Here is a 56,157-nt window from a genome sequence, read left to right as displayed (position 1 = left end):
ACGCCGACCCCACCTGCGCCCGCCACGGCGTGCTGCCCGGCCAGATCGACCTCTCCGCCCGGCTGATCCGACTGCTGGAGCGGCTCGGCTGGGCCCGCGACGTACGCTGGCCGACCCCGGCGCGCCTGGCCGCACGACGCCGCGAGCCCTCCCCATGACCGGCTCCGAGGAGGTGCGGCTCAGCCTCGATCCCGACCTCGCACGTCGAGGCGCGGTGGACGGCGCGTGGTGGCCCGCCGGCTACGACGCCGGCGCTGAACTGCCCGCACTGATCGCCGCCATCGACCAGCGGCTGGAGCAACGGGTCCTGCGCGTCGGCCTGCACGTCGACACCTGGCACAACATCCCGCATCGCATCGCCGCCCCCGGCCGCCAGGTCAGAGTGGGCTGGTTCCGCACCATCGACCCCCACCTGATCAACCTCATCATCCCGGGGATCGAACACATCAACCTGCTCGTCATCCCACCCGACACCACACCCGCAGCCGCCGAGAAGGCACTCGACCTGGCCACCCGATGCCGAGGCCGTACCCGCTCCGGCGACATCCTCACCGCCGCAGACCACGACGGTCCCGCCGACACCGCCGCCGAGGAGGAGCAGCGCCTGGCCGGTTGGGACAACGAAGGCGGCCGGACCCGACAGCCCGCCCGCGAGGACCCCACACTCTGATCACGCGTTCGGTGGCGGGAAAGTCAGTCCCGCAGACGGACGACGATGACGACGGTCGTGCCGGCCGGGCCGGTGGTCACCGTGAGCGAGTCGCTGAGCTCGGCCATCAGCCACAGCCCGCGGCCGTGGTCACGGTCGCGGGCAGGCATCGATGCCCGCTGCTGGTAGTGGCGGGCCGGGATCCCGGGGCCATGATCGCTGATCTCGCAGCACAGCAGGCCATCGGCCTGCCACAGGCGGACCCGCCCGGATCCACCACCGTGATCGAACACGTTGGCCACACCTTCGTGCACCGCCAGTTCAAAATCTTCCCGCCGAGCCGACGACAGCCCCTGCTGGGTGGCATGGGCGCTCACGCCCTTCCGCAATGCGCTCTGATCGTACGTGGCCGCACCACCCGGCCCGGACGTACTCAGTGCCCAGGTCAGCAACGGGTCTCGGCATTCCGGCGGCGGCCCGAACGTCCCGCTCACCGGTCACGCCTACTCATCGCCGGTCACCGGGGGCGGCCGGCGGCCGTCCGAGGGAGCTGCCATCTGAACGCGGCGCACGCCCGCCCCCTCGTCGCAACATGTCGACAGAGGTCGGGACATCAGACGACGGAGGGGCCGCGACGGTCGGCACGGGCGAGGGGACAGTCGACGGCGCCTTGGACATCATGGTCCCTTCGATGGCGCGATCAGCGTGACTTGCGAGAGCGACGACAACCGCAGTGCGATCAGATCCTGACCCGCGACATCCCTACCCCTGCGGCGAAGGGGGAAACGGGCCCAGGGGGCCGGCTGCCGGCGACGCCCTTGTTTCCCATCGACAAGCCTCCTCCATCCATGAGATCGCCAAGCCCACTCAGAAGAGGCTCCTTGTGGCGGACGAAGTGCCAGATGTCCAGACGACCGTACAATCAGGGAACTCCACCTGAACCGGCTAGCCCAAGACCTCGAAGCCGCGTGGAACCGGGTGGAGACCTCCATCGGCACCAAGAAACCCCGCGAATACGACCAAGCCGTCGACCTCCTCCGCGACCCGCACGCCCTGGCCCTCCGCGACGAGGACACCGGTCCACGTGCGCAGCCAACGCCGTGGAGGCGGCGCCGTGCCGCAGGTCGTGCAGCCGCACCGGCGGCCGCACGGTTCCAGCTCTGGGACGAGCCGATCGAGAGGCGTTGCGCGCGGATGGCCCGCTCGTGCGGAGGTCAGGATGGGCTGCTGCTCGTGCACGGGCCGCTCCTGCGTGACTGGGATGACGGCCTGCACGCTCTCACCTGCTGCGCGGTCTTCCTGAAGGGACTGGCGAGTCAATTGAATGACGCCATACCCTTATCTAGTCAAACAAATGAGGTGAAGAGGTGCGAGGGCGGCCGCTGCAGGATCCGGCGCGACAGCTCGAGCGCGCGCACCGGATTCTGGACGCCGCCGCCGAGCTGATCCTGCGCTGGGGCTACGACAAGACCACGCTCGAGGACGTCGCGGGGCGGGCAGGCGTCGCCAAGGGCACCCTTTACCTGCACTGGAAGTCGCGTGATGAGTTGTTCTCCGCGCTGCTGCGCCGCGAACGCGTCCGCATGCTCGTCGAGGTACGGCGCAGCGACCCCCAAACCCTGCGCGACCTGCTCAGCCAGCTGGCCGCGGGAGTGCTGGGCCGCCCGTTGATGAGGGCGATCCTGCTTTCCGGCGGTGCGGTGCTGGGGAAGCTGGCGCGGCAGAAGCAGCGCAGTACCAGCGCGCTGGAGCTGGGCGAGGCATTCCGGGTCTACCTGGGCCGGCTGGCCGAGCTGGGCGCTGTACGCACGGATCTGGCCGAGGGCGAGCCGTACCTGCTCGTCAGCTCGACCGTCTACGGATTCCTGACGCTGCAGGCCGCGCTGCCGGAGGATCAGCGGACGCCGGACGACCGGCTGGCGGCGCTGATGGCCGACGCGGGCGTGCGGGTGCTGGGCGCGGACGGGGTGGCGACCGAGCAGGTGACGCAGGCCACGCGTGCTTACCTCGGCACCATCGCGGACCTCTCCGATCGCAAGCTGGCGGAATCTCTTGGCGGGCTTGCTGCTGGGAGCGCTGGTACGTCAAGCAAGGCGGCCAGCCCTCAGTGAGCCAGACCTGGTTCTCCGCTGACCAGCCCTCCCCATGGCCCCGCCAGGGTTGTTACGAGGGTCGGATGCCTGCGTTCAGTTCGTCCCACTTGTGGATGAGCTGGGGGACTTCGTGGCGCAGGAAGGCGAAGAAGCGCCGGGTCTCGTCCATGCGTTGTCCCGCGGGCGTGTCCAAGCCGAGCGCCTCCACCCCGTCGCTCGCTCCCTCTTCGAAGCGGCGGAACACCTCGTCGCTCGACGCCGCCGCCCTGTACCAGGCTGTCGGATCGACGCGGTAATGGTCGCGTCGCTCCCCTAGCTCCCTTTCCCTGGTGACCATCCCGACGCGCGCCAGGTACTTCACCGCCCCCGAAACCGCCGATGGTCCCACCTGGAGAAGATCGGCCAGCTCGGCGGCGGTGAGCCGTCCGTCGTCGGCGATGAGGAGCGCGGCAAGCACGCGCGCCGCCATCCGTGGATAGCCGACCTCAGACATGATCACTGCGAACCGCTCAAGGAACCGTCGCGCCTCGTCGGTCATGCACACCTCTCAATCGATGGCCACAGACTACAGAATACTGACACTTCACGTATTTCGTGAAATCGCTGTATTGTTCAAAGTATGTCAAACATGATCTCCGTGTCCGGTCTGGTCAAGACCTTCGGGCGGACGCGGGCGCTCGACGGCCTGGACCTGTCGGTCCGCGCCGGTGAGGTGCACGGCTTCCTCGGCCCGAACGGCGCCGGCAAGTCCACGACCATCCGGATCCTGCTCGGCCTGCTGCGCCAGGACTCGGGCACGGCCCGGCTGCTGGACGGCGACCCGTGGCGCGACGCGACCACCCTGCACCGGCGCCTGGCCTACGTGCCCGGCGACGTCACCTTGTGGCCGACCTTGTCCGGCGGCGAGGCGATCGACCTGCTCGGCCGGATGCGGGGCGGCCTCGATCCCCAGCGCCGCGCCGAGCTGCTCGAAGCCTTCGAACTCGACCCACGCAAGAAGGGAAGGGCCTACTCCAAGGGCAACCGACAGAAGGTCGCGCTGGTCGCGGCGCTGTCCTCGGACGCCGAACTGCTCATCCTGGACGAGCCCACGTCCGGGCTGGACCCGCTGATGGAGGCGGTCTTCCAGGAATGCGTCCAGGAAGAACGCAGCAAGGGCCGCACGGTGCTGCTGTCCAGCCACATCCTGGCCGAGGTCGAGGCGCTGTGTGACCGGGTGAGCATCATCCGCAACGGCCGTACCGTCGAGACAGGAACGCTCGCCGAGCTCCGCCACCTCACCAGGACCTCGATCACGGCCGAACTCGACGGCCCTCTTCCCCGGCTCGCCGGGACGGCGGGCGTGCACGACCTGCGGACGCAGGGCAACCGGCTCAGCTGCCAGGTCGACGGCGACGCGCTGGACCCGCTGCTGCGCGAGCTCGTGCGGGTAGGCGTGCGTAGCCTGGTCAGCCAGCCGCCGACTCTGGAGGAGATGTTCCTGCGCCACTACGAGAGCGACCTGGCCGGTAGGCACGCGGCGGCCCAGCGATGAACACCCTCACCGGCACCGGTGGAATGATCCGGCTCATCCTGCGACGGGACCGGGTGCGGCTGCCCCTCTGGTATGGGCTCGTGACGCTGCTCGTGCTCGGCGTGGCCGGCTCGGTCGCGGGCGCGTATCCCACCGAGGAGGCGCGCCAGGCCTTTCTGCACACCACCAACGGCGATCCGACGCAGCTCATGATGATCGGCCCGATCTACGACTCCTCCCCCGCCGGGCTCGCGGCATGGCGCGTCCGCGGGCAGGCCGCCCTGCTGATCTCGCTGGCGAGCCTCTTCCTGGTGATCCGGAGCACCCGCGGGGAGGAGGAGGCCGGCCGTAGCGAGCTGCTCGGCTCGACCGCGGTCGGCAGGCACGCGGCGCTGACGGCCGCGCTGGTCGTGGCGTTCGCCGCCAACCTGGTCACGGCCCTGCTCATCGCGCTGGGCCTCGCCGCGCAGGGAATGCCCGCCGGGGGCTCGCTGGTGATGGGCCTGTCGGTCGGCGCCGCCGGCTGGGTCTTCGCCGCGCTCGCCGGCCTGGTGGCCCAGCTGACCGAAAGCTCCCGTACGGCCGCCGGCCTCACCGCCACGGTGATGGGCGCCCTGTACGCGGTGCGCGCGGTCGCCGACCTCCAGTCGAGTCCCGGGCTGGCCTGGCTGTCGCCGTTCGGCTGGACCCAGCGCATGCACCCCTTCGCAGGGGATCACTACTGGCCGCTCCTGCCCGTCGTCGGCCTGCTCGTGGTGCTGGTGACCGCCGCCTACCAGATGTCGGCGCGCCGGGACCTGGCGGCGGGGATCCTGCCGCCCAGGCTCGGACCCGCGGTCGCGGCGCCTGGCCTGCGCACCTCGTTCGCGCTGGCGTGGCGGCTGCAGCGGGGCACGCTGCTGGCCTGGGCCCTGGCGTTCACCGCGTTCGGCGCCGGGCTCGGCGGCGCGGCGCTGAGCTCCGCCCAGCAGCTGAATGCCAGCGAAGCTCTCCAGGGCATGATCGTTCGGCTCGGAAGCGACGGCCGTCCCGTCGACGGCTTCTTCGCCTTCGTGATCTACCTGATGAGCCAGGTCATCACGATCTACGCGATCCAGGCGACCCTGCGCCTGCGCGCGGAGGAATCCTCCAGCCGCGCAGACGCCGTCCTGACCGGCCCCGTCGGCAGGCTGCGCTGGGCGGGCGGCCATCTGGCGCTCGTCGCCGCGGGCTCGGCTGTCGTGCTCGCCGGGCTCGGCATCGGGATGGGCCTGGTCTACGGGCTGTCCACGGGAGATCCTGGCGGGGAGATCGCCCGGATGCTGGCCGCGAGCCTGACGCGGCTACCGTCGGTGCTGGTGCTGGCCGCCGTCGCGACGCTGCTGTACGGCCTGTTCCCGGGAATCGCCGCGATCGGGGCCTATACGGTGCTCGGGCTGTGTTTCCTGCTGGAGTTCGCGGTCGAACTGCTGCACGCCGATCCGTCGCTGCTGCGGGTCTCGCCGTACGCGCAGACCCCCGGGCTGCCGGTGGCGGAGTTCACAGCGACGCCGTTGATCGCGCTGATCGCGGTCGCGGCCGCCCTCACGGCTGCGGGAATGACCGCGCTTCGCCGCCGTGACCTGGGATAGTCGCCTGGCTGGAACGGAGGCCGCGCCCCGAAGCCCGGGACGCGGCCTACTCCAGATCCGGTCCGCGAAAGCCGGCTGTATCACCCCAGACCCGGCGGCGCGGCAGGCAGCTGCCCCTGGCCGGTGACCAGGGTGCGCCCCGGCAGGGCGGCGGCGACCGGCTGCAGGGCCTGGCGGGTGTCTTCGTACGTGGTCAGGCAGGTGACGATCAGCGGGCTCGCGGCCACGGCGTCCTCGATCGTCTCCGCGTGGATCGCGCCCTTGGCGGCCAGGCGTGCGGCCTTGTGCGGCGTACGGTTCCACACCGTCGTGGGGCGCCCTGCCCTGATGAACGCCTCGGCGATGGCCGTACCCATCGAGCCCAGCCCGATGACGGTGACCTTGTCGTCTGTCATTGCGTGTTCCTCGGTGATGTGTGGTGATCGGGTCAGTGGTGAGCAGACACCGCGTGCTTGCCGGCGCCCTGCGGGGACGTCTTCTTGTCCCGGTGCAGCAGCAGGAGCAGCGCCGTCGCGAGCCCGGCCAGCGCGAAGATCGCGGTGGCCAGGAAGGCCGCCCGGAATCCGTCGTTCAGGCCCTCGGGGCCGGCGCCGGTCGTGGCGGCGAAGGCGACCGACGAGGCGATCGCGATGCCGAGCGCGGCTCCGATCTGGAAGACGGCGTTGTTGCTGCCGGAGACCAGGCCGGACTCCTCGGGCTTGGCGCCGGTGAGCGAGGCGATGGAGGCGGCGACGTTGGTGCTGCCGATGCCGGAGCCGAAGACGACCAGGCCGAAGAACAGGTCGCTCCAGTAGCCGCCGTCGGGGTCGATCCGGGTCAGCAGCAGCAGGCCGCCGGCCAGCAGCGTCATGCCCGCGATCGCGATGGGCTTGTAGCCGACCTTGGCGACCAGTCGGGCGCTGACGTTCGCGCCGATGATCGACATGACCGCGTAGATGGCGGTGCTGAGCCCGAACTTCACCGCGCTGTAGCCGAGGACCTGCTGGGCGTAGAGCGAGGTGATGAGCGCCCCTCCGTACACCGTCATGGCGACGATGAGCATCAGGACGTTGCCGCCGACCACGGTCGGCGAGCGGAAGATCCGCAGCGGCACCAGCGGGGCCTGCGACCGGTCCTCGATCACGGTGAAGATCACGAGCAGTACGGCGGCGCCGACGAGCATGCCGATGGTCCGGCCGCTGCCCCAGCCGGCCAGAGGCGCCTCGGAGACGGCGTAGACCAGCAGGACGATGGCGGCGGTGATCGTCACCGCGCCCGCCGGGTCGAAGCGGCGGCGGCCCTCCCGGACCGGTGTCGCCTTGAGCAGACGGGGGCCGAAGACCAGGACCGCCGCGACGACCGGGACGTTGATGTAGAAGATCCACTCCCAGCCGAGCCCGTCGGTGATCGGGCCGCCGATGAGCAGCGCCGCGGTCGCGCCGAAGGCGCCGACGCCGGTCCAGATGCCCAGCGCCTTGTTGCGCTCGGGCCCTTCGGCGAAGGTGTGCATGAGCACCGCCATCGCGGTCGGCGTCATGATCGCGGCGGCGACGCCCTGGACGATCCTGGCGGTGATCAGCACCGAGTCGTTCCAGGCCAGGCCGCACAGCACTGAGGCGAGGCCGAACAGGGCGGTGCCGAACAGGAACATCCGGCGTCCGCCGAGCAGGTCGGCGGTGCGCCCGCCGAACATCAGCAGGCCGCCGAAGCTCAGCAGGTACGCGCTCATCACCCACTGGACGCCGCCCGGGGAGAAGCCGAGCTCGGTCTCGATGGAGGGCAGGGCCAGCATGACGATCTGGGAGTCGACGATGACCATGAAGAAGGACGCCACCAAGAGGGTCAGCGCCAGCCATCTCCGAGGGTCGGGGGCTTCCAGAGGGTCGCGAGGTGTCATCTTTTCCTCTTCCGGGACGCATCAGGGCAGCGCGAAGCCGCCCCGTGGGGATGTCTGGCCTGGTGAGGCCTAGTGCGGAGGGGAGATCCTCGCGGTCAGGCACATGCGATCGAGCGCGTTCGCGCACCTGCCTGATCGCACGCCGGCCGGGCGGCCCATCCATCACTCGACCACCACGAAGTACTGGCAGGAACTGCTCGCCCTCGTCGCGGCGGGTGAGGGCGTCACGATTGCCGCCGCCCAGGGCGCCCGCTACTACCCACGGCCCAACCTGGTCTACGTCCCGTTCCACGACGTCGGGCCGTTCGAGTACGCGCTGATCTGGCGTACGGCGAGCGTCTCCGCCAAGGCCCTCGCCTTCACCAGGGTGGCCGTGGAGACGCACTCCTCCAGGGCATGACCGGCGCCGAAGCGCCCACCCCTGGCAGGCCTTGCCGGTGGCCCGCCGGCCATCTGCGCCTGACCCGAACGACTACGAGATCAACGGCGATCAGGTCGTCGAGGTCGGCGAGTACGCCTATCGGTGGCGTGGACGACCAGCCCTCAAGGTCGGGGAACGAGTGTTGCTTCCCGAGAACTGGGTCAGCCATCGTCGGCAGAGCAGAATCCGACCAGAGCTGACCCGCTTTTTCTGGGGACTCCTGCTTCGCTCACCGGCCGAAGAGGAGATGCTGACGCCGACAACATCCATCCGAAATCCTGTCTTCGAATCATCGGTATCGGGCCTGGAAATACCGAACGACGGAGAGGCCGTCAAAGGAAGAGCGATCGGCCGACAGGCATGGGTATTTCCGGGGCGGCACATCACGGCAGAGCGACGTAATAAAGCTCTTCACTTCGATCCGTAGGTTCCGGATTCGAGAGCCGGGCGCCCTATCACGATGACCTGGGCGGATCACCCCATCTGTGTGATCTGGAAGCGCGCCCGGCTGCGGTCAGCCCGGCGTGCTCGATGACCATCTGCGCCGCCCGTCGTAGCTATTGGTCTCAGTGAGGCCCCTCCTGCGGAGACGGACGTCGGCACGTATTCACGAACGCCAGGAAACCAAGACCTTTTTCGTATCCACGTACCTTTGAAACATCGTAAACGCGGCCAAAAAGTGACGCTTCCGGAAGGCGTACGCACGACACGGAGACGCCGCCCGGCGCGGTCTGCCGCTGTGCCACGCCCCTTCCGCATTCCATGGGGGCAGATGTCGGGTATGTGTAGACTCCCGGGTCCATGAAGAGCCGCTTGCTGATTTCCGGTGCCACGCTGGCCATGGTGTTATCGGGGTGCCAGTTCGGCCCTGCCTCGTCCACCCCGGCCTCGTCGGGCGAACGTCCCATGTCCTCGACCGCGCCGGTGGCGCCGGCGTCCGCCTCCGCCCCGCCCGATCGGGTGCTGGCCGGCCGGGAGGGCAGCGTGGAAGGCAGGCGATTCCGTATCGACGTGGTCCAGCTGGTACGACGGGACCGGTTCGTGAACCTCACCTTCACCCTCGCCCTGACGGCGGGCGACGGCTGGCTGGTGCACAACGCCTTCTCCGCCGTCCCGCAGGCGAACCCCACCATCGACGGCGTCTACCTGATCGACACGGTCAACGCCAAGAAGCACCTTGTCGCGCTGGACAGCGCGGGCGGTTGCGTGTGCAGCCGGACCAAGGACCTGTCCCTCAACCCGGGGGACACGGCGGTCTTCTCCGCGACCTTCGCCGCCCCTCCGGAGGGCGTGAAGTCCCTGGACGTCCACATCCCCCATGCCGGGACGCTGGCCGATGTCCCCCTTTCCTGACCTCCTGCTCGCGGTGGCGCTGCTCACGCCGACGCCCCGCCCGCCCGTCCAGGTGCCCGTCAACACCGCTCCTCCCGCCACCGCGCCGGTCCTGGACCTGAACGGCGAGGTGCGGGGCATCACCGCCGACGTCCTGGACATCGGGGAACGCACATCCAACCTGGACGAGTCGCTGATCCAGGAGACCCGCGGCGCCCGTGACAAGATCACCGTGGCGGCCGACGTGCTGTTCGCCTTCGACAAGGCCACCCTCACCGGCAAGGCCAGGAGCCGGCTGGCGGAGACAGCCAGGCTGCTCACGACCAGGGCGCGCGGCAAGCAGGTGCGCGTGGACGGCTACACCGACGCCAAGGGCTCTGACGCCTACAACCGGACGCTCTCCCAGGCCCGCGCCCGGGCCGTACAGCAGGCGTTGACCAAGCTCCTGGCCGGTTCCGGGATCACGTTGACCGTGCAGGGCCATGGCGCGGCTGACCCGGTGGCGCCCAACACCACTCCCGAAGGCGCCGACAACCCCGCCGGGCGGGCCAAGAACCGCCGCGTGGAGATCAGCTTCCCTCGCTGACCGCGGGCTCGGCGGCCGGGGGCTGTCCGGTCAGGTTCCTGGCGCAGGCCGACAGCAGCGCGGCCAGGTGCCGTACCTCCTCGGGCGGGAAGCCGGTGGTCATGCGGCGCTCCACGTCGAGCACGATCGTGTCGGCCTGGTCCAGCAGGGCTCGGCCGGGGCCGGTGAGCGTGATCGGCAACGCGCGACCGACGTCCGGCCGTTCGGCGACGGAGACCAGGCCGGCCGAAGTGAGGCCGCCGAGCACGTCGCGCAGGGACTGGCGGGTCACGAAGGTACGGCGGGCGAGCTCGGCGGCCGGCGCTCCGGGGGCGTCGGCCAGGGCCCGCAACAGCGCGTACTGGGATATGGACAGCCCCAGAGGTCGTAGCCGCTCCTCGCAGGACCGGCGGAACGCCTGATCGACCTGCTTGACCAGGTAACCGATGCGCTCCCGGACATCCTCTTGACTCATGACAGGAACCTTACACATACTGCTGCATGTAAGGAACCTGACACCAGGAGGGGCCATGCCGTCCACCACGATCACCACCGACGCTCCCGTCGCCACCCTGATCAACGTCTTCACCGTTCAGGCGGACCGTCAGCGCGAACTCGTCGACCTGCTCACGCGGGCCACCGAAGACGTCATGCGGCACCTGCCCGGGTTCGTCTCCGCCAACATCCACGCCAGCACCGACGGGGTCCGGGTGGTCAACTACGCCCAGTGGCGATCGGCGGACGACTTCCACGCCATGCTCGACCTCCCGCAGGCACAGGTGCACATGCGGCAGGCCGCCGCCCTCGCCGACCACTTCGACCCCCACCTGCACACCGTGGAGTCGATCCACCACCGGTGACCCCCGGCGGGCACGTCCGGCAGTCACTCACGCCTGCGGCCCGGTCCGCGGGGGCCTGGCGTTGACATCGGCGATCGAGGCGCGAAGCTTGGTCACCAGCCGCTCCAGGGTGCGCACCTCCTCGGCGTCCCAGTCCGCGGTGAACTGCATCCACCGTTCCCGGCCGACGGCCTCCAGCCGGGCCAGCTCCCGCCGGCCGTCGTCGGTGAGGGTGATCGGGCTGGCCCGGCGGTCGTTCTGGTCGGTGGTCGCCCGCACCAGCCCCTGCCCGATCAGCGTCTGGATCTGCCGGGTCACCGACGACTGGTGCACGCCGAGCTCCTGGGCCAGGTCGGAGGTTCGCGCCGGCTCCTTGGCGGCCAGGAGTTGCAGCGTGCGCAGCAGGCCCGCGCCGGGACGTTGCCGGCGCGCCCGCTCGATGCCGTCGCTGAGCTGCAACAAGGAGTCCAGCATCCGTTGAACGTCGTTCTCGCTCGGTCTCATGCGGTCAGTATACTTGCTTGCTGCACGCAAGTAATGTTAGCGTCGAAGACATGAACGCGATGCAGATCTCCTCCCAGCGCGCCAACCCCGTCTCCGTCGCCGTTTCCCCGCTGGCCGTCCGGCTGGCCAACGCCGCGGCCTGTCTCGGCGTCGCCCTGTTCGTCCTGACCATGACCGTCGCCGCGCTCGGCGCCGACCCCGGCTCCACCGTCTGGAACCGGGCCGGCGGCGTGCTCGCCGGCTCCCTGATCTGTCTGGTCATGGTCAGGAAGGCGCGGGCCGGCAAGCGCGGCGCCTACACCCGGGTGCGGTGGATCACCGCCGTGGCCGGCGTGACGATGATGGTCACCGCGGTGATCGCCGGCTCCTTTCCCCTCTGGTTCCGCGCCGAGCAGGTGGTGCACGCCCTGGTGATCGCGGCGCTGGCCTGTGCGCTCAACGCCCCCGCCCTGCTGGGCGACCGTTCGAACCGAACTCGGTGACGACGGGCGCGGTCCTCGCGGATCGGCGTTCCTCTGTGCAACGCCACCTCGCGCGGGATAGGACGGAAGACGTGAGTCAGCAACTGAACAGACGGGCCCTGTTCGGTGTGGGCGTCCTGGCCGGAGCGGCGGCAGCCTGCTCCTCCTCCACACCCCCGTCGCCGCCGCATCCCGCGCCCTCCTTCGACCCGCGCGACTGGGCCTCCGTCCGGGCCCAGTTCGCCCTCCGCCGGGACGTCGCGCACTTCGCCGCCTTCACCCTGGCCCCAGCGCCCGCCCCGGTACGCGCCGAGATCGCCAAGCACCGCGACGGCCAGGACGTCCTGACCACCGAGCACGACTTCCTGGCCACCCACGAGGGCCTGCGCCTGCTCGCCGCCCGCACCGGCGCGCGGGTGCGCAAAGTCCGCCTCTACGACGACCCCGCCAAGGCCACCGCCGATCGCATGGTCAGCGCGATCAAGGCGGCGCTCGGCCCGCGCACCCGGGTGGTGGCGATCACCTGGGTGCACTCCGGCACCGGTGTGCGCCTGCCGGTCAGGCAGATCGCCGCCATGCTGGCCGACGTCAACGCCCGGCGCGACGAGCACGACCGCGTCCTGCTGTGCGTCGACGGCGTGCACGGCTTCGCCGCCGTGGCCGACAAGGTGACCGACCTGGGCTGCGACTTCCTGGCCAGCGGGACGCACAAGTGGTTGTTCGGCCCACGCGGCACCGGCGTGTTGTGGGGCCGCGCCTGGGACGCCCTGTCCCCGGTCATCGCCGGCTTCGGGCAGAAGTCGTTCGAGATCTGGCAGCTCGGCACGCCGCCCGGCCCCACCACGGCCGAGCTCGCCACGCCCGGCGGGTTCAAGGCCTTCGAGCACCGGTGGGCGATGCCTTCGGCGTTCGCGTTCCAGGAGGCGATCGGGCCCGACCGGGTGCAGCAGCGCGTCCAGGAGCTGGCCGGCAGGCTGAAGGCGGGGCTCGCCGGGATCAAGCACGTCACGCTGGCCACCCCGATGGACCCGGCGCTGTCGGCCGGGCTGGTGTGCTGCTCGATCACCGGCATGGAACCCCTGCAGGCGGTCGACGCACTCCGCCGGAGCAAGGTGGTGGCCGGCACCACCCCCTACAACGGGACGTTGCTGCGCTTCGGCACCACCATCGTCAACACCCCCGAGCAGGTGGACCAGGCCGTCAAGGCCGTGGCCATGCTGGTCTGAAGCACCCCGCCGAGCCGCCGGGGAAGCCGGCTTGGCCGGCTTGGCCGGCTCGACTGCTACACCTCAGGTTTACACCGGTGGTTGGATGTTCCCCCGGTGAACCGGCAGATATGGTCGCGTCTCGTTGCTGCCCTTGTGGGCGGTTGAGTGGTTTCTGCGACGGGGGCGATGCAGGATGAGGCGCGCGATGCCGGCGGCCGGGCTGGCGATGGCGATCGTGTCGGCGAGTGCGTGCGGCACCGGGATCCCGTCCTCCCAGCGCTCTCCCGAGCAGGCCGGTCGCACCTCCGTCCCCGGCGTGGTCGCGGCGTCGTCGCAGCCCTCGCCGAGGGGCGAGGGCCGGCCGTTGGGCAGCCGGACCCTGGGGGTGAGCAACAAGATCACCGTTCGGCTGCTGGCCCTGGACCGGGTCTCGGCCCAGGCCGTGGTGGCCCGCTGGCGGGTCCGCAACGACCTGAAGGAGGACTACTACTTCAGCGCCAGTCTGGCCGTGCCGTGGAACAGCGCGAACCTCGGCCAGAACGCCATCGGCGGAGTTTCCTTGCTCGACAGCGGCAACGACCGCTGGTATTTCCCGCGCGGCTACCGCAACGGCGACTGCCAGTGCACCCGGGGCTGGCCGACCGTCAAGGCGGGCCAGGAGCAGGAGATGGTCGCCGTCTTCCCCGCGCCGCCGCCCGGCGTCACCCGTCTCGACGTCCTGTTCCCGCAGGCGCCGCCGTTTCTGGACGTTCCTCTGGGGCAGGCGCCGCCGACGCCCTTACGCGTGCAGGACGGCGAGGACCCGGTGGATCCCGACTCCGCCCGCGTCGGCGACCCGGTGACGCTGTCGATCGTGAACCAGGTCGAGCAGGCGGGCGCGGCCCAGGACGACGATGGCCGGGTGGTGTCGGTCAGGCTGTCGACCGACGTGCTGTTCGCGGTGAACAGGGCCGATCTCTCGCGCGCGGCCCACGCCGCTCTGCGGGAGGTGGCCACGCAGATCGACCGGTCCCCCGGTGACGAGGTCCGCATCGACGGCCACACCGACGACACCGGCACCGACGCCGTCAACGACCCGCTGTCGCGACGACGCGCCGACAGCGTGCAGGCAGCCCTGAAGAAGCTGGTCACCCGCTCGGGCGTGCGTTTCCGCGCGTACGGCCATGGCTCTCGTGATCCGATCGCCGACAACGATCGCGCCGAGGGCCGCAGGACCAACCGGCGGGTCGGCATCACCTTCGACCGCCCACCCGCGGCGCCCGCCGGCCAGGCACGGGCGACCGTCAGGCGCTCACCGGCCGCCGTGCCGTCCGCGGCGGCGACGGGCACGACGCTGCCCGTGCTCGGCCGCGCCCGGGCCGGGAAGGCGCCCGGCGTCGAGGGCGCCTGGCCGGAGGAGGCCGAGGTACGCGTCAACGAGCTGACCAGGGACGCAGGCGGTTACGTGAATCTGGTGTGGACCCTGCGCAACGACGGTGACACACCGCTCAACGCCTGGACCTCCTCCCACGACTCGGGCGGTGTGTACGCGGAGGCCAGCACCAGCGCCGCCGCACTCGTGGACGGCCCCCGCCGGTACCGTCCGCTGCGTGACGCCCGGCACCACATCACCGTGGGCCCGTACCTGCTGTCCGTGACGCGCCCGGAGTACCTGGTGACCAAGGGTGAGGAGTACACGCTGTGGGCGATGTTCAAGCCTCCTGCGGACGTGTCCACCGTCACCGTCCAGATCCCCGGCTTCGAACCCGTCGAGGGTCTCGCCATCCGGTGACGGTTCGACGTGCCACAGGAGAAAATCTGCAGTCGTCACTGTAGACATTCCGGTTGAGGCGAGCTAGAGTTTCTGACATCGCAAGGAACGGATCCACGAGGGCGGCGCAGGACGAGCAGCACGACGGGGCCGCCCGGACGACGTGGAGAGCAGTACAGAAGAAGGAAGAGGCAGAAGGTCGGACTGCCGCGGCCAGGCTGATCGAACATGGGGCCGTGACGGTGGACGCGCTGCCATTGCACGAAGTCGGCACAGAGATCGACGTGCCGATGTGGAGATAACCGGAAAGGAGTGTTGGACGCCATCAGGATCGCCCGTCGCCGGCGTATCGCCGCACGGGTACCGCAGTTCCACGAACAGGACGGTGGTCTACGGTCACGCTTACGCGATCCCCGCATTTCGCCCCAACGGGCTGACAATTGCGGAACAAGAGAATCGGCCAGCAGGCCGATCGATGGTGTTAAACCTCATTCGGGCCCCGGCGCATCATGGCGCCGGGGCCCCTGTTCGCATTCAGGAAGGTTGCATGGATCAAACAGACCAGGCTCAGGCCGCCGCCACCGTCAGCCGGCACCAGCCGCATCACCTGCCGACGCCCCCCGCCACCGCGTCCACCGCGTCCGTCGTATCGGCCGCAGCCGGCCAGAGCCCTGAGCAACGGCTCGACGACGACGACTACTCGGCCTACAGCATGGGACGGGCCGCGGAGATCCTCGGAGTCACCCCGGCGTTCCTGCGCAGCCTCGGCACGGCCAAACTGATCGAGCCGCTGCGTTCGGAAGGCGGCCACCGCCGCTTCTCCCGCTACCAGCTGCGTCTGGCCGCCCGCGCCCGCGAACTCGTCGACGCGGGCACCCAGCTGGAGGCGGCGTGTCGCATCATCATCCTGGAAGACCAGCTCGCCGAGGCCCTGCGGATCAACGAAGAACTCCGCCGGCGCGGCTGACCCGCGCCCCGGGCCCAGGCCCGGGTCCGGCATCGGGCCATTGTCCGGACGCAGGCAAAGGAGGCGAGCTCCGGGGATTTGTGCTCGCCTCTGTACGACGCGGCGGACGTAACTCAGACACCTCGTGACACCTTTGTTAACAGAAGGTAAACGATACGGACACCCTGAATCCTGTAAAAAAGGGTGACGTATGATGCCTTGCGGTATTAGGCGGGCGAAAGGTGCTTAGGTGGCGGACGCGTTCGAGGCGGAGGTCAGCGCGCTCGCGGGCGAGATCAACCAGCAGGTGGCCCGCGTACGCGAGGCGTTCGGAGAGCTCTCCGCCCTGGAGCACACGGCACGGTCGGCGGACGGGATGGTGACCGTGACCGTCGGCCGCCACGGTCAGTTGCGCGGCGTCGAGCTGAACCCCCGGGCCTATCGCAACCTGTCCCCCAGCCAACTGGCCGACGCGATCATGCAGCAGGCCAATGCGGCCACCGCCGCGGTCTCCGAGCAGAGCAGGCAGCTGCTGGACCCCCTCATGCCGGACGGCCTGCCGTACGAGGACGTCTTCGGCGAACGGGCCACGCTCGACGCGTTCTTCCCCGGCCCCGTGGAGCCGGCCCCGTGAGCGGCTACCACGTGCAGGGGGAGGCGCTGTACCGGGAGGCCAGGACGTACGAGCTGGTCGCGGGGAACGTGGAGCAGGTGCGCGCCGACCTCCGCGCGGCCTTCAACCGGGACCGGAACACGCTGGGCGACGACGAGTACGGCGCGGAGCTGGCCAAGAAGCTGCCCGAGATGGAACGCGGCATCTTCGATGCCCTGACGACGTACATCGACCAGCTGGAGAACGTCGCCTCGGGGCTGAACGCGAGCGCCCGCAACTACAAGGCGGCCGAGCCCACTCCCCCCGTCACGCGGAACTGATCGTCCATGGGGTTCGACGGGTTCCTGGTGCCCGACTTCGCCAAGCCGTACGTCGGCTGGGTGGTCGGCATGGACTGGCCGGAAGGGGACGAGACCGGCTGTTTCCGGCTGGCCGACGCGTGCGTGATCGCCGCGCACCGGCTCGTCGAGGGCACGGGCGCGGACCTGCCGGGCAGCGCGCGCAGGATCGGCAAGGACTGGGACGGCGAGGCCCATCTCGCCTTCGCCGCCCACGTCGACAAGGTGGCGGGCGGTCAGGTCGCCCTCGCGGTCAAGCGGCTCGTGGACGCCGCGGTGGCGCTCAACGGCGTGGGCGTGCAGATCCAGTACGCCAAGTACATGATCGAGGTCACCGTCTGGCTGCTGATCATGCAACTGGGGTATCTGCTGGCCGCGGCCCTGGCCACCGGCGGGGCGAGTCTGGCGCTCGTCCCACCGCGGCTGCAGCTCGCCCGGCTGACGGTCGCGCAGATCGCCCGGCAGTGCCGGCGCAACATCCTGCTGTTCGCCGGGATCGTGGCCGGCATGGACCTGGGCATCCAGGGCGTCCAGATGGTGCAGGGCCGCAGGGACGACATCGACGTCCGGCAGCTCGTCATCTCGGCGGCGAGCGGCGCCGCCATGGGCGGGCTCATGGGGGCGGTCTCGGGCGGGCTGAGCCGCCTGGCCACGCCCACGCTGCGGGCCGGGCTGACCAGGGCCGAGATGTCCACGGCCGAGAAGCTGCTGGCGGCGGCGCACTCGTCGTTGTACGGGCAGGCCGCGCAGTTCGCCGTGACCGGCGGGATCACGACGGCCGGCTCCATGCTGGTCCAGGGCAACTTCAGCTGGGACCTGCTGGCCAAGGGCATCACGTCCAGCGCGCTCGGCGCGGACGGGCAACACCTGACCTCGCCCCTGCCGCACGGCGCCGACGGCCCGGCCGCGCCCCACTCGTCCTCCCCGTCCGGACATCCGCTGTCGGGCCCGGACGGCGGGCCCAAGACCGGCGCCGACACGCTCCTGGCGGCGGTGAACCACAACCAGCGGACCGTCGAGTCGCCCGCCTGGCACAGCCCCGACCTGCCGTCCGAGGTGCTGCAAGGTCTGACGTCCCAGCTGGCGTCCGCCGACCCGGGGCTGCCGAAGCCGGAGATCCATCCGCCTCGCGTCGTCGAGATGGGGGCCCTGGGCGAGACGGCCGTGCACGACGTCAGGGTGCCGGTGGACCCGCGGGCGGCGGCGCACGCCATGACCGCCGGGATCACGGGGATCGTCCCGCGGGAACGGGCCGTGATCCGCCTTTGGCTGGCCGAGGCGCTCGCCAGCAGCGACCGCGAGGTCTGGACCAACCACCTCCAAAGGGGGGTGGCGCTCGGCGTCGGCGACAAGGTGATCTACCTCAAGCTCCGGCCGAACGAGTTCACGCACGTGGAGCAGCCGAGTCTGCCCCCGGAGAAGCCGGTCGCCTTCGGCGGGGACGGCGTGGACGGCAAGTCCTCGCGGGGCTCCTCGCTGGACCGGACCGCGGGGCTGATGAAGGGGCTCTACCACTCGCCGGACGAGGCCGAGGCGAACGCCCTGCCCCGATCGGGCGTCACCAGCACGGCCCGGACGACCCACACGAACGGCGTCGAGGTCATCAGCGGGCACAAGGCCATCTCCCCCGCCCATGACTACTTCGCCGCGGACGTCGTCCTCGACGTCTACCGCGACGGCGAGCGGGTCACGCAGACCGCGGCGGTGCCGGACCTCTCGCTGACCATCCCCTTCCCCAAGCAGTTCACCCGGGAAGGGCCGCTGCTGAGCACCGACCACCCGTCGCCGCTCCCCCGCCACGAGGTGCCGGAGGGAGCGGGGCACAAGTTCCGCGACCACGGGATCGCGATCACCGGGCTGGACGTCACGCCTCTCGTGCTGGAGGTGCAGCGCCGGGGGCTGGCGGCGGGGCTGCCCGCGGGCGAGGTGGTCAAGATCACCGACCATCTCACCTCCAGCCTGCTCAGCGAGCAGGGGATGAAGAACCGCAGCCAGTCGATGTTGTCGAGCGGGGTCTCCTCCGAGGCGATCCGGTACAAGACGTCCCTGCTGGGGTCGGAGGAGGACGCCGTCCGGATCACCGGCGAGATCACGCGGGTCGAGCCGATCGACGGAGGCGGGCGCGCGCCGGTCGAGACGATGTTCCGGGACGACCTGGGGCGGCGCGAGAGCGAGGGCACGTCGCACCGGCAGGGCGCGAGCGTCGGCGTGCACGCGGGCGGCAAGATCGGGTTGCCGCTGGGCGAGCACGGGGAGGTCGTCGCGCGGGCCGTCGGCGGGGTCGGCTACGGGACGGACCACGTCACCTCCGCCAACCGGGCGCACGGCAACCACACCGTCCTGACCAGGCTCGGTGACGTCACCATGTACGACGCCCGGATGCGGCTGCAGGTCGAGACCGAGACGCTCGGCGCCTTCGAGGTGGAGGTGAACGCCGAGCTGATCGTCCCGGCGCGGGACGCGTCCCGGATGGAGCAGGACGTCTTCGGGCACGATCTGCGGCCGCCGGGCGAGTTCAACGACATCCAGCGCAAGCTCGCCGACCTCCACCGGGAGATCGACGACGTGCGGGCGGAGTTCACGCTGAACGAACCGGTCGGCGAGTACCCGGCCAGGGGCGAGCACCCCAACCGCGGCTACGACCCGCACGTCCTGGAGCCGGAGACGCTGGCGGCCGGTCGCGGCACGGGGCTCGGCAGCGGCGTCCGGGTCCATGGGGAGACGCTGCTCAGCGCGGAGCTCCACCAGGCCGTCGACCGGGCGCTGCCCGACCTCCCGCCGGCGATCAGGCGGCAGATCATGCGGGACGTCGAGAGCCGCTTCGGCGTCGTGGCGCTGGAAGCCGACCTGACGCACGCCCTCCACGGCATCAGGTACGACAGGACGATCGGCGGCTACACCGTCGAGATCCTGGCCGAGGGCACGCTGGGCCGCCGACACGAGGTCGGCGCGTCCGACCTGACGGTCAACGAACGCCGGATCACCTCGCGCACCGACACCAGCCAGCGGGAGACCTCCCGCACGGGCCGCGCGGAGGTGCGCGGGGTCGCACGCGCCGACGTGGGGGAACGGCTCAAGATCGACCCGGTGAACCTGTCACTCTCCGGCAGCGGCACGAAGTCGGAGAGCACCGGCTTCTCCTCGGGTCACACGAGGTACGACCGCACGGAGACCAGCGGCGGCTTCACGATCACGCGGGATCTGTCCTTCGATGTCAGGATGCGGATCTCGCGGGACGGCACGGAGACGCTGAACACCTCGTGGGAGGTGCACGGCAGCAGGGCGGAGATCCTGGTGCCGGACGTGCACCTGCCGCAGCGGCCGGTGCTCGCGCAGGACGTCGCGCGTCTGGGACGGGTCGAGTCGTCCGCCGAGCGGCCCGCCGACCTGTGGCGGCCCGGCGCCGACGAGTTGTCGGCCATCGTCCGGATGGGGGCCATGCCCGACCTTCCGGGCACGCTGGCCGGGGCCTACAACCGGTGGGCGGGGTTGCCGGCGGCCGCGGAGCGGCTGGACGTGCCGCCGGTGTTCGAGACCGCCACCGACGTGATCAACCTGGAGACCATGATCACGTCTCATCCCGACGGCCTGCACTACACCGTGTCGGACCGGGCGGGCACGCGGCACGACCTGCACGTCAAGGCGCACGTGGCCGAGATGCGGCACGTCAAGTCGGAGACCGGGGTGGAGCACGAGAGCTACTCCAGCAGCAACTCCAGGGCGCTGGACGGCGAACGCGGCAGGCGCGCGGTCGGCGGCCACGCCAGGACCGGCCTGCGCGTCACCCTGAGCGACGGCGAGGCCGCGCACGGAGCCGGGGAAGCCGGCGGGACCGAGCGCAAGGTCGTGGCACGGGCGGGCGTGCACGGCGCCGCCAAGCGCAGTGCCGTGGAGAGCTCCTACCTGGGCAGCAGCGACGTGTCCCGGGTCACCTACTCCGACGGCAGCACCTCCCACTGGTACCGCGCGGACCTGGTCCTGGAGGTCACCCCCAGCAGGACCAGCGCAGGCACGGTCGAGCAGGGCCCGACCACGTACGTCCGGGTGGCGGACATCGTGGACCTCGTGCTGCCCGACGAGGTGGCCCGCCGGCACGGGCTCGACGGCCCGCAGGCCGCGGAGCCCGTCAGGCCGGCCGGGGACACGACGCGGGCCTACGCGGCGCCCGAGGCGGCGCTGAACACCGCCTACGTCCAGCACCTCGACGCGGAGGGCGTGCTGCCGCAGATCGTGGAGCTGCTGCGCCGCGACGGCCTCCTCCTCCCCGGCCAGGAGCTCACCAACCACCCGGTGGCCGAACACCTGCGCGGCAACTACGGCCAGGGCGCGCTCGGCACCAAACTGGGCGAGCTGCGCGGGAACGGCGTGTCCTCCTGGCTGTTCGTCACGGACGAGAACGGCCGGGTCACCGAACGCGTCGGCATCCGGGTCACGGCCGAGGTCGGCGACGGCGTACACGTCGGTGAGCGTCCTGACACCGGCCTCATGCTGCGCAACGAGCGCCTGAGCGGCGACCTGAGCGTGCGCGAGGCGGGCACGGACCGTGGCTCGGAGGCGATCGCGCGTTACATGGAGTCCTCGGGCGGCGAGCTCAGGGGAGGCGAGGCGGGGTTCGCGAACTCCCGCGACTCCCACACCGTGGACGGGCAGGGGACGATCGCCAAGGAGATCAACCGCTACCAGACGCGCGAGGCCCCGCAGGAGTTCAGGCATCCGGTCCGGTACGAGATCACGCTCGAACGCGTCCCGGTCCGCCCGCTTCTGGAGCCGGTGCAGAACGTGGCCCGCAACGTGCTGCTCAAGGTGGGCGAGATGACCGGCCACGACGGCGCCGGAAGGCTGTTCGACCGGCACGCCGGGGTCACCGAGACGTCCCGGGCGGTCGTGGACGGCGAGGTCGGCGTCCTGGTGCCGGGCCACCTCACCACGGAGGTGCCGCAGGGCACGCCGGTCGCGGGGCGTACGCCGGTCGTCGCCGCGGATCCGCGCTGGGCGGACGCGAGCGGGCCGAACCCCATGTCCGCCACCCTGGGCGGCGGCGTGCCGAGGGGGGACGTCAGCCAGGTCGCGTTCTCGGCCGCCTCGCTGGTCGAGGAATGGGCGCCGCTGAGCGCGGTGCCGCCGAGGCTGCGGGGCGAGGTGCCGTCCCTGGCCGACCGGCCCGACGGATTCGAGCTCTCCCGCCCGGCCGGCATGTCACTCGCCGAGGCCACCAAGGAACGGACCATGCGCGCCCACCTGGAGCAGTTGCTCGCGCACGAGTACGAGCTCCCGGGAATCGGCAGGGTGGGCATCGACGTCACCGGAGCGCGCGAGATCACCACCGCGCTGGTCAAGCAGCGTGTCTACGCCCAGACCATGAGCACGGTCGGGCACGGCCAGGAGCAGGGCCGCGGCGTGGCGGTCCGGGCGGGCGGGTCCGCCGGGGCGCAGGACGGGAGCCTCGGCTTCGGCGGCGTCGGCGGCAGCGTGAAGACGGCGGACGAGGCCGCGTCGCGGAACGCCAACATCGTCGAACGCAACTTCCTGGAGGAGCAGCACGACAACACCTACCTTGAGCTGGACGTCTCCCTGGTGTTCTACGGCAAGGACAAGCCCCTGACGGTGGACGTCGCGGGCGGCCTGCATCTCCGGCTGACCGCCGACGGACTCGCCGCCTTCGAGGCCGCACACCCCGGCGTGATCGTACGCTGACCTCTTTCTTCCGCGCGTCGGCGAACACGGAACCGCCGGAGAATGCAATTCGTTGAATTGACCGGCTAATAGCCGGAAAAGGGCGGTCACCGGCCGAGGGGAGAGTCATGCGATTGTCGGACTGGTTGCAGATAGCGTCCTTCTCAGGGGTGGTGGTCGCCCTGGTGCTCACGACTCTCCAGTTAAGACTGGTGTCCCGCCAGTCACAGGCTCTCACGCGCTCGATGCAATACGGCGACTACCGCACTCTCGTGGGCCGGCTGAACGAATTCAGGACCGTGCACCTCCGCCAGGACCCGAAATTGCTGGCCTGGGCGCTCAGCACGCGAGGTTTCCCCGGCACGAAGTCGCCCACCTGAGCTCATGCCGGACGACGTATGGCTCACCTGGCAGCGCATCATGCGGGCGGACGTGAAGATAAAGGAGTTCCAGGAGGTCTGGCCCATCGCGCGGGTGTATTACGACCTCGAATTCGGCCGCTTCATGGACGAGATCATGCGCGCCGAATGCCCCTGACGAGTTCGTCAGAAGGGTGGGTGGGCGACGGATTCCAGGGTTTGGATGATTTCTTCGGCGAACAGCAGGGCGGCGGGGCCGGGGCCGTGCTTCTCGCGGCGGACGAGCGAGAGGATGTTGTTGCTGAAGGCGCGGTCGCGCACCGGGCGGAAGGCGAGGGTTCCGTTGTGGTGGTCCTCGGCCATGTCGAACCTGCTGAGAAAGGCGATGGCCTCGCCCGCGGCGGCCAGGCGTTTCATCGTCTCGATCGAGTTGGTGTGGAAGGCGGGCTCGACCTTCAGACCGGCCTCGGCGAAGGTGTCGGCGATGATGCCGTGGATCACCATCGAGCGGTCGGCGAAGATCAGCGGGTAGGCCGCGCACTGGGCCAGGGGGATGGATTCCAGGCGAGCCAGCGGGTGGGCCGGGGCGATGACCGCGCCGAGCCGGGTGTCCATCTGCCAGCACAGTTCGAGCTGCGACGAGGACGGAACGTTGAACCCGAGGCCCAGGTCGGCCTCGCTGTCGGCCACCGCGCGGAGGATCTCGTGGGTGGACAGGGCGCGGATGGAGATGCGCACCTCGGGGTGGCGGGCGTGGAAGTTCACGGTGGCGGTGGAGACGATGCTGCTGGCCAGGCCGGTCATCGTGGCGATCACCACCTCGCCGCTCGGCAGTGACTGCAGGTCGCGGATCTCGGTCACGGCCTCGCGGTACTCCTGAAGCGTCCGGCGCACGTGGGCGAGGAGGACCTCGCCCGCCGGGGTGGGCCGCATGCCGCGCGGCAGGCGTTCGAACAGGGGCTCGCCGAGCTCTTCCTCAAGGAGCAGGATCTGCCGGTTGATGGCCGACGGGGCGACGTGGAGCCGCGCTCCGGCGGCCCGGATGGAGCCGTACCGGGCCACCTCGTCGATGTAGTGCAGCACGCGTGAGTGGAGCATCGAGCCTCCCTGGGCTGAACCGTGCGCAAAAAGAGTACAGTCCGTGCGAAAACGGCTGCTTGTCAGCAACGGTGCCGTGCCATTTCATAGCCACAGCGCGTACGAGCGACACGGCCACGGCGGCCCTCTGATGAAACTCCGCGACCGGCCGCCGGCATCCCGGAGCCGCGTCCTCGGGTCTCGTTCCGCGAGCGGAATCCAACAGCCGAGCAATGAAGCGAGGAAATCATGCTCCAACAGGAGAAGACGGGCCAGGCCGGTGGGACGGACCGGGTCTCGGTCCACTACGACCACGTGCGGGCGGTCTTCGACATCCTGAGCGGGGAGAGGGAGGCGGACCTGCTGCTGCGCAACCTCAGCGTGCTGGACGTGCACAGCGAGAGCGTCTTCCAGGGCTCGATCCTCGTCTACGACGGGCGGATCATCGCGCTGAACCCGGACGAGTCGATCGTGCGGGTCCGCGAGGTGTTCGACGGCCAGGGCCTCTACGCGATCCCGGGGCTGATCGACGCGCACCTGCACTTCGACGCCCAGCTGGCCCACCCGGCGGCGTTCGGGGAGGCGATCGTGCCGAGCGGCACGACCACCATCTTCGCCGAGACCCTGGACTTCGCCAGCGCGGCCGGTGACGAGGCCGTCGAGGCCGCCGCGGCGTTGTTCAAGGACTACGAGAAGCTGCCCTACCGGATCTACGCCTTCGCGCCGGGCAAGAAGACGTCGGTCGAGGTCACCGACGCCATGCTGAAGATGGACCCGGTGATCGGGCTGGGCGAGCTGGCCCACCTGTCCTACATGACCGGCAACGAGGACGACTTCCGCAAGTCCGCCCTGGGCCGCGCCAACGGCGGCTTCGTCAACAGCCACTGGGGTGTGACGGCGCTGCCCGACATGTTGCTGAACTACATGCCCGCGATCGGCGCGCACAACAACCACGATGTCTGGAACGAGGACGACATCGAGAAGAGCATCCGGTACGGCTTCCAGACCCAGATCAAGTTCGGCGTCGGCAGCCCCGAGGTGATCAAGACGATGCTGCGCGCCATCGTCAAGCGCCGCTGGCCGGCCGAGAACTTCCAGATGTGCGCCGACAACATCTCGGTCGACCGGGTGCTGACCAAGGGGCACATCGACTGGGTGATCTCCCTGGCCGTCGAGATGGGCCTCAACCCGATCCAGGCGATCAAGATGGGCACGCTGTACTCCGCGCGCTCCTTCGGCATGGACCACGACTTCGGCTCCCTCGCCCCGGGGCGCTACGCCGACATCGTGCTGACCGACAGCCTGTCGAAGATCAACCCGCGGTACGTGTTCAAGGGCGGCGAGCTGGTCGCCAAGGACCGTAAGCTCCTCAAGCCCGTCGATCTGGACTATTCGGTCATGGTGCAGGAGCCCCGGCCCGGCCTCGCCGACCTGGCTCCCGAACAGCTCGACCTCACGCCGATCGAGATCTCCGACGACGGGACCCGCGCGAAGGTCCTGCTCTTCGACGTCTACGGACGCGGCCACCTGAAGTTCGCCCAGGAGGTCTGGGTGCCGTTCGCGGACGGCGCCGTCGTGCCCGAGGTGGACGGCGTCACGCTGAACCGCATCTCCGTCGTCCAGCGTTACGCGGACGGCGCCCGGCACGTCGTCAACGGGCTGTTCAAGGGGGTCTCGATCGACCGGGGCGCCGTGTCGACGTTCTGGCCCGCGCCCTTCGCCTACTTCGTGGTGGTCGGCAGCGACAGCGCCGAGATGTGCGACAACCTCCGGCAGCTCGACGCCTTCGTCGGCGGCTGCCTCGTGACCGAGGACGGCCGGGCGCAGGCCGCGCTGCCGCTCGACATCTACGGCGTGATGGCCGACATGAGCCTGGCCGAGCTGGTGGACGCGACCCGGTCGATCGACGCCGCCCTGGAGAAGCTGGGCAACCACAACGAGGGCGAGCCGGTCGTCAACAAGCTGCTGACCCTGTTCATCTCACTCGACCGCTTCGGGTTCATGGTCTGAGCCGTGCTCTGAGAAGCGGACACCCCGTCATCCGGCAGGCTCCGGCCGGAACAGCCAACAGTCAAGGAGGCAACTGTGCTACAGCATGAAAAAGAGGCCGGAGTCGTCGACACCGGAAGTCTGGTGCGGCGTTGGATCACCTACGGCGCCGGCATCTACCTGCTGACCCTGGGGGTCAGCCTGGCCATCAGGGCGGGGATCGGCATCTCGCCGCAGAGCAGCCTCACCCGGACGATGACCCTGGTCTTTCCCTCGATCAGCCAGGGGACGTTCAACTTCGCCCTCGAGCTGCTGATGTTGCTGCTGACCTATCTCGTCCTGCCGAAGGACTTCAAGCTCAGGAACTTCCTGGCGTTGATCCCGGCCCTGGTGCTGGCCACGTTCCTCGATCTGAACCTGATGCTGACGAGCTGGATCGCGCTGGACGCCTACGCCGCCAAGTTCGCCCTCCTGGTGGTCGCGGACGCGACGCTGGCGTTCGGCCTGTTCCTGATGATCCGGGCCAACCTGGTGCTCATGCCGGTCGACATGTTCGTCAACACGGTCTTCAAGCGGACCGGCTTCAAATGGGGCAACCTGAAGACCGGCTTCGACTGCACGCTGCTGGTGGTCTCCGCGGCGATCGGGCTGATCTTCCTGGGCGGCCCGCAGTTCATCCGCGAGGGGACCATCATCAACGGCATCCTCGTCGGGCAGTACATCAAGCTCTACTTCTTCCTGTTCAAGAAGTTCTCGCGGTCCTGAGCCCCCGGCGTCCGTCACCGGAGAGCCTCCAGGACCGGACGCCGGCGGGCGTCCGGGACCCCTGCGGCGTCCATCGCGCGGCGCAGCAGGCCGGCGTCGAAGCCGTGGGCGCGCAGGTGGCCGACGAGCGGACCGTACCGGCCTGCCGCTCGACGGTGTCGGTAGGGGACGGCGGCGCCCGCGGCGTCGAGGGTCATGGCCAGCGCCGTGGTGACGTCCGCCCGGTTCAGTGATCTCTTTCCGTGGCCCATGCCGCGCAACGTAGCAAGACCGCGCCCGGCGTCGTCAGAGACGGCGCCGGGCGTCTGTTCTGTCGGGTCTCATAACGTTTTCTCGGCTACTGACCAAGAAGGGGTGTAATCGACGAAGGGAGCACGGCCGGTGCGTCGCAAACAGCCGGATATAGCTACAGATCCGGACGCTTTCGAAGCCTTCTACCGGCGCCACGTCGATGCGGTCACCTCGTTCCTCGCCCGCCGGGTCGATGATCCCCACACCGCCGCCGACCTGGTGGCGGAGGTGTTCATGGCGGTGCTCGACTCCGCCCACACCTACCAGCCGGGACGCGGCAGCGAGATCGCCTGGCTGTACGGCGTCGCCCGCAACACGCTCTCGGCCGAGCGGCGGCGGGCGTACAAGGAGTCGAGGCTGGCCGATCGCGTCGGCGGACGACGGCATCTCGACTCCGACGACGTGGCCGAGCTGGTGTCGCGGATAGACGCCGAGAACCTGGCCAGACGGGCCTTCCGGGCCATGGCCGGACTGCCCGACGGTGACCGCGCGATGCTCGAACTGGTCGTCATCGACCAGCTCAGCATCAGCGAGGCGGCCACCGCCCTGGGCATCCGGCAGGGAGCCGCCCGGGCCAGGTTGCACCGCGCCCGCCACGCGCTCAGGGACGTGCCGGAGATGGCTCCCTTCGTCATGGAAGGAATCCGATGAACTTCAAGGAGCACGTACTGATGGAACTGAAGGCCGAGATCGAGGCCCGCAACGGGGCCCGGCGCCGGCGCACCAGGCGGCGCCTGCTCACCGGCGCGGCGGTGGCCGCCGTCGCTGCCGCCGCGGCGGTCGTGATGCCGTTCCTCAACGGTTCGGACGCCCCCGCCTACGCGGTCAGCAAGAACACCGACGGCACGATCACGCTGCGGATCAACGAGTTCCGCGACCCCGCCCAGGTGGAGAAGGACCTGAAGGCGCTCGGCGTGCCCTCCGACGTCTCCTACCTCAAGCCCGGCACCCGCTGCGCCCCCGACCGCGCCCCCGCCGACGCCGGCCCGTCCTTCACCAAGGAAGAGCTCCAGAGCAAGGACCCCGCGGTCCGCAAGAGGATCAGGGAGGCGATCGAGAACAGCCCCAACGCGAAGACGTTCCGGATGGGCGACGGCCAGGTACGGATCGACCCCAAGCTCATCAAGACGGGGCAGACCGCCGTCCTGGAGTTCACCGAGAACGCCGACCAGACCTCCGGCCCCGAGAAGCCGCGGGCGCTGTGGCAGTTCAGCGGCTTCCTGGTCGACGGGCCGGCCAAGCCCTGCAAGGTGATCGACGACCCGTCCTGGGACCAGATGCCCGACCCGAAGAAGCACCCGGAGGCGTACCCGCCGCCCGGCATGTGAGCGACCCGCCCGCAGGACGGCCCGCGCCCGATCGGAGGCCGGGCCGCCTCAGCGGCCGGGAAGGCTGATCGTCACGGACAGGCCGCCGCCCTCGCGCGGGCGCGCGGTCACCTCACCGCCGTGGGCCTGGACGACTGCGCGGACGATCGACAGTCCGAGCCCCGAGCCGTTCGCCGAGTCCACCCGGTCGGCGTTGAGCCGGCGGAACGGCTCGAACAGGCTGCCCACCTCGTACGCCGGCACGGGTTGCCCGGTGTTGGCCACCCTGACGACGACCTCGCCCGCCGGCGTCTCCTCCGTGCTGATCCAGACCTGCCCGTCCTGCGGGAGGTTGTACTTGATGGCGTTGTCCACCAGGTTCCCCACGGCGTGTTCCAGGAGGACGGGGTCGCCCGCCATGGTCGTGCCGCCGAGGCGGGAGACGACGGTCACGCCGCGCTGGTCGGCGACGGAGGTCAGCTGTTCCACCGCCGTCAGCGCCACGTCGTCGATGTCCAGCGGCTTGCGGCGCGCCAGCTCCCGTTCGCTCCTGGCCAGGAGCAGCAGCCCTTCGATGAGCTTCTCGTTGCGCGCGTTGACCTCCAGCAGGGTGCGGGCGAGGGCCTTGAGGTCGGGTGAGGCCGCCGGGTCGGAGAGCGCGATCTCCAGGACCGTGCGGTTGATGGTCAGGGGCGTGCGGAGCTGGTGGGAGGCGTTGGCGACGAAGCGGCGCTGGGAGTTGAAGGCGCTGTTGAGCCGGGTCAGCATCGAGTCGAACGTGTCGGCCAGCTCCTTGAGCTCGTCGTCCGGGCCCTGCAGGTCGATGCGCTGGTGGGCCAGCGTGCTCTCCGACAGCTTGCGGGCCGTCGCGGTCATCTTGGCGACGGGCCGCAACGCCCGGTCGGCGACCAGGTAGCCGAACACGAGCGCGAACAGGCCGACGCCCAGCAGGATCAGCACGGACTGCTGGACCATGCGACTGAGGATCTGCTCGTCCAGCTTGACGGCCTGGATCTCGATCTGGTGCCGCCAGACCGTCACCAGCTCGTCGGGGGTGCCCGGCGGCACGTCCAGGGAGAACTCGACGCCGTCGAGCACCGCGCGCAGCAGCAGGTAGGCGACGGTGAGCAGGAGCGTGCCGCCGACGAACAGCATGGATCCGTACGTGAGCGTCAGCCGGGCGCGGATGCCCAGCTTCCCGAACAGCGCCGCGGCCCTGCCGGGCGGAGCGTGGCCACCGGGGGCCCGGCCGGCATGGGACGGTAATCGCACGCTGTCTCCTTCCGCTGGAGACCTCATTCTGGGCGCCGACCCGGTAAGCGCACGGTAAGGGCGGCTCGTGGACGGGCTCGTGTGCCTGCGGCGGCGGTCAGGACTCCCAGTCGAGGGTGCGGCTCACCGCGCGTTTCCAGCCCTCGTACCCCTTCTCGCGCTGCTCGTCGCTCCACTCCGGGTTCCAGCGCCGGTCCTCGGCCCAGTTGGCGCGCAGTTCGTCGGTGTCCTTCCAGTAGCCGACGGCCAGCCCGGCGGCGTACGCGGCGCCCAGCGCGGTCGTCTCGGCCACCACGGGACGGCTGACCGGCACGCCCAGGATGTCGGACTGGAGCTGCATGCACAGGTTGTTCGCAGTGACGCCGCCGTCGACCTTGAGCACGTCCAGCACCACGCCGGAGTCCTGCTGCATGGCCTCCACGACGTCCCGGCTCTGGTAGCAGATGGCCTCCAGCGTGGCGCGGGCCAGGTGGGCGTCCCTGTTGTAGCGGGACAGGCCGACGATCGCGCCGCGCGCGTCGGGCCGCCAGTACGGCGCGAACAACCCCGAGAACGCCGGCACGAAGTAGATGCCGCCGTTGTCGCTCACCTGCCGGGCCAGGTCCTCGCTCTGCGCGGAGGTCCGGATGATGTGCAACTGGTCGCGCAGCCACTGCACGGCCGACCCGGTCACCGCGATCGAGCCCTCCAGCGCGAAGACGGCCGGCTGGCCGGCGAACTTGTAGGCGACGGTGGTGAGCAGGCCGCGCTCGGAGCGTACGAGGTCGGTGCCGGTGTTGAGGAGCATGAAGTTGCCGGTGCCGTAGGTGTTCTTGGCCTCGCCCGGCGCGAAGCACACCTGGCCGACGGTGGCCGCCTGCTGGTCGCCGAGGATGCCGGTGATCGGCACCTCGCCGGCGAACGCGCCGTACCTGCTGGTCGTGCCGTAGGAGGCGGGCTCGGAGGACGGGCGGATCTCCGGCAGCATCTCGCGCGGGATGTCGAAGAAGGACAGCAGCTCGTCGTCCCACTCCAGCGTCTCCAGGTCCATCAGCATGGTCCGGCTGGCGTTGGTCACGTCGGTGACGTGCACGCCGCCGCGGACGCCGCCGGTGAGGTTCCACAGGGTCCAGGTGTCGGTGTTGCCGAAGACCGCCTCGCCCCGCCCGGCCGCCTGGCGCACGCCCTCGACGTTCTCCAGGATCCACTGGATCTTGCCGCCGGAGAAGTAGGCGTCCGGCCGCAGGCCCGTCTTCCTGCGGATGACCTCGCCGCGGCCGTCCCGTTCGAGCTGCGCGGCGATCCTGGCGCTGCGGGTGTCCTGCCAGACGATGGCGTTGCAGTACGGGCGTCCGGTGCGCGGGTTCCACACGACCGTGGTCTCGCGCTGGTTGGTGATGCCCACGGCGGCCAGGTCGGTGTCGTGCAGCCCGGTGCGCTGGAGCGCGGTCTCGATCACCGCGGAGGTCCTGGTCGAGATCTCGATCGGGTTGTGCTCCACCCAGCCCGCCCTGGGCAGGATCTGCTCGTGCTCGAGCTGGAACTTGCACACCTCCAGGCCGCTGTGATTGAAGATCATGAACCTGGTGCTGGTGGTGCCCTGGTCGACGGCCCCCACGAAATCGGGCATGGTCGTTCTCCTCCGTTCGGGTCAGACGCGGCCCGCGTCCTCGATGTCGGGCTCGGGCTCGGGGAGGAACCGGGCGATCATGAGCTGGTAGAGCCCGGCGCCGGCCAGGCCGCCGAGCAGGGGGGCGACGATGGGCACCCAGAAGTACAGGCCGCCGTACTGGTCGCGCCAGGCGCCGGAGTAGCCGGTGAGGAAGCTGGCCAGGCGCGGCCCGAAGTCGCGCGCCGGGTTGATCGCGTAGCCGGCGTCGGCGCCCCACGCCATGCCGATGCCGACGATGAGCAGGCCGATGACCACCGGACCGAGGTTGGCGCCGGGCGCGAGGTTGTGCGAGTCGGACAGGGCGTACAGGACGAACATCAGGATGGCGGTGCCGATGATCTGGTCGCGGAACCCGCCCCAGGCGCCCACCGGGAGCGTGCCGTTGCCGGGCAGGGTGGAGAAGACGGTCTGGGTCTTCAGCGTGTGCCCGGGGTCCACCTGGTTCAGCACCTCGGTGTAGTTCCAGCGCACCAGCAGCGCCCCGACGAACGCCCCCGCGGTCTGCGCCAGCGCGTACGGCAGCACCTTGGCCCACGGGAACCCGCGGAAGGCCGCGAACGCGAGCGTGACGGCCGGGTTGAGATGGGCGCCGGTGATGCGGCCGGCGACGTAGACGCCGAGCGCGACGCCGATCCCCCACGCCCAGGCGATGCTGTCGTGATCGCCGATGCCGGCCGCGACCACCTGGGCGACGACGCCCACCCCGAACAGGATGAGCACCATCGTGCCGGCGAACTCGGCGATGAGCTCACCGGCCAGTTCCAGGCGTTTGACACGTTCGACCACCGCTGTCCCCGCTTTCGTGGTGTCGGTGTTGTGTGCCATTCCCTGATCGGGGAAACGTATACGGATCGTGAGCGTTTGAGCACAAAGTGTTGTTCGGGGGATCCATGAACATGACCGGGGCGATGGACGCCAGGAACCGGCAGGCAGCCATCGACCGGCTGGCGGAGCAGTCCTTCGACGTGCTGGTGATCGGCGGCGGCGTGACCGGCGCGGGCGCCGCGCTGGACGCCGCCTCCCGCGGGCTGCGGGTCGCGCTGGTGGAGAGCCGCGACCTGGCCGCCGGCACGTCGAGCAGGTCGAGCAAGCTCATCCACGGCGGGCTGCGCTACCTGGAGCAGTTCGACTTCAAGCTGGTCCGCGAGGCGCTGAAGGAGCGCGACCTGCTGGTCTCACGGCTGGCCCCGCACCTGGTCAAGCCGGTCACCTTCCTGTATCCGCTGCAGCACGGGCTCATCGAGCGGCCGTACGTGGGGGCCGGGCTCACCCTGTACGACACGCTGGAGGGCATGCGCCGGCCGATGCCCCGGCACCGGTACCTGTCGGTCAAGGAGTCGCGCCGGATGGCGCCCGGCCTCCGCGCGGACGCGGTGTCGGGCAGCATGATCTACTTCGACGCCCAGGTGGACGACGCACGTTTCACCCTCACCCTGGCCAGGACGGCCGCCGCGCACGGCGCCGTGGTCGCCACCCGGACGCGGGTCGTCGAGATGCTGCGCGACCAGGGCAGCGAGCGCGTCGTCGGCGCCCGCGTGCACGACGAGGAGACCGGCCGCGACCTCGACGTCAGGGCCGACGCCGTGGTGGTGTGCGCGGGCGTGTGGACCGACCCGATCAACGGGCTGCCCGGCTCGGCGCCGGCCGGTTTCAAGGTCAGGATGTCGAAGGGCGTGCACGTCATGGTGCCGGGCGAGGCCATCGCGTCGTCCACCGGCATGATCATCCCGACCGAGAAGAGCGTGCTGTTCATCATCCCCTGGACGCGGCGGCGGTGGATCGTCGGCACCACCGACACCGAGTACGACGGCGACCGCGAGGAGCCGGCCGCCACCGGCGAGGACATCGACTACATCCTCGACCACGCCAACGCCGTGCTGGCCCGGCCGCTGACCCGCGACGACGTGGTGGGCGTCTACGTCGGCCTGCGCCCGCTGGTGGCCGCCGACGAGAGCTCGGCGACCACGAAGCTGTCGCGTGAGCACGTCGTGGACGTGCCGGCGCCGGGCCTGGCCACGATCGCCGGGGGCAAGTTCACCACGTACCGGATCATGGCCAAGGACGTGGTCGACGCGGCGCTGGAGGGCTTCGACGTGCCGGAGTCGGTGACCGACCGGCTGCCGCTGATCGGCGCGGACGGGCTGCCGGCGGTGCGCGCGTCCGTACGGCGGCTGGCCGAGGACCACGACGTGGACGCCGACGTCGTGGAGCACCTCGTCCAGCGCTACGGCACGCTCGCGATGGAGGTGCTCGGCCTGGTCGACGACGACCGCTCGCTCGGCGAGCCGCTGGTCGAGGGGTGCCCGTGGATCAGGGCCGAGGTCGTGTACGCCGTCACGCACGAGGGCGCGCTGCACGCCGAGGACGTCCTGTCGCGCCGGACCCGGATGCTCATCGAGGCGATCCCCGCCGCGCTCGACGCGGCCCCGGTGGTGGCGCGGCTGATGGCGGGGCTGCTCGGCTGGGACGAGGCCCAGGTGGAGGCCGAGGTGGCGCGCTGCCGCGCCCTGGTCGAGGCCGAGCGCAAGGCCCTGGCCGAGGCCACGGCCCCGCGCCGGGAGCCCGCCGCCGCGTCCTAGCGACGGCGGGTCGCCGGTCGGCCGAGGGTCAGTGGCTGACGAGGGTCAGCGACGGTTCCGGGCCGACCGTCAGGCGGGCCCGGCCGCCGACCGGGAAGGTGGCCAGCGGGTTGGTGTGCCCGACGTCGACGTGGGCCAGGACGGGAACGTCCCGCAGCCCCGGCTGCGTCTCGACGATCTGCTCAAGCAGGGGCCGGGTCATCCGGCTGGCCTGCTGGAACCGCCCGATCACCAGGCCGCGGACGGTCTCGGCGCCCGGGAGCTGGAGCAGCGAGGTGAGGTTGCGGGCGAAGATCGCCGGGTGGGACTCCAGGTCGTCCTCCACGATCAGCAGCGCGCCGTCGAGCGACGGCATGTACGGCGTGCCCTGCAGCAGGTTCAGGGTGCACAGGTTGCCGCCGACGACGCGCCCCTCGGCGGCGCCCGGCCGCAGCGGCCACCAGCCCTCGTTGGGCATCGGCTCGCGCCCGTCCTGGTCGAGGAACCACAGGTCGTCGGTCCAGTACTTCGACGCCCCCAGCTCGACCGGCGCGTCACCGAACAGGACGGCGGCGAACCACTCCAGGGTCTGCTCGAAGTGGTCGCGCATCCCGAACGTCGACCAGTGGGGCCCTGAGTACGTGACCAGCCCGGCGCGGGCGAGGACGGCGTTCTGCAGGGCGGTGATGTCGGAGTAGCCGCACAGGATCTTGGGGTTGGCCCGGATCAGCTCCCAGTCCAGGTACGGCAGGAGCTCGTTGCAGTTGTAGCCGCCGATGACCGTCAGGATCGCCGCCACCGACGGGTCGGCGAAGGCGTCGTGCAGGTCGGCGACGCGGGAGGCGACGCTGCTGGAGTCGAAGGCGTCCCGCTCGTCGACGTGGCGGCCGTAGGTGAGCGTCAGGCCGAGCTCGGCGAAGCGGGCGTCGATGATCGCGGTGTGGTCGTGCTCCATGACCATGGCCCGCGAGCAGGCCGGCGCGACGACGCGGACGACGTCGCCCGCTCTGAGTTTGGGGGGATGGATGACGTCCATCTAGCGAAGCATAGGCGAGTCGCTCTCCTCGCCGGTGACCAGCGCTCCAGCCGAGCCATCCACGGCAAGAATGCGGACGTTGCTCAATAATTCAGGCAACAGTGTGTGGTTTTGTTATGGACGGCCGATAAACGCGTGGCCACAATTCCGTCGGCAGGGCGATTGATGGAGTTGCAAACCAATGTCAATCGAGCCGTCGAGCTGGCGAATGTAGCCGGAATGTAGCCATGCGAGCGCCGGTAGCACAGGAGCCTGAGCCGTACAAGAGGTTGCTCGCCGTTCAATGGCGTGAATAACTGTCGCTCAATACCCGGCGCAGAGCCGGGGAGACAACTCACAAGCTGCACGGACGGGTGCCGCGACCAACGATCCCCGCCCGTGGAGCACCATTCGATGCAGAGGGAGCCTACCTACAATGTCGTTGAAACGCACGCTTTCGACAGCCGCGCTGATCGCACCGCTCGCGACGCTGGGCACGGCGCCGGCCTTCGCCGACGACCCCCGGCCCGTCCCCGGCAACCCGGACGTGGTCGTCGGCTACGACAACGACACGGAGATCTTCCGTGCCAGGGCCGCCACTTCGTCGCCAGCGATGGCCTGCCGTCCCGGTGACGTCAGCTATCGGGTCTCCACGTACAGCAACAGTCACAAGGCGGTCGGCCCGACGCAGTCGAACCACAACGGCACCTCCCGCACCGCGACGTCGACCTTCACCGCCACCGTTTCCGGTACGGTCTCGGTCGCCTGGAACGTGTCCGGCAGCCTGAAGGTCGACCGGCTCATCGCGGGCGCCGAAGTGGCCACAGGGGTGAATCTGTCCGCCAGTCTCACGGCTTCGTTAGGCAACAGCATCTCCATCCCCACTCCCGCCCGCAAAACCACCACCGCCACGTACGGCGTCTGGCGCAAGAAGACCAACGGCGTCTATCACGTGTGCCCCCAAAAGCCGAAAAACGTGACCGCCTGGACTCCATGGCGCGTCGGCTGGTACGTCAAACAAAGGTGAATTCGACATGACGATCCGACAGGTAGCGTCCTTTCTCAGCTTTTGCTGCCTCCTTTCTCTGGCGGCGGCCTGCACGGCCGCGCCTCCGACCGGTACGGCGGCTGAGCGGCGGGACGCCACCCCGTCGGCCTCCCCCGCCGAGAGCCCGGCGAGCACGCCGCCGGCCCGGCCCGCGGCCCTGCGGCTGCCGGGCGTGGAGGCCGGCACCACCACCGTGCTCAAGGCGGGGCCGAGGAAGGGCAGCATGGTCGTGGGCGACGTGCCGCCCGGCAAGGACGAGCTGTGGGTGTTGTTCCGGTGCCGGGGCGAGGGCAAGGCGGAGATCATCCTGGAGCCGGGCGTCAACATGCCCTTCACCTGCCTCGACGACCTGATCAGCCCCGTCATGAACCGTCTCGACCTGGGCCGCAGGAAGACCCTGACGGTACGGGTCCAGGCCCCGGACTCGGTCGAGTGGGCCTTGCGCGTCACTCGCTGAGCACGCGCGGCGGCGCGCCGGGCGAGGCTCCGGGGCCGGGTCCGTCCCGGCGCCTAGGGTGTTTGCCATGGTCAAGTGGCTTGTACTCCTGCTGGCTTGCTCGCTGACCGCATGCGCCGGTCCCGTCGGGACGGCCGGGCGCACGTCGCCGTCCGCGCCCGCGCCGCCCGGCTCCGCCGCGTCCGAATCCCCGCCGGACGGGTCAGCGCTGGACGGATCAGCGCCGGACGGATCAGCGCCGGACGGATCAGCGCCGGGCGGGTCGTCTCCCGGTGCCGCCGCGGGCGAGGGCGGGCGGGAGGTCGGCGGGTGCGCGGACGCCCGGTGCGAGGTCACCCTCCGGGCGGGCGACGTGCTGAAGTTCGGGCAGCGTCACGGGGTCTCCCGGTTCGCCGTCGCGAGCGTCCAGGGCGACAAGGTGACGTGGGAGGCGGACTTCACCGGGGCCGGGGACATGAGCTCCCAGGGCGAGCAGGGCGGCGCGTCCACCTGCAAGTTCGACGAGGGCGGGGGCTGCTCGGGCTACATCCGGGGCGTCACCACGCTCACCCTGAACGACGTCGTCCTGCGCTTCCTCTCCTTCGACCGCGGCCGCGCCGTCGTACGGGTGACACCGAAGCGATGACCGCCGGCCGGAGGGTCGTGCGGGCATGAGCGCGCAGCCCAGCAGCCGGACCAGCGTGATCGTCACGATGGTGGTCGTGGGGGCGCAGGCCGTCGTCCTCGGGGTCCTGGCGGCGGTCACCGGCTCGGCCATCCTGTACGCCGAGGCCATGTTCAGCGTGGCCGACTTCGGGGTGGAGGTGTTCCTGCTCATCGGACTGGCGCGGGTGGCGCGTCCGGCCGACGAGCGCCACCCGCTCGGCTACGGGCAGGAGATCTTCTTCTGGTCGCTGTTCGCCGCCGTGGGGCTGTTCGTGGGCGGGGGCGTCGCCTCGATCGTGGAGGGCCTGGGCGAGCCGTCGGCCTCGGGCGGTTCGTACGCGCTGGGCTACCTGGTGATCGTGCTGATCACGGTCAGCGACGGGTGGGCCCTGGTCGTCTCGGTACGGGCGCTCGGCGCGCGCGCGACGGTGACCGGCCGGTCGTTGTGGGCGGAGCTGCTGGCCGGCAGCGACCCGGCGGCCAAGACCGTGACCCTGGCCAACGCGGCGGCCGTGGTCAGCGGCCCGATCGCGGTGGCCGGCCTCGCGCTGCACCAGGCGACCGGGAACGAGGTCTTCGACTCGCTGGGCAGCGTGCTGATCGGGGTCCTGCTGGTCGCGGTCTCGGGCCTGCTGCTGCGGCTGAACCAGAACCTCATCGCCGCGCCCAGCGTGGACGCCGCCGACCTGGCCCGCATCCGCCGCGCGATCGTCGAGGTGCCGGACGTCACGGGGGTGCGCGAGGTGATCGCGGTGATCGTCGGGCCCCACCAGGTCATGGTGGCCGCCCGGGTGACCCTCGCCTCGGCCACCGACCTTCCCCGGGCCGAGCGGGCCATGGCCGCGGTCGAGGACCGGCTGCGGCGGCGTCCGGAGATCCGCGAGGTCTACGTCACGCCGGTCGCCCCCGAATGAGCCCGCGCCCGGTCGAGCCGCGGCGACGGCACACGGGGACGCGGGCGCGGGCCCGAGCCCGGGTCCTGGAGGAGGGCTCTGATCTCCTGGCTGATCGTGTTCATGGCGGCGCTCAGGTCGTGCAGGAGCCGGTCGGCCGCGGCCGGGTCGGTGCGGTGGCCGGTGGCGGCGGCGTCGACCGTCCCGGCCAGGTCGCGCAGGGCCCGGCCGAGCCCTTCGCGCAGGTCGTGGTGGAGGCGGCGACGTTCCTCCTCGCGGATGGCGTGCACGCGTTCCCGGGCCCGGCGCAGGTCCGCGGTGACGGCCAGGCTGTGGGCGGCGTCGGCGACGTACGGGGTGATCGCGGCGACCGCCCGCGGGTCGGCGGACGGGGTGATCAGCAGGCGGCCCACCGCGCGTCCGTGCCACACCAGCGGCACGTCGGAGGCCATCGGCCCGGGCTCGCCGGCCGCGATCCGGACGCCGGCCAGCTCCACGGCCACCCCGGCGGCCGGCAACCCGTCCCGTACCAGCTCGACCACGGCGGCCAGCGCGGCCTGCGGCCCGGTGGAGGCGACGGCCCGCCGCAGCCGCCGGACCAGCAACGCCCCCGCCCAGCCACGCACACCGGGCACCCGCACCAGCAACGCCCGCACCCGGCCACGCACACCACGCACCCGCACCAACAACGCCCGCACCCGGCCACGCACACCACGCACCCGCACGAGCAGCGCACGCTCCCGGCCCCCGACGCCAGGCACCCGCACGAGCGGAGGCCGCGAGGCGAGCGGGGTCACGGGAGTTGCCGGGTGGCGGCCAGGGCCGCGATCGCGACCAGGACGGCGCCGACGCCGAGCCAGGGCCCGCGCCGAGCAGCGTCGCGGGTCATCGCCAGCGCCCCCGCCCCCAGGCTCAGCGCCAGCAGGTAGAGGGCGTGCCAGGCGGGCGAGCCGGACACGAACCCCACGGCCTCCAGGTACGGCGGCGGCCCCCACCGCGCGAACTCGACGTAGAAGCCCAGCATGGTCAGCGTCGAGTGCAGCGGCTCCACGACCCCGTTGACGGCGATCAGCGCCAGCATCACCAGCACGGACGCCCCCGGCCACGGCAGCCACCGGGCCACCGCGACCCCCAGCGTGCCGGCCCCGAGCACGCACAACGGCCCCGCGCCGATCTCGTGGACGCTCGGGAAACGCTCCAGCTCGACGCCGGCGACCGCGTAGACCGTCACCATGACGGCCTGCATCGCGCAGGCCAGCAGGAACGGCCCCAGCGCGGCCAGGCAGGAGGCCGCGGTGCGCAGCTCGCGCCCGGCGGGGACGGCGGCCAGCAGCTCGTCGGTGCCCGCGCGCCTGGTCGCCGAGGCCGTGAGCGTCGCGGCGAAGAACACCGGCACGCCGAGCGGGAGGACGAGGTCGCTGGTGAGCGCGCTGTAGGCGGGCCTGGGCGCCCATTCCGTGGCGGCCAGGCCGATCAGGTGCAGGACCAGGCCCGTGATCGCGAGCGGGTGCAGCATCAGCCGCCGGGTCTCGGCCAGCGCGAGCGCGGGCAGCAGGTGCGCGAGGCCCCCGCCGTTCTCCAGCTCGTCCGATTCGCCCGGCGCGACAGGGCTCACGTGGCGCATCATGCCGTCGCCTCCGTGGTCTCGCCGGTCTCCGGGGTCGCGCCGGTCTCCGGGGTCGCGCCGGTGAGGAGCAGCAGGTAGCCGTCCTCCAGGGTGGGGTCGGCGGGGCGGGCGTCGATGGGGACGGGGCCGAGGCCGCGGTACAGGCCGTCGCCGGTCCGCCGGGAGCGGCCGCCCGCCTTCTCCGCCGACACCCAGACCTGCCCCTCGGCCAGCGCCCGGAGCTCGGCGGGGGCGCCGGTGAACACGCACCGGCCGCCCTTGAGCACGATCACCCGGTCGCAGAGGGCGGCGACGTCCTCCGTCTGGTGGGTGGACAGCACGACCGCGCGGTGCTGGCCGAGGCGCGCGACCAGCTCGCCGAACCGCAGCCGCTGCTCCGGGTCGAGACCGGCGGCGGGCTCGTCCAGGAGGATCAGCTCGGGCTCGCCGAGCAGGGCCTGGGCGATGCCGAGGCGCCGCCGCATGCCGCCCGACAGCGTACGGACGCGCCTGCCGCTCACGGACGTGAGCCCGACCTCCTCGATCACCCGGCGCACCTCGTCGTGCCTGGACCGGCGGTGTGTCATCTCCTTCAGGACCGCCACGTAGTCGACGAACTCGAACGCGGTGAGTCCGCGCTGGAAGCCCAGCTCCTGCGGCAGGTAGCCGAGCCGCCGCCGGATCTCCAGCCGGCCCGCGCCCGGGTCGCGGCCGAGCAGCCGCAGCTCACCGCCGTCCGGCGCGAGGACGGTCGCGAGGACCCGGACGAGGGTGCTCTTGCCCGCGCCGTTCGGGCCGAGCAGGCCGGTGACGCCCTTGCCGACGGTGAGGGTGAGCCCGTCCAGGGCCCGGTGGCGGCCGTAGGTCTTCACCAGGCCGACTGCCTCGATCATGAGAACTCCCTGCGGCGGACGGCGAGCAGCACGACGGACACCACGATGACGGCCAGGTAGCCGGCCTGCCCGGCGGCCCCGAACATGGCCAGGTCCGGTTCGCGCACGTTCGTGGCGACGACCGCGGCCACCCAGGGGACGGTCACCGCGGCGGCGCAGCGCCGCGGGTCGTGCCGGCTGGACAGCGCCAGGGTCAGCGAGGTCAGGGCCAGCGAGGGCAGCAGCCACGCGGCCGTCGCCCAGCCGCCGCCCGGCAGGGTCAGCCCGGCCGCCAGCGCCAGCGCCGACGACGACGCCACCACGGCGGCGGCCCGCATCAGCATCAGCCGGAACGTCGAGTACGGCGCGGCCAGCCCGATCTCGTACGCCGGATCGCCGTCCCGCCCGAAGGCCACGGCGACCCCGGCCACCGGCACGACCGGCGCCAGCGTGAGGAACGTCAGCAGGCCCCACCGGGTCGTCTCCCCCGCGGCCAGCGCGGCGAAGAACAACGCCACGGCGCTCGCGGCCAGCCACGGCAGCCGCAGCGAGGTCGTGGCGCCCAGCAGGCGGGCGGTGTGCTCGCGCACCCCGGCGGCCCGCAGCAGCCGTTCGACCGGGCGGGGCGCGGGCGCGTCCACGGCGTCGGCGATGTCGTCCCAGACCCGGTCCAGGCGGGCGCTCGGCACCCGCGAGGCCAGCAGGAGCCGGCACTGCTCGCAGGCCAGCAGGTGGGCCTCGACGGAGGCGGCGGGCGTCGCGGGCAGCTCGCCCGCCGCGTACGCCGCGGCCATGCCGTCGTCCATGTGCCAGGCGCTCACGCCAGTTCCTCCCTCAGCAGCGCGCGGGCGCGCATCATCCGGGTCTTGACCGTGCCGGCCGGGATGCCGAGCAGGCGTCCGGCCTCGCGGGTGGTCAGGCCGTCCAGGACGGTCGCCTGGACCACGGCGCGCAGCTCCGGGGAGAGCTGGTTGAGCGCCCGGCCGAGCTCGCCGTACTCGATGCCGAGCAGCACCTGCTCCTCGGCGGAGACCATGACCTGCTCGTGGGCGGGCAGCGCCGCCGCGGGGCGGCGGCGCAGGTGGTCGAGCAGGCGGCGCACGCCGATCCCCCAGATCCAGGCCGCGACCTCGCCCCGCCCGTTCCATTTGCGCGCGGTACGCCAGACCGCGACGAAGGTGTCCTGGACCGCCTCGTCCACCACGGCCGGGTCGGCGCAGCGGCGGGTGAGCCGGAGGAGCAGCCAGGGCGCGTGCCGGGCATAGAGGACTTCCAGCGCGCGCCGGTCGCCGTCGGCCACGGCCTCCAGCAGCCGGGCGTCCTGCCACGTCTCGTGCTCGCTCACGGGAGCCCGTTCATCGGTGTCATGCCTCTCTGTCGCGTCCCTCCGCTCCGGCGGTTCACGATGAGAGGAAAAGTACTGGCGGCGACGACCGCTCCGGCCGTCGCCGCCTTGCGGGACCTCCCGCTCACTCCTCCGGGAAGTGGCAGCTCACCTGCCTTCCCCTGACCGTCGTGAGCACGGGCGGCTCGGTCCGGCACAGCGGCTGCGCCTTCGGGCAGCGGGGATGGAAGGCGCAGCCGGGCGGCGGCGCGAGCGGGCTGGGCGGGTCGCCGTGCAGGACGATGCGCTCCCGCGTGGCCTCCACCTCCGGATCGGGCACCGGCACGGCCGACAGGAGCGTGCGCGTGTAGGGATGGGCGGGATCGGAGTAGACGGTGTCCGACGAGCCGGTCTCCACGATCCGGCCCAGGTACATGACGGCGACCGTCTCGCACATGTGCCGCACCACCGACAGGTCGTGGGCGATGAACAGGTAGCCGAGTCCGAGGTCGGCCCGCAGGTCGGCGAGCAGGTTGACGATCTGGGCCTGGATGGACACGTCCAGCGCCGAGACCGGCTCGTCGCAGACCACCAGGCGGGGCTTGGAGGCGAGCGCGCGGGCGATGCCGATCCGCTGCGCCTGGCCGCCGGAGAACTCGTGGGGGTAGCGGTCGGCGTGCTCGGCGTCCAGGCCGACGAGCCGGAGCAGCTCGACGACGCCGTCCCGGTCGACGGTCCGGCGCGGCCCGGCGACGATCTGCCGGACGGTGTGGCGCGGGTTGAGCGACGCGTACGGGTCCTGGAAGATCATCTGGAGCCGGCCGCGCATCGGCAGCAGCGCCCGGGGGCCCAGATGGGTGATGTCGTGGCCGTCGAAGGTGACGGTCCCGCCGGTGGGCTCCAGCAGCCGCACGATCATGCGCCCGGTGGTGGACTTGCCGCAGCCCGACTCGCCGACCAGGCCGAGCGCCCGGCCCTCCGGCACGTCGAAGCTCACGCCGTCCACCGCCCTGACCCGTTGCCCGCGGCGTCCGGGGAAGGTCATCCGCAGGTCGCGCACGGAGAGCATCAGTGGTCGGCTCCTTCCAGGTGGCACGCGACCCGGTGGGGGTCGCCGGTGAGCGGCGGGCGCGTGGTCGCGCAGACGTCCAGGGCGGCCGGGCAGCGCGGGTGGAAGCGGCAGCCCGGCGGCGGCGCGAGCAGCGACGGCGGCGCCCCCGCGATCGCCCGCAGCCGCGCCCGGCCCGGGGCCGCCGTCGTGCCGGTGAGCGCGTCCGGCGGTGCGCCCGGCACCGAGTCCAGCAGGGCCCGCGTGTACGGGTGCAGCGGCCGTTTGAAGATCTCCCTGGCGGGGGCGTGCTCCACGGTCCGGCCGCCGTACATGACCAGGACGTCGTCGGCCATGCGCGCCACCACGCCCAGGTCATGGGTGATCAGGACGACCGCGAGCCCCCGCTCGCGCTGGATGCGCGCGATCAGGTCGAGGATCTGCGCCTGGACGGTCACGTCGAGCGCCGTCGTCGGCTCGTCGGCGATCAGCACGCCCGGCTCGCAGGCCAGCGCCATCGCGATCATCGCCCGCTGCCGCATGCCGCCGGAGAAGCGGTGCGGATGCTCCCCGGCGCGCCGCCGCGGCTCCGGGATGCCCACCTCGGCCAGCATCTCGACCGCCCGCTCGCGGGCCGCCCGCCGGCCGGCCCGGCGGTGCAGCCGGTACGCCTCGGCGATCTGCTCCCCCACGGTGAAGAAGGGGTGCAGCGACGACAGCGGATCCTGGAAGATCATCGACACCGCGCTGCCGCGCAGCCGGCGCAGCCGCTCGGCCGGGGCCCCGACCAGCTCCTCCCCGTCGAGCTCGATCGACCCGGCGACGGTCGCCCGGCGGTGCAGCCCCAGCAGCGACAGCGCGGTCACGGACTTGCCGGACCCGGACTCGCCGACGACGCCCAGGGTCCGCCCCCGCTCGACGCCGAACGACACGCCGTCCACGATCCGGACGTCGCCGAAGCTCACCGACAGGTCGCGCACGGAAAGGATCACGAGTACCTCACCCTGGGGTCGATGACCGCGTAGACCAGGTCCACGAGCAGGTTGGCCAGCACGATGAAGAAGGCCGCGAGCAGCGTCGTGCCGAGGATCACGGGCTGGTCGGACTTGACGATGCCGTCGTAGGCGAGCCGGCCGACGCCGGGCAGGCCGTACACGGTCTCGGTGATCATCGCGCCGGCCAGCAGGCCGCCCAGGTCCATGCCGAACACGGTGACGACCGGGGTCATGGCCGCGCGCATGCCGTGCTTGGCGACGACCGTCCGCTCGTGCAGGCCCTTGGCGCGGGCCGTCCTGATGTACGGCTCGGCCATCGTCTCGATCATCTGCGCCCGGGTGAGCCGGGCGTACATGGCGGCGTAGAGCGCGGCCAGCGTGACCCAGGGCAGGATCAGGTTGCCGGCCCAGGCGGCGGGGTCGTCGGCGAGCGGCACGTACGCCGGGTACGGCAGCAGCCCGGTCACCCGTACCGCCAACAGGAGCAGCACCATCGCCACGAAGTAGACCGGCAGGGACGCGCTGGTCAGCGTGGCGATCATCAGCGTCCGGTCCAGGGCGCTCCCCCGGCGCAGCGCCGAGACCACCCCGACCGTGACGCCCACGGCCAGCCACAGCAGGGCCGCGCCGGCCGCCAGGGACGCGCTGGCGCCGAGCCGGTCGATCAGCAGGTCCCAGACCGGCAGGGCGTTCTGGTAGGAGAACCCGAGGCAGGGCACGTGGCAGCCGGGACGCCCGGCGACGATGCCCGCGACGTAGCCGCCGAACTGCTCCCACAGCGGCCGGTCCAGCCCCATCTGCGCGCGCACCTCGGCGACCCGCTCGGGCGTGCAGGTCTTGCCGCACGCCTGGACCGCCGGGTCGGACGGCAGCACGTAGAAGATCAGGAAGGTCACCGCGCAGATCACCAGCAGCACGCCGGCCACCGCGAGGGCCCGTCTGGCCAGGTACGACGTCACTGTGCCGCCCCCTTGGGGTCGATGGCGTCGCGCAGGGCGTCACCGAGGAGGGTGAAGGCGAGCACGGTCAGGAACAGGCAGGCGCCGGGGACGAGCAGGTACATCGGGTCGACCTCGTACCAGAGCATCGCCTCCTGGATCATCTGCCCCCAGGACGCGGTCGGCGGGCGCACCCCGACGCCGAGGAACGACAGCGCCGCCTCGGTGCCGATGTTGGCGGGCACCGCGAGCGTCGCGTACACGAGGATCGGCGCGGTGATGTTGGGCATGATCTCGCGGAAGACGATGACGCCGTTCAGCGCGCCGCCGACCCGGGCGGCGTCCACGTACTCGCGGTGCTTGACGGAGATCGCCTGCCCGCGCACGATCCGCCCGATGTACGGCCAGCCGAACCCGCCCATCACACACACCAGCAGGACCATCCGGTCGCCGTCGGGCATGACGGAGATGAGGGCGATCATGAAGATCAGGCTCGGGAACGACATGAGCAGGTCCATGGTCCGGCTGATCACCGCGTCCGCCCAGCCGCCGAGGTAGCCGGCCAGCAGCCCGAGCACGGTGCCGAGCAGCACCGACACCAGCGTCGCCAGGGTGGAGACCATCAGCGAGACGCGGGCGCCGTACACGACGCGGCTGAACACGTCGCGGCCGTTGACGGGCTCGACGCCGAGCCAGTGCTCGCCGCTGACGCCGCCCAGGGCCCCCTTGGGCACGCCCGCCAGCTCCTGGTCGATCGCGGCGGGGTCGAAGGCGTCCGGCGGCCAGCCGTTCAGCTTGGTGAGCAGCGGCGCGGCGAGCGCGACCAGCACCAGGACCGCCACCACGACCAGCGCGAACCGGGTGGCGGCGCCGCCCAGCAGGCGCTTCCTGACCAGCCGGGCGGGCGGGCTCGCCGTGACGACCGTCGCCGTCATGTCCGGCTCCGCCGGTATCCGGGGTAGCCGTTCCTCACTTCTGCCTCACCCCCAGGACGGCGAAGTCGAGCTGCCCGGACCAGACCGGATGACCCACCGCGCCGGAGACGTCCTTGCCGACCAGGATCGGCTTGCGGTCCCACGCGTACGGCACCGCCGGCGAGGACTGCATGACCTGCCGGTCGAGGTCCATCCAGGCGGCTTCGGCGGCCTTCGGGTCGCTCATGGCCTGGATCTCGTCGATGCGCTTCTGCACCGCCTCGTCGCGGAACTGCCAGACGTTGCCGGAGTTGCCCTTCTCGACGATCGTGCGCCCGTCGAACAGCAGCGGCAGGAACGTCGCCCCGGACGGGTAGTCGGGGCACCAGCCGTAGGTGAACAGGTCGGGCGTCTTGGCGGTGTCGCCGACGGTGTCGTAGTAGACCGAGGGATCGACCGGCGTGAGCACGACCTCGACGCCCGCCCGCTTCAGCGACGCCTGCACGGCTTCGCCGAGCGCCTTGTCGCCGGTCGAGATCGTCATCCGGACGTTCAGCGTCTTCCCGCCCAGCAGGGCCTTGGCCTTCTCGACGTCCCCGGTCGGCGGGAGGTGGAACACGTCCTGCGGCGTGCCGCCCGACAGGGCCGGCGGCAGGTAGGAGGTGGCGATCGAGGTCATGGCCGGGCCGCCGGCGGCGGTCTGGAGCGCCTGCTTGTCCAGGGCGAAGTGCACCGCCTGCCGGGCCTTCACGTCGTCGAAGGGCGGCTTGGAGGTGTTGAAGCCGATCATGTCGGTGCACCCCGACATGGCGTTGACCAGCCGGGACTTCACGTCCGGCCGGGGCAGGATCTTGGCCAGGCTGGCGGCGCTGACGTCGGTGTAGGCGATCGAGGTGGCGTCCTCGCCCCTGCTCTCGATGAGCCGGTCGTCGATCACGCCCTGCCGCAGGCCCTGCTTGACCACGATGCGGTCGGGCGCGGCCTTGCGCACCGGGTCGGTGGCCGCCGACCAGTGCGGGTTGCGGACCAGGACCATCTCCTTGCCGCGGTCGTAGCGCTCGATCTTGTACGGCCCGGAGGAGAAGGGCCGGTTGTCGTACTGCGCGCCGGTCTCCTTCGCGGCCGGCACCGGCGCGAACGTCGGCAGCGTCACCGTGGAGGAGAACTCGGCGACCGGCCGCTTGAGGCGGAAGACGATGGTCCGGTCGTCGGGGGTCTCGATCGAGTCCAGGTGCCGGCCCTTCAGCGGGCCCTTGTAGCCGTCGGCGCCGGCCAGGTAGAGCTGGGCGTAGTTGGGGCCGCCGGGCAGCTCGGGGGCGAAGGAACGCTCCACGTTGTACTTGACGTCCTTCGCGGTGACGGGGGTGCCGTCCTCGTACTTGACGCCGTCCTTGAGGGTGAAGGTCCACACCTTGCCGCCCTCGGAGGCGGTGCCCAGGTCGGTGGCCAGATCCGGGACGATCTCGTGGCTGCCCGCCTTGAAGGTGGTGAGGGTGCGGTAGAGCAGCCGGATGCCGAAGTCCATCTGGGGCATCGTCCAGTTGCGGGCCGGGTCCAGGTGGGAGAAGTCCTGGTTGGACAGGATCATCAGGGTCCCGCCCCCGGCCGCCGTCGCCGGGGTGGCGGCCTTGCCGCCGCCGCAGGCCGCCACGCCGAGCAGGAGCCCCGCGGTCAGCATGTTACGGAGAGTCACGGATCACTCCAGTGAGGTGAGAGGGCCCGGGCCGGGGACCGGCGGGAGAGGGTTCGCCGGCCCCCGGCGCCCGGGCGGTCTAGTACTCGGTCTTGACGCTCGCGCCCGAGAAGGTCTGCGCGGCGTGGAGGCTGATGTAGTTGTAACCGGCGGGCGGGTTGTTGATCACCAGCGTCTCGGCGTTGCCGGACGCGGTGGAGCGCTGCGTGTAGGCCGAGGTGGTGGCCCAGGTGGCGGCGTTGTAGTAGAGGTCGGCGTTCCCGGTGCCGCCGGAGGCGGTGATGGTCAGCCTGGCCGTCCCGGCGGGCAGGTAGATGTAGAGGTAGGCGTAGTTGCCCTGGGTGGCCGACAGGTTGCTGCGCTTGCAGTTCCTGTCGAGCTTGCGGGTGTCGGAGGCGGTGCACTCCGGCGTCGAGCCGCCGCCGGTCGAGACCGTGACCTGCTTCGACGTCGTCGCGGTGGCGCCGCCGTCGTCGGTGACGGTCAGCGTGACGGTGTAGGTGCCCTGCGCCGCGTAGGCGTGCGACGGGTTGGCCGCGGTGGAGGTGGCGCCGTCGCCGAAGTCCCAGCGGCGGGCGGCGATGGTGCCGTCGGAGTCGGTGGAGGTGTCGGTGAAGGCGGCCGTCAGCCCGCTGACCGTGGAGGTGAAGCTCGCGGTGGGCGCCTGGTTGCCGGTGCCGCCACCGGAGCACGCCCCGGCCGCGCAGGCGGCGAGCCAGGTGTTCCAGTCGGAGTCGTAGCGGCTGCCGATCGTGCCGGTCAGGAACGACCGGGCGGTGCTCCACGCGCCGGTCCGGTACGAGCCGAGCAGCGTCGCGACGTCGGCCGGGTGCTTCTCGAACATGTACCGGACGGCCAGGTAGCCCCACCGGTAGATGCGGGTGGTGTCATGGTCGTAGGTGGTGTTCCACAGCGTGCTCAGCGCGTACGTGCGCTTGCCCGCCTCGGTGATCGCCGCGTCGTAGACGACCTTGCGGTAGGAGTAGGAGACGTACTCGGCGAAGCCCTCGATCCACCAGATGGTCGGCGTGCTCACCCCGGCGGTGAAGTCGCCGTACATGTCGAACCGGCCGTCGAGGTAGTGGGTGTACTCGTGGTTGAGGTTCCAGATCTGGAAGTCGGGGCGCAGCCACTCGGCCTCGTAGGCGATGAACCTGGGCTGGTTGCCCGCGGCGGCGGGGTCGCCCTCCAGGTACATGCCCCCGTTGTTGGTGTCGATGCCGAACATCACGCCGGCGTAGGTCTGGTAGTCGGTGCTGGAGTCGAAGACCACCACTTCCAGCGTGGTGTTGTTGTCGTTCGCGACCGGGCCGTTGTCCTTGACCAGGTTGTGGAAGAAGGCGTCCTGGTTGGCCAGGCTGGCGCAGGTGGCGGCGAGCTGGCTCGCGGTGACCTCCTGGGCCCGGATCCTGATGCTGGCGCTGCAGGTGTGGGTGATCGGCAGCACACTGGCCGCCAGGCGGTTCGCCAGGTCGCAGGTGCCGTAGTAGGAGCAGTTGGCCTTGTCGTAGGAGTCGGTCATCTCGGCCACGCCCACCCACAGCGGCGCGGTGGCGCCGGTCATGGCGCTGCGGCCGAGCAGGTTCTTGGCCAGCGGCCGGACGACGGCCTGCAACGTCGTGTGCTGCAGGAAGCGGCCCAGCTCGCGCCCGGCGTTGGAGACGAGGTAGGAGCGGTCGGTGCCGAGCATGCTGAGGTGGTTGGCGGCGAAGGAGTTCAGGGAGTCCAGGACGCTGCGGTCGGCCTGCACGGCGCTGACGAACGCGGGCACCTGGTGGCCGCGGAACAGCACGGTGTAGACGTTGTTGACCGCGTTGAGCATCCACCACGACGCGTCGTAGGAGCTGTTGTAGCCGTCGAGCAGGCGCTTGACCACGTACAGGTAGCGGTCGTTCTGCTCGGCGCTGTCGATGAGGGTGACGGCCTCGCTCAGCACCTCGCCGTTGGCGTCGCTGACGGTCGAGGACCGGGAGTTGCCGAAGAAGGCGTCCAGGCCGGACCGGATGGCGGTGGTGAGCGCCTGGCCGTACGAGCCGACGTCGCCGGAGTTGTACCAGTGGACGTAGTAGCCGGCCCGCAGGTAGAGGACGAGCTGGGCGGTGCTGGTGGTGTTGTCGCCCGGGTAGTTCGCCGAGTTGTCGCGCAGGGCGTAGGCGACGGTCGTCATCTGCGCCTCGCGGAAGGCGTTGTAGGCGTCCGTGCCGGTCAGGTTGAACAGGGTGTTGACGCAGTCGGTGGCGCTGGCCTTGATCTGCTGGACCAGGGCGCTGCCGGTGCGGCTGGTGAAGTCGGAGACGTTGCAGGCGGCGGCCGCGGCGACGCTCTTGCGCGCCGACGGTCTGGCGTGCTCCGGCCGGGTGGCGGGTTCGTCGTAGTCGCGGCGTAGGGCGTCCTTGGCCGCGGGCTGGGGCGCCCGGTCACGGGTGTCGAGCCGGGACTTGGCGACGTGCGGGGCGTCGTCGGCCGGGACCGCGAGGCGGGCGGCCGGTGGCGGTTCGGCCGCCGCGCTCGCCGGTGTCGCGGCGAACGGTGGGAGTAGGGCTAATGCGGCCAGGGGGACGATCAGCCGCCAGCCGTGCAGGACCTTGCGCACAAGAACCTCCGGGGGGTATCCGCATGGATGCGAGGTCGGGTACGAGTGTGCGGTCCGTCCGGAGGGCGTGGTCATACGACGCCGCATAAGTGTTGCCTATGGGCGTTCTCAATACGTCGCCAAGAGCCATCACATGTCACATAATCCTGAGCTATGGACCTGGATCTCCGGCATCTCCGAATGGTCTGTACGATCGCCGAGGCCGGCAGCGTGACCAAAGCGGCCGCGCGCCTCGGGCTGTCCCAACCGGCGATCACCACCCAGCTCCGCAGGATCGAGGAGATGGTGGGCGGTGAGCTGTTCACCCGCAGCCGGAACGGCGTCGAACCCACCCAGCTCGGACGTCAGGTCATCGCCCGCGCCCGGATCGTCCTGTCGGAGATCGACTCGCTCTTCGGCGACCTGCACGACGCGAACCCGGCCGTCACCGGGCTGCGGCTCGGGTGCAGCCACCTGGCGTGCGTGGCCAGCGTGGTGGACCGGGTCGGCGAGGCGTTACCCGGCCGGTCGATCTCCCTGCGCATCGAGCCGTCCAGCGTGCAGCTCGCCGACGCGCTCACCCACGGCCAGCTCGACGCCGCGCTCATGGGCATGATCGAGGGGTTCGACGTCCCCCTCACGCCGCCGGTGGTCACCCGCACGCTGGTGCCCAGGTATCCCATCTTCGTGGCCATGGCCGCCGGGCACCCGCTGGCCGAGCAGCCCGAGGTGCACCTGTCCGACCTCAGGAACGAGCGCTGGATCAGCCCGCCCGGCGCCGACGACGGCTCGCTCGCCGCCCTGCGCGCCTCCTGCCGGGCCGCCGGCTTCGAGCCGGACGTGCGCTACGACGCCCCGAGCGGCGCCGGCCGCCCGCTGGTCGCCGCCGGGCTCGGCGTGCGCCTGGTGGACCCGACCTGGCCGGTGCCCGAGGGCACCGCCGTACTTCCGCTGGCAGGCGAACCGCAGGTCGGGCACCTGGTCATGGCCTGGCGCAGGGACCTGATCGGCGCGGACGCGGCGGCGGCCATCTACCGCGGGCTCGCCGCCGCCTTCGAGGACCACATCGACGACAACCCCACCTTCCGCCGGTGGTGGGACGAGCACCCTGGCGCCCATCCCCTCCGCTGACGGCCGCGACCGGCGCGCCCCGGCCTCACTCCGCCGTGCGCAGCGGGAAGTGGCAGGCCACCTGGTGCTCGCCGCCCGCCAGCGGCGGCTCGGTCTCGCAGATCTCCTGGGCGAGCGGGCAGCGCGTCCTGAACCGGCATCCCGAGGGCGGGTTCTGCGCGCTGGGCAGCTCGCCCTTGATGGCGACGCTGGTACGCGGCGCCACGCCCGGCTCCGCCGAGGGCACGGCCTCGATCAGCGCCTGCGTGTACGGGTGCCGGGCCTTCCTGACGACGTCGCGGGCCGGCCCGACCTCGACGAGCTTGCCCAGGTACATGACGCCGATCCGGTCCGACATGTAGTCCACGACGGACAGGTCGTGGCTGATGAACACGTAGGACAGGCCCAGCTCGCGCTGCAGGTCGCGCATGAGGTTGAGCACCTGGGCCTGGATGGAGACGTCGAGCGCGCTGACCGGCTCGTCGCACACGATCAGCCGCGGCTCCAGGGCCAGCGACCTGGCCAGCCCGATGCGCTGGAGCTGGCCGCCGGAGAACTCGTGCGGGTAGCGGTCGAGCACCCGTCGCGGCAGGCCCACCTGGTCCAGCAGGGTGCCGATGCGCGAGCGGCGGCCGGCCCGGTCGCCGGCCTGCTGGATCTCCAGGGGCTCGGCCAGGATGGAGTCGATGCGCATGCGCGGGTTCATCGCCGCGTAGCTGTCCTGGAACATGAGCTGGACCCGCCGGTGCATGGCGCGGCGGGCGCGCCGGTCGAGCGTGGCGATGTCGGCGCCGTCCACCACGATCTGGCCGGAGGTGGGCTCCTCCAGGCCGACGATCAGCCGGCCCACGGTCGACTTGCCGCAGCCCGACTCGCCCACGAGCCCGAACGTCTCGCCGGGGCGCACGTCGAAGCCGACCCCCGCGACGGCGCTGACCGGCGGCGCCTTGCGGCCCAGCGAGCCCGTGCCGTCGTAGTTCTTGACCAGGTCGCGGACGGACAGGATCGGCGCGGCCCCGGCCTGCGGCCCGGCCCGGTCGGGCCGCGGCCCGGCGGCCTCGGCGCGCGCCCGCGGCTGGAGCACCGGGTGCAGGCAGGCGTGCTGGTGCTCGTCGCCGGACAGGGTCACGTCGGTGGTGCGGCACTCCTCGGTCGCGAAGCGGCAGCGGGGTGCGAACCGGCAGCCAGTCATCGGCCGGGACAGGTCCGGCGGCAGGCCGGGGATGCTGTAGAGCGCGCCGTCGTCGTGCTCGGCCGCGCCGGGGAGCGACTCCATGAGCGCCTCGGTGTAGCGGTGGCGCGGCTGCCGGAACAGCTCGGCGGTGGTCGCGGCCTCCACCACGCGGCCGGCGTACATGACGGCGACCCGGTCGGCGCGGCTGGCGATCACGCCCAGGTCGTGGGTGACCAGGATGACCGCCATCTGGAACTCCTCGCGCAGGTCGTCGATGAGTTCCAGGATCTGGCGCTGGGTGGTGACGTCGAGGGCGGTGGTCGGCTCGTCGGCGATGAGCAGCCGGGGCGAGCAGACCAGGGCCATGGCGATGACCACGCGCTGGCGCATGCCGCCGGAGAGCTGGTGCGGGTAGGCGTCGGCGATCTTGTCGGGACGCGGCATGCCGACCCGGCGCAGGATCTCCACGGCCCGCTCGCGCGCCTCGGCCTTGCCGACGCCCTGGTGGACCCGGAGCGGCTCGGCGACCTGGGCGCCGATGCGCATGGTCGGGTTGAGCGAGGTGAGCGGGTCCTGGAACACCATGCCCATCTCGACGCCGCGGATCCTGCGCATCTCCGCGGGCGGCAGGGACAGCAGGTCGCGGCCCTCGAACAGGATCTCGCCGCCGACGACGCGGCCGCCGGACGGCAGCAGGCCCATGACCGACAGGGCGGTCATGGTCTTGCCGCTGCCCGACTCGCCGACGATGCCGAGCGTCTCGCCCTGCCGCACCTCCAGGTTGACGTGGTCGAGGGCGTGCACGACGCCCTGACGCAGCGGGATGTCGGTGCTGACGTCGCGCAGGCGCAGCAAAGGGCTCATGTTCCGTTCCTCCTAGCGCCGCCGGAGGCGGACCTCGAAGACGTCCCTCAGCCCGTCGCCGATGAAGTTGAAGGCGAGGACGATGAGGATGATGGCGATCCCGGGCGGGTACAGCAGCCACCAGTAGCCGCTGTAGGTGTTGGCGAGGCCGTCGGAGAGCATCCCGCCCCAGTTCGCCGCGGGTGGCGGCACGCCGAGGCCGAGGAAGGACAGGTAGGCGACGTACAGGATGGCGTCGGCGACCTGGAAGGTGGCGTTGACGATCACGGTGCCGATGGCGTTGGGGATGATGTGCCGCCGTACGGCCCGGCCGCCGGTGCCGCCCATCGACCGCATGGCCTGGACGTACTCGCGGGAGCGCAGGGTCAGCGCCTCGCCGCGGACCAGCCGGGCCGGGCCCAGCCAGGCGAAGGCGCCGATGATGAGGATGAGCATCGGCACGGTCGGCGTGACGATGGTCGCCATCAGCATGAACAGGAACAGCGAGGGGATCGACATCATCGCGTCGACCACCCGCATCATGGCCGCGTCCACCCAGCCGCTGGTGAAGCCGGCGATGGCGCCCCAGATCGTGCCCACGACCGTGGCCAGCACGCCGGCGGCCAGCCCGACGACGATGGACGTCTGCCCGCCGAGCAGCAGGCGGCCGAGCTGGTCGTAGCCGACGCCGTCGGTGCCCAGCGGGTGGCCCGGGGTGCCGGGGGGCAGGTAGACCGAGGCGAGGTCGGTGTGCACCTGGTCGGTCCGGTAGAACAGCGGGCCGAGGAAGCACAGGCCGCCGAGCACGATGAAGATGATCAGGCCCAGCAGGGCGAGGCGGTTCTCGGCGAAGACGGTCAGCGCCTGACGCCACTGGCCGCGTACGGGCGCCTCCTCGGCGGGGACCGGCGTGCCGGTCGCCTCGGCGGACGCGGTCATGAGCGGGCCGCCGTCCTGAGCCGGACGCGCGGATCGACGGCGGCGTACAGCAGGTCGGCGAGCAGGGCGCCGAGCACGGTCGCGATCGCGATGATCAGCGTGACGCCGAACAGGATCGGGAAGTCCCGCTTCAGCGCCGCCTGCCAGAACAGCTGGCCCATGCCGGGGTAGTTGAACAGGGCCTCGACGACCAGGGCGCCGCTGAACAGCGCGGGCAGGTACATCCCGAGCAGGGTGATGACCGGGAACAGGCCGTTGCGCAGCGTGTGCCGGGCGACGACGCGCGCCTCCGACAGGCCCTTGCTGCGGGCGGTGCGCACGTAGTTCTCGTTGAGGTTGTCGACCATCGAGGAGCGCACGTACCGCGAGTAGACGGCGACGGTCACGATGGCGAGCGTGACGGTGGGCAGGACGAGCCCGGCCGGGTCGGCCAGCACCTCACCGAGGGTGAACCCCTGCGAGGCCTCCGGCGGCAGGATCGGCCAGACCTGCGAGAAGAGAATGATCATCATGAGACCCATGAAGAAGATCGGCGTGGCGTAGGCCAGCAGCGACAGGGTGGTGATCGTGTAGTCGGGCCACCGGTTGCGCCGCATCGCCTGGACGACGCCGAGCGGGATGGCGACGACGACGGCCAGCATCGTCGAGAACAACGACAAGACCATGGTCTTGGGCAGCCGCTGGCCGATGGCCTCGGCCACCGACTGGTTGAGCTGGAAGGAGTAGCCGAGGTCGCCGCGCAGGAGGCGGCCGATGAACATGACGTACTGCTGGACCCAGGGGCGGTCGTAGCCCATCTCGTGGTCGAACGCCGCGAGCTGGGCCAGCGTCGCATCCTTGCCGAGGGTGGCCCGCGCCGCGCCGCCCGGCAGGAGATGCAGGATGACGAACGTGATCATCGTGACCAGCACGACGATGATCAGGGCCTGGCCCAAGCGGGTGATCAGATACCGGGCCACGCGAGGCCCCTCCTTGTTCCAGGGACCCCGGCGACCCCCGCACGGGCCGCCGGAGTCGGGGACGGTCTCAGCTCTTCCAGGACCAGTCCTGGAAGAACATGTTGTTCATCGGGTCCTGCGTGACCCCCTGGAGCCCGGCGCGGTACGCCGAGATCTGGTACACGGGGTTCGGCATCCAGAGCACCGGCAGGTCCTGGGCCAGCCGGTCGTTGTACGCCTTGAGCGTCGCCTCGTCGTCGGCGAACTGGGTGGCCTCGATGAGCTTGTCGGCCTCGGGGTCGCTGTAGCTGCCCAGGTTGACCGGGGCGCCGGTGGCGAACAGCCGCTCACCGCTGGGGAAGGCCGGGTAGTACCAGCTGCCCTGCGAGCCGAAGAACGACATGTCCCACGAGCAGTTGGAGTCCGAGGACTTGCACGCCGGGGTGACCGCGACCGAGTCCGGCACTTCCTTGATGGTGAGCTGGATGCCCAGCTTGGACATCTGCGACTTGATCTCGGCGAACATCTTGGTCGTCGCGGCGAAGCCGGTCTGGCTGGTGACGGTGAAGGCCAGCTTCGCGCCGGACTTCACGCCCTCGCCGCACTGGTCGGCGCCCGTGCCCGGCTTCTGGCAGGTCGTCTGGCCGTCGGGGGTCACCTGCCAGCCGTGGCTCTCCAGGAGCTGCTTGGCCTTGGCCGGGTCGAAGGGGTAGGCGCAGCCTTCGCTGGAGCCGTTCGTGCCGGGCTTGGCCGGGACGGGGCCACAGGTCGGGGCCGCCATGCCGGACCAGATGGCCTTGCTGATGGTCGGCTGGTCGATGAGCGACTGCAGGGCCTGGCGCAGGTAGAGCTGCTTGAACAGGGGGCCTGACTCGGGGTTGTTGAAGTTGAGCTGGAGGTAGGTGATGGACCAGCCGTACCAGGGGGCGATCTGGTAGCCCTTCGACTCCAGGTACTTCTGCTGCGACAGGTTGGCCGGCGGCACGTAGCCGTAGTCGATCTGGCCGGCGCGCAGCACGTTGAACTCGGCGTCGTCGCTGGTGAAGGGGCGCAGCGTGACCGACTTGAGCTTCGGCTTGTCGCTGCCGGAGTAGTTCGCGCGGGCGGTGAGGACGACCTCGCCGTTCGGCACGTACTTCTCCAGCTTCCACGGGCCGCTGTTGACCTGCCACAGCTCGTTGGTCGCGTACGTCTTGGGGTCCTTCGACGCGGCGGTGAGGAAGTCGAAGACCTTCCTGGCGCCCTCGGGGGTGGTGTCGAGGTCGCCCACCTTGCCGGTGGCCGAGTCCTTGTCCCAGACGTGCTGGGGCAGCGGCACGATGCGGTTGAGCTGGTTGCCGACGAACCACCCGGTGTTGTACGTCTTCGTGGTCGTCAGGGAGAAGGTCTTGTCGTCCTTCACCTTGAACGCGGCGATGTTGTCCGGGAAGCCGCCCTCCCGGTAGGACGCCCACTTGTCCTTGTTCGCGGTGA

General features: G+C 71.0%; 56 protein-coding genes (2 of these 56 running past the window's edge). 29 read left to right on the top strand and 27 right to left on the bottom strand.

Features of this window, described 5'->3' with window-relative positions:
- Both AB0J71_RS34600 and AB0J71_RS34595 read left to right on the top strand, forming a co-directional pair.
- A protein-coding gene (locus AB0J71_RS34600) for an acyl-CoA desaturase (protein WP_352321848.1) crosses the window boundary here: on the top strand, positions 1-158 show its final stretch. The gene continues 721 nt to the left of window position 1, outside the view; only the last 158 of its 879 coding nucleotides appear in the window; the start codon falls outside the window, past its left edge; it ends in the stop codon at positions 156-158.
- On the top strand, positions 155-670 hold the full coding sequence (locus tag AB0J71_RS34595) for a DUF5994 family protein (RefSeq protein ID WP_352321802.1): 516 nt from the start codon (positions 155-157) through the stop codon (positions 668-670). The genes AB0J71_RS34600 and AB0J71_RS34595 overlap by 4 nt, the downstream gene beginning before the upstream one ends.
- A 23-nt stretch (positions 671-693) precedes the next feature.
- Here AB0J71_RS34595 and AB0J71_RS34590 read toward each other — a convergent pair whose 3' ends face one another.
- Positions 694-1,143 carry an ATP-binding protein gene (locus AB0J71_RS34590; protein WP_352321800.1) on the bottom strand — a complete coding sequence of 150 codons (450 nt, stop codon included), beginning with the start codon at positions 1,141-1,143 and terminating at the stop codon, positions 694-696.
- A gap of 873 nt (positions 1,144-2,016) precedes the next feature.
- Between AB0J71_RS34590 and AB0J71_RS34585 the strand changes: the two genes are divergently transcribed.
- Complete coding sequence (locus tag AB0J71_RS34585; RefSeq protein WP_352321798.1) at positions 2,017-2,760, top strand: helix-turn-helix domain-containing protein; 744 nt, start codon at positions 2,017-2,019, stop codon at positions 2,758-2,760.
- A 52-nt stretch (positions 2,761-2,812) separates the two neighbouring features.
- On the opposite strand, the gene AB0J71_RS34580 is transcribed toward AB0J71_RS34585, so the two are convergent.
- Positions 2,813-3,280: a MarR family transcriptional regulator gene (locus AB0J71_RS34580; protein WP_352321796.1), complete on the bottom strand. Its 468-nt coding sequence runs from the start codon at positions 3,278-3,280 to the stop codon at positions 2,813-2,815.
- A gap of 81 nt (positions 3,281-3,361) precedes the next feature.
- Here AB0J71_RS34580 and AB0J71_RS34575 point away from each other — a divergent pair, with 81 nt between their 5' ends.
- Positions 3,362-4,276, top strand: coding sequence for an ABC transporter ATP-binding protein (locus tag AB0J71_RS34575; RefSeq protein WP_352321794.1), 915 nt, complete (start codon positions 3,362-3,364; stop codon positions 4,274-4,276).
- Positions 4,273-5,865, top strand: coding sequence for a hypothetical protein (locus tag AB0J71_RS34570; protein ID WP_364418103.1), 1,593 nt, complete (start codon positions 4,273-4,275; stop codon positions 5,863-5,865). Before AB0J71_RS34575 ends, AB0J71_RS34570 begins: the two co-directional genes overlap by 4 nt.
- Positions 5,866-5,945: 80 nt before the next feature.
- Here the strand turns inward: AB0J71_RS34570 and AB0J71_RS34565 are convergent, their stop codons facing one another.
- Together AB0J71_RS34565 and AB0J71_RS34560 are read right to left on the bottom strand one after the other, a co-directional pair.
- Positions 5,946-6,278, bottom strand: a complete 333-nt coding sequence (locus AB0J71_RS34565; protein ID WP_352321846.1) for an NAD(P)-binding domain-containing protein — start codon at positions 6,276-6,278, stop codon at positions 5,946-5,948.
- A gap of 14 nt (positions 6,279-6,292) precedes the next feature.
- Positions 6,293-7,741 (bottom strand): MFS transporter, encoded by a 1,449-nt coding sequence (locus AB0J71_RS34560; protein ID WP_364418101.1) that lies wholly within the window; start codon positions 7,739-7,741, stop codon positions 6,293-6,295.
- A gap of 103 nt (positions 7,742-7,844) precedes the next feature.
- Between AB0J71_RS34560 and AB0J71_RS34555 the strand changes: the two genes are divergently transcribed.
- From AB0J71_RS34555 to AB0J71_RS34540, 4 genes are all read left to right on the top strand, one after another.
- On the top strand, positions 7,845-8,141 hold the full coding sequence (locus tag AB0J71_RS34555; RefSeq protein WP_352321788.1) for a LysR substrate-binding domain-containing protein: 297 nt from the start codon (positions 7,845-7,847) through the stop codon (positions 8,139-8,141).
- A gap of 31 nt (positions 8,142-8,172) precedes the next feature.
- Positions 8,173-8,589, top strand: coding sequence for a hypothetical protein (locus tag AB0J71_RS34550; protein ID WP_364418099.1), 417 nt, complete (start codon positions 8,173-8,175; stop codon positions 8,587-8,589).
- A 386-nt stretch (positions 8,590-8,975) separates the two neighbouring features.
- The gene (locus AB0J71_RS34545; protein WP_364418097.1) at positions 8,976-9,515 is read left to right on the top strand and encodes a hypothetical protein; all 540 of its coding nucleotides are present in this window, start codon (positions 8,976-8,978) and stop codon (positions 9,513-9,515) included.
- A complete protein-coding gene (locus AB0J71_RS34540) occupies positions 9,499-10,080 on the top strand; it encodes an OmpA family protein (RefSeq protein WP_352321783.1) in 582 nt (193 codons plus the stop codon). The genes AB0J71_RS34545 and AB0J71_RS34540 overlap by 17 nt, the downstream gene beginning before the upstream one ends.
- Here AB0J71_RS34540 and AB0J71_RS34535 read toward each other — a convergent pair.
- Positions 10,064-10,534: a MarR family transcriptional regulator gene (locus tag AB0J71_RS34535; protein ID WP_352321782.1), complete on the bottom strand. Its 471-nt coding sequence runs from the start codon at positions 10,532-10,534 to the stop codon at positions 10,064-10,066. The genes AB0J71_RS34540 and AB0J71_RS34535 overlap by 17 nt on opposite strands.
- 55 nt (positions 10,535-10,589) lie before the next feature.
- On the opposite strand from AB0J71_RS34535, the gene AB0J71_RS34530 reads away from it, so the two are divergent.
- The gene (locus AB0J71_RS34530; RefSeq protein ID WP_364418095.1) at positions 10,590-10,919 is read left to right on the top strand and encodes an antibiotic biosynthesis monooxygenase; all 330 of its coding nucleotides are present in this window, start codon (positions 10,590-10,592) and stop codon (positions 10,917-10,919) included.
- A gap of 27 nt (positions 10,920-10,946) precedes the next feature.
- Here AB0J71_RS34530 and AB0J71_RS34525 read toward each other — a convergent pair whose 3' ends face one another.
- A complete protein-coding gene (locus AB0J71_RS34525) occupies positions 10,947-11,402 on the bottom strand; it encodes a MarR family transcriptional regulator (RefSeq protein ID WP_352321778.1) in 456 nt (151 codons plus the stop codon).
- A 50-nt stretch (positions 11,403-11,452) separates the two neighbouring features.
- On the opposite strand from AB0J71_RS34525, the gene AB0J71_RS34520 reads away from it, so the two are divergent.
- From AB0J71_RS34520 to AB0J71_RS34480, 9 genes are all read left to right on the top strand, one after another.
- The gene (locus AB0J71_RS34520; RefSeq protein ID WP_364418093.1) at positions 11,453-11,884 is read left to right on the top strand and encodes a hypothetical protein; all 432 of its coding nucleotides are present in this window, start codon (positions 11,453-11,455) and stop codon (positions 11,882-11,884) included.
- Between the two features lie 71 nt (positions 11,885-11,955).
- Positions 11,956-13,089, top strand: a complete 1,134-nt coding sequence (locus tag AB0J71_RS34515; RefSeq protein WP_364418091.1) for an aminotransferase class V-fold PLP-dependent enzyme — start codon at positions 11,956-11,958, stop codon at positions 13,087-13,089.
- Between the two features lie 175 nt (positions 13,090-13,264).
- Positions 13,265-14,842 carry an OmpA family protein gene (locus AB0J71_RS34510; protein WP_364418089.1) on the top strand — a complete coding sequence of 526 codons (1,578 nt, stop codon included), beginning with the start codon at positions 13,265-13,267 and terminating at the stop codon, positions 14,840-14,842.
- A 691-nt stretch (positions 14,843-15,533) separates the two neighbouring features.
- Positions 15,534-15,788: a MerR family transcriptional regulator gene (locus tag AB0J71_RS34505; protein WP_352321845.1), complete on the top strand. Its 255-nt coding sequence runs from the start codon at positions 15,534-15,536 to the stop codon at positions 15,786-15,788.
- 229 nt (positions 15,789-16,017) lie between these two features.
- On the top strand, positions 16,018-16,401 hold the full coding sequence (locus tag AB0J71_RS34500; RefSeq protein ID WP_352321770.1) for a YbaB/EbfC family nucleoid-associated protein: 384 nt from the start codon (positions 16,018-16,020) through the stop codon (positions 16,399-16,401).
- Entirely contained in the window at positions 16,398-16,700 is a 303-nt protein-coding gene (locus tag AB0J71_RS34495; protein ID WP_352321768.1) for a hypothetical protein, read from the top strand. Before AB0J71_RS34500 ends, AB0J71_RS34495 begins: the two co-directional genes overlap by 4 nt.
- Positions 16,701-16,706: 6 nt before the next feature.
- A complete protein-coding gene (locus tag AB0J71_RS34490; RefSeq protein WP_364418087.1) occupies positions 16,707-22,412 on the top strand; it encodes a hypothetical protein in 5,706 nt (1,901 codons plus the stop codon).
- Between the two features lie 107 nt (positions 22,413-22,519).
- Positions 22,520-22,771 (top strand): hypothetical protein, encoded by a 252-nt coding sequence (locus AB0J71_RS34485; RefSeq protein WP_352321764.1) that lies wholly within the window; start codon positions 22,520-22,522, stop codon positions 22,769-22,771.
- Positions 22,772-22,775: 4 nt separating this feature from the next.
- Positions 22,776-22,928, top strand: a complete 153-nt coding sequence (locus AB0J71_RS34480) for a hypothetical protein (RefSeq protein ID WP_352321762.1) — start codon at positions 22,776-22,778, stop codon at positions 22,926-22,928.
- Between the two features lie 8 nt (positions 22,929-22,936).
- Here the strand turns inward: AB0J71_RS34480 and AB0J71_RS34475 are convergent, their stop codons facing one another.
- Positions 22,937-23,848 carry a LysR substrate-binding domain-containing protein gene (locus AB0J71_RS34475; RefSeq protein ID WP_364418085.1) on the bottom strand — a complete coding sequence of 304 codons (912 nt, stop codon included), beginning with the start codon at positions 23,846-23,848 and terminating at the stop codon, positions 22,937-22,939.
- Positions 23,849-24,076: 228 nt separating this feature from the next.
- Between AB0J71_RS34475 and AB0J71_RS34470 the strand changes: the two genes are divergently transcribed.
- Entirely contained in the window at positions 24,077-25,837 is a 1,761-nt protein-coding gene (locus AB0J71_RS34470; protein ID WP_364418083.1) for an amidohydrolase family protein, read from the top strand.
- A 75-nt stretch (positions 25,838-25,912) separates the two neighbouring features.
- Positions 25,913-26,581 carry a DUF6198 family protein gene (locus AB0J71_RS34465; RefSeq protein ID WP_352321758.1) on the top strand — a complete coding sequence of 223 codons (669 nt, stop codon included), beginning with the start codon at positions 25,913-25,915 and terminating at the stop codon, positions 26,579-26,581.
- 14 nt (positions 26,582-26,595) lie between these two features.
- Here AB0J71_RS34465 and AB0J71_RS34460 read toward each other — a convergent pair whose 3' ends face one another.
- Positions 26,596-26,832 carry a hypothetical protein gene (locus tag AB0J71_RS34460; protein ID WP_364418081.1) on the bottom strand — a complete coding sequence of 79 codons (237 nt, stop codon included), beginning with the start codon at positions 26,830-26,832 and terminating at the stop codon, positions 26,596-26,598.
- A 130-nt stretch (positions 26,833-26,962) separates the two neighbouring features.
- On the opposite strand from AB0J71_RS34460, the gene AB0J71_RS34455 reads away from it, so the two are divergent.
- Together AB0J71_RS34455 and AB0J71_RS34450 are read left to right on the top strand one after the other, a co-directional pair.
- Positions 26,963-27,523 (top strand): sigma-70 family RNA polymerase sigma factor, encoded by a 561-nt coding sequence (locus AB0J71_RS34455; RefSeq protein ID WP_364418079.1) that lies wholly within the window; start codon positions 26,963-26,965, stop codon positions 27,521-27,523.
- Entirely contained in the window at positions 27,520-28,200 is a 681-nt protein-coding gene (locus AB0J71_RS34450; protein WP_364418077.1) for a hypothetical protein, read from the top strand. The genes AB0J71_RS34455 and AB0J71_RS34450 overlap by 4 nt, the downstream gene beginning before the upstream one ends.
- A 48-nt stretch (positions 28,201-28,248) precedes the next feature.
- On the opposite strand, the gene AB0J71_RS34445 is transcribed toward AB0J71_RS34450, so the two are convergent.
- The 3 genes from AB0J71_RS34445 to AB0J71_RS34435 form a co-directional block, all read right to left on the bottom strand.
- Positions 28,249-29,451: a HAMP domain-containing sensor histidine kinase gene (locus AB0J71_RS34445; RefSeq protein WP_364418075.1), complete on the bottom strand. Its 1,203-nt coding sequence runs from the start codon at positions 29,449-29,451 to the stop codon at positions 28,249-28,251.
- A 97-nt stretch (positions 29,452-29,548) separates the two neighbouring features.
- On the bottom strand, positions 29,549-31,060 hold the full coding sequence (gene glpK, locus AB0J71_RS34440) for a glycerol kinase GlpK (RefSeq protein ID WP_352321748.1): 1,512 nt from the start codon (positions 31,058-31,060) through the stop codon (positions 29,549-29,551).
- A 21-nt stretch (positions 31,061-31,081) separates the two neighbouring features.
- Complete coding sequence (locus tag AB0J71_RS34435) at positions 31,082-31,888, bottom strand: MIP/aquaporin family protein (RefSeq protein WP_352321746.1); 807 nt, start codon at positions 31,886-31,888, stop codon at positions 31,082-31,084.
- A gap of 110 nt (positions 31,889-31,998) precedes the next feature.
- On the opposite strand from AB0J71_RS34435, the gene glpD reads away from it, so the two are divergent.
- Positions 31,999-33,681 carry a glycerol-3-phosphate dehydrogenase gene (gene glpD, locus AB0J71_RS34430; protein WP_352321745.1) on the top strand — a complete coding sequence of 561 codons (1,683 nt, stop codon included), beginning with the start codon at positions 31,999-32,001 and terminating at the stop codon, positions 33,679-33,681.
- A gap of 28 nt (positions 33,682-33,709) precedes the next feature.
- Here glpD and AB0J71_RS34425 read toward each other — a convergent pair whose 3' ends face one another.
- Positions 33,710-34,696: a S66 peptidase family protein gene (locus AB0J71_RS34425; protein ID WP_364418073.1), complete on the bottom strand. Its 987-nt coding sequence runs from the start codon at positions 34,694-34,696 to the stop codon at positions 33,710-33,712.
- Positions 34,697-35,111: 415 nt separating this feature from the next.
- On the opposite strand from AB0J71_RS34425, the gene AB0J71_RS34420 reads away from it, so the two are divergent.
- From AB0J71_RS34420 to AB0J71_RS34405, 4 genes are all read left to right on the top strand, one after another.
- A complete protein-coding gene (locus AB0J71_RS34420; RefSeq protein WP_352324137.1) occupies positions 35,112-35,702 on the top strand; it encodes a hypothetical protein in 591 nt (196 codons plus the stop codon).
- A 7-nt stretch (positions 35,703-35,709) separates the two neighbouring features.
- Complete coding sequence (locus AB0J71_RS34415) at positions 35,710-36,180, top strand: hypothetical protein (RefSeq protein ID WP_352324136.1); 471 nt, start codon at positions 35,710-35,712, stop codon at positions 36,178-36,180.
- Between the two features lie 67 nt (positions 36,181-36,247).
- Positions 36,248-36,805 (top strand): hypothetical protein, encoded by a 558-nt coding sequence (locus tag AB0J71_RS34410; protein WP_364418071.1) that lies wholly within the window; start codon positions 36,248-36,250, stop codon positions 36,803-36,805.
- A 25-nt stretch (positions 36,806-36,830) separates the two neighbouring features.
- Positions 36,831-37,739, top strand: coding sequence for a cation transporter (locus AB0J71_RS34405; protein WP_352324134.1), 909 nt, complete (start codon positions 36,831-36,833; stop codon positions 37,737-37,739).
- On the opposite strand, the gene AB0J71_RS34400 is transcribed toward AB0J71_RS34405, so the two are convergent.
- From AB0J71_RS34400 to AB0J71_RS34350, 11 genes are all read right to left on the bottom strand, one after another.
- On the bottom strand, positions 37,712-38,479 hold the full coding sequence (locus tag AB0J71_RS34400) for a hypothetical protein (protein WP_364418069.1): 768 nt from the start codon (positions 38,477-38,479) through the stop codon (positions 37,712-37,714). The two genes, AB0J71_RS34405 and AB0J71_RS34400, sit on opposite strands and share 28 nt — an antisense overlap.
- A 32-nt stretch (positions 38,480-38,511) precedes the next feature.
- The gene (locus AB0J71_RS34395; RefSeq protein ID WP_364418067.1) at positions 38,512-39,333 is read right to left on the bottom strand and encodes a hypothetical protein; all 822 of its coding nucleotides are present in this window, start codon (positions 39,331-39,333) and stop codon (positions 38,512-38,514) included.
- Between the two features lie 8 nt (positions 39,334-39,341).
- Positions 39,342-40,217, bottom strand: coding sequence for an ATP-binding cassette domain-containing protein (locus tag AB0J71_RS34390; RefSeq protein ID WP_364418065.1), 876 nt, complete (start codon positions 40,215-40,217; stop codon positions 39,342-39,344).
- Positions 40,214-41,017, bottom strand: a complete 804-nt coding sequence (locus AB0J71_RS34385; RefSeq protein ID WP_364418063.1) for a zf-HC2 domain-containing protein — start codon at positions 41,015-41,017, stop codon at positions 40,214-40,216. The genes AB0J71_RS34390 and AB0J71_RS34385 overlap by 4 nt, the downstream gene beginning before the upstream one ends.
- Complete coding sequence (locus AB0J71_RS34380) at positions 41,014-41,541, bottom strand: RNA polymerase sigma factor (RefSeq protein WP_352324129.1); 528 nt, start codon at positions 41,539-41,541, stop codon at positions 41,014-41,016. Before AB0J71_RS34380 ends, AB0J71_RS34385 begins: the two co-directional genes overlap by 4 nt.
- A gap of 124 nt (positions 41,542-41,665) precedes the next feature.
- Positions 41,666-42,589: an ABC transporter ATP-binding protein gene (locus tag AB0J71_RS34375; RefSeq protein WP_364418061.1), complete on the bottom strand. Its 924-nt coding sequence runs from the start codon at positions 42,587-42,589 to the stop codon at positions 41,666-41,668.
- A complete protein-coding gene (locus tag AB0J71_RS34370) occupies positions 42,589-43,560 on the bottom strand; it encodes an ABC transporter ATP-binding protein (protein ID WP_352324127.1) in 972 nt (323 codons plus the stop codon). The genes AB0J71_RS34375 and AB0J71_RS34370 overlap by 1 nt, the downstream gene beginning before the upstream one ends.
- Positions 43,557-44,522, bottom strand: coding sequence for an ABC transporter permease (locus tag AB0J71_RS34365; RefSeq protein ID WP_352324126.1), 966 nt, complete (start codon positions 44,520-44,522; stop codon positions 43,557-43,559). The genes AB0J71_RS34370 and AB0J71_RS34365 overlap by 4 nt, the downstream gene beginning before the upstream one ends.
- Complete coding sequence (locus AB0J71_RS34360) at positions 44,519-45,436, bottom strand: ABC transporter permease (protein WP_352324125.1); 918 nt, start codon at positions 45,434-45,436, stop codon at positions 44,519-44,521. Before AB0J71_RS34360 ends, AB0J71_RS34365 begins: the two co-directional genes overlap by 4 nt.
- Positions 45,437-45,470: 34 nt before the next feature.
- Complete coding sequence (locus tag AB0J71_RS34355) at positions 45,471-47,108, bottom strand: ABC transporter substrate-binding protein (protein ID WP_364418059.1); 1,638 nt, start codon at positions 47,106-47,108, stop codon at positions 45,471-45,473.
- A 79-nt stretch (positions 47,109-47,187) separates the two neighbouring features.
- On the bottom strand, positions 47,188-49,701 hold the full coding sequence (locus AB0J71_RS34350; RefSeq protein WP_364418057.1) for a collagenase: 2,514 nt from the start codon (positions 49,699-49,701) through the stop codon (positions 47,188-47,190).
- Between the two features lie 153 nt (positions 49,702-49,854).
- Here AB0J71_RS34350 and AB0J71_RS34345 point away from each other — a divergent pair, with 153 nt between their 5' ends.
- On the top strand, positions 49,855-50,811 hold the full coding sequence (locus tag AB0J71_RS34345; RefSeq protein ID WP_352324121.1) for a LysR family transcriptional regulator: 957 nt from the start codon (positions 49,855-49,857) through the stop codon (positions 50,809-50,811).
- Positions 50,812-50,836: 25 nt separating this feature from the next.
- Here the strand turns inward: AB0J71_RS34345 and AB0J71_RS34340 are convergent, their stop codons facing one another.
- The 4 genes from AB0J71_RS34340 to AB0J71_RS34325 form a co-directional block, all read right to left on the bottom strand.
- Positions 50,837-52,828 (bottom strand): ABC transporter ATP-binding protein, encoded by a 1,992-nt coding sequence (locus AB0J71_RS34340; protein WP_352324120.1) that lies wholly within the window; start codon positions 52,826-52,828, stop codon positions 50,837-50,839.
- Between the two features lie 12 nt (positions 52,829-52,840).
- Complete coding sequence (locus AB0J71_RS34335; protein WP_352324119.1) at positions 52,841-53,746, bottom strand: ABC transporter permease; 906 nt, start codon at positions 53,744-53,746, stop codon at positions 52,841-52,843.
- Entirely contained in the window at positions 53,743-54,705 is a 963-nt protein-coding gene (locus AB0J71_RS34330) for an ABC transporter permease (RefSeq protein WP_352324118.1), read from the bottom strand. The genes AB0J71_RS34335 and AB0J71_RS34330 overlap by 4 nt, the downstream gene beginning before the upstream one ends.
- 67 nt (positions 54,706-54,772) lie before the next feature.
- Positions 54,773-56,157, bottom strand: partial view of a peptide ABC transporter substrate-binding protein gene (locus tag AB0J71_RS34325; protein ID WP_352324117.1) — the 3' portion only. The gene runs 427 nt beyond the window's last position; the window shows 1,385 of its 1,812 coding nt (coding positions 428-1,812); the start codon falls outside the window, past its right edge — the gene reads right to left on this strand; its stop codon occupies positions 54,773-54,775.

The organism is Nonomuraea sp. NPDC049637 (assembly GCF_040675235.1).
Taxonomy (GTDB): Bacteria; Actinomycetota; Actinomycetes; order Streptosporangiales; family Streptosporangiaceae; genus Nonomuraea.
This window is presented reverse-complemented; position numbering and strand designations above follow the sequence as displayed.

What these genes read in the sequence shown, in the direction of transcription:
- AB0J71_RS34580 (WP_352321796.1), bottom strand. Translation starts at nt 3,280, where the DNA reads ATGACCGACGAGGCGCGACGGTTCCTTGAGCGGTTCGCAGTGATCATG.
- AB0J71_RS34555 (WP_352321788.1), top strand. Translation starts at nt 7,845, where the DNA reads ATGCGATCGAGCGCGTTCGCGCACCTGCCTGATCGCACGCCGGCCGGG.
- AB0J71_RS34475 (WP_364418085.1), bottom strand. Translation starts at nt 23,848, where the DNA reads ATGCTCCACTCACGCGTGCTGCACTACATCGACGAGGTGGCCCGGTAC.
- AB0J71_RS34410 (WP_364418071.1), top strand. Translation starts at nt 36,248, where the DNA reads ATGGTCAAGTGGCTTGTACTCCTGCTGGCTTGCTCGCTGACCGCATGC.
- AB0J71_RS34535 (WP_352321782.1), bottom strand. Translation starts at nt 10,534, where the DNA reads ATGAGTCAAGAGGATGTCCGGGAGCGCATCGGTTACCTGGTCAAGCAG.
- AB0J71_RS34575 (WP_352321794.1), top strand. Translation starts at nt 3,362, where the DNA reads ATGTCAAACATGATCTCCGTGTCCGGTCTGGTCAAGACCTTCGGGCGG.
- AB0J71_RS34480 (WP_352321762.1), top strand. Translation starts at nt 22,776, where the DNA reads ATGCCGGACGACGTATGGCTCACCTGGCAGCGCATCATGCGGGCGGAC.
- AB0J71_RS34375 (WP_364418061.1), bottom strand. Translation starts at nt 42,589, where the DNA reads ATGCTCTCCGTGCGCGACCTGCGGATGACCTTCCCCGGACGCCGCGGG.
- AB0J71_RS34420 (WP_352324137.1), top strand. Translation starts at nt 35,112, where the DNA reads ATGTCGTTGAAACGCACGCTTTCGACAGCCGCGCTGATCGCACCGCTC.
- glpD (WP_352321745.1), top strand. Translation starts at nt 31,999, where the DNA reads ATGACCGGGGCGATGGACGCCAGGAACCGGCAGGCAGCCATCGACCGG.
- AB0J71_RS34335 (WP_352324119.1), bottom strand. Translation starts at nt 53,746, where the DNA reads ATGACCGCGTCCGCCGAGGCGACCGGCACGCCGGTCCCCGCCGAGGAG.
- AB0J71_RS34470 (WP_364418083.1), top strand. Translation starts at nt 24,077, where the DNA reads ATGCTCCAACAGGAGAAGACGGGCCAGGCCGGTGGGACGGACCGGGTC.
- AB0J71_RS34525 (WP_352321778.1), bottom strand. Translation starts at nt 11,402, where the DNA reads ATGAGACCGAGCGAGAACGACGTTCAACGGATGCTGGACTCCTTGTTG.
- AB0J71_RS34345 (WP_352324121.1), top strand. Translation starts at nt 49,855, where the DNA reads ATGGACCTGGATCTCCGGCATCTCCGAATGGTCTGTACGATCGCCGAG.
- AB0J71_RS34390 (WP_364418065.1), bottom strand. Translation starts at nt 40,217, where the DNA reads ATGATCGAGGCAGTCGGCCTGGTGAAGACCTACGGCCGCCACCGGGCC.
- AB0J71_RS34540 (WP_352321783.1), top strand. Translation starts at nt 9,499, where the DNA reads ATGTCCCCCTTTCCTGACCTCCTGCTCGCGGTGGCGCTGCTCACGCCG.
- AB0J71_RS34425 (WP_364418073.1), bottom strand. Translation starts at nt 34,696, where the DNA reads ATGGACGTCATCCATCCCCCCAAACTCAGAGCGGGCGACGTCGTCCGC.
- AB0J71_RS34460 (WP_364418081.1), bottom strand. Translation starts at nt 26,832, where the DNA reads ATGGGCCACGGAAAGAGATCACTGAACCGGGCGGACGTCACCACGGCG.
- AB0J71_RS34450 (WP_364418077.1), top strand. Translation starts at nt 27,520, where the DNA reads ATGAACTTCAAGGAGCACGTACTGATGGAACTGAAGGCCGAGATCGAG.
- AB0J71_RS34570 (WP_364418103.1), top strand. Translation starts at nt 4,273, where the DNA reads ATGAACACCCTCACCGGCACCGGTGGAATGATCCGGCTCATCCTGCGA.
- AB0J71_RS34360 (WP_352324125.1), bottom strand. Translation starts at nt 45,436, where the DNA reads ATGACGGCGACGGTCGTCACGGCGAGCCCGCCCGCCCGGCTGGTCAGG.
- AB0J71_RS34485 (WP_352321764.1), top strand. Translation starts at nt 22,520, where the DNA reads ATGCGATTGTCGGACTGGTTGCAGATAGCGTCCTTCTCAGGGGTGGTG.
- AB0J71_RS34560 (WP_364418101.1), bottom strand. Translation starts at nt 7,741, where the DNA reads ATGACACCTCGCGACCCTCTGGAAGCCCCCGACCCTCGGAGATGGCTG.
- AB0J71_RS34340 (WP_352324120.1), bottom strand. Translation starts at nt 52,828, where the DNA reads ATGAGCCCTTTGCTGCGCCTGCGCGACGTCAGCACCGACATCCCGCTG.
- AB0J71_RS34415 (WP_352324136.1), top strand. Translation starts at nt 35,710, where the DNA reads ATGACGATCCGACAGGTAGCGTCCTTTCTCAGCTTTTGCTGCCTCCTT.
- AB0J71_RS34530 (WP_364418095.1), top strand. Translation starts at nt 10,590, where the DNA reads ATGCCGTCCACCACGATCACCACCGACGCTCCCGTCGCCACCCTGATC.
- AB0J71_RS34490 (WP_364418087.1), top strand. Translation starts at nt 16,707, where the DNA reads ATGGGGTTCGACGGGTTCCTGGTGCCCGACTTCGCCAAGCCGTACGTC.
- AB0J71_RS34520 (WP_364418093.1), top strand. Translation starts at nt 11,453, where the DNA reads ATGAACGCGATGCAGATCTCCTCCCAGCGCGCCAACCCCGTCTCCGTC.
- AB0J71_RS34505 (WP_352321845.1), top strand. Translation starts at nt 15,534, where the DNA reads ATGGGACGGGCCGCGGAGATCCTCGGAGTCACCCCGGCGTTCCTGCGC.
- AB0J71_RS34405 (WP_352324134.1), top strand. Translation starts at nt 36,831, where the DNA reads ATGAGCGCGCAGCCCAGCAGCCGGACCAGCGTGATCGTCACGATGGTG.
- AB0J71_RS34510 (WP_364418089.1), top strand. Translation starts at nt 13,265, where the DNA reads ATGAGGCGCGCGATGCCGGCGGCCGGGCTGGCGATGGCGATCGTGTCG.
- AB0J71_RS34595 (WP_352321802.1), top strand. Translation starts at nt 155, where the DNA reads ATGACCGGCTCCGAGGAGGTGCGGCTCAGCCTCGATCCCGACCTCGCA.
- glpK (WP_352321748.1), bottom strand. Translation starts at nt 31,060, where the DNA reads ATGCCCGATTTCGTGGGGGCCGTCGACCAGGGCACCACCAGCACCAGG.